Source organism: Achromobacter semiaridum (assembly GCF_053543755.1).
This window is the reverse complement of record NZ_JBLVOL010000028.1, coordinates 84,159-134,873: the sequence shown is the minus strand read 5'-3', so window position 1 is coordinate 134,873 and position 50,715 is coordinate 84,159. Positions and strand designations below refer to the sequence as shown.

General features: G+C 64.1%; 48 protein-coding genes. 33 read left to right on the top strand and 15 right to left on the bottom strand.

The features are described from left to right. Positions 1–1,967, top strand: a 1,967-nt coding sequence (locus ACNPP0_RS09455) for a RelA/SpoT family protein (RefSeq protein WP_448705700.1), incomplete at its 5' end; no start/stop codon positions are given. 37 nt (positions 1,968–2,004) lie between these two features. On the opposite strand, the gene ACNPP0_RS09450 is transcribed toward ACNPP0_RS09455, so the two are convergent. Further along, complete coding sequence (locus tag ACNPP0_RS09450; protein WP_332610685.1) at positions 2,005–3,318, bottom strand: MFS transporter; 1,314 nt, start codon at positions 3,316–3,318, stop codon at positions 2,005–2,007. A 133-nt stretch (positions 3,319–3,451) separates the two neighbouring features. Here ACNPP0_RS09450 and argE point away from each other — a divergent pair, with 133 nt between their 5' ends. The 5 genes from argE to ACNPP0_RS09425 all read left to right on the top strand — a co-directional run bounded on the left by argE (position 3,452) and on the right by ACNPP0_RS09425 (position 8,491). After that, positions 3,452–4,603, top strand: a complete 1,152-nt coding sequence (gene argE / locus ACNPP0_RS09445) for an acetylornithine deacetylase (protein WP_448705699.1) — start codon at positions 3,452–3,454, stop codon at positions 4,601–4,603. A gap of 126 nt (positions 4,604–4,729) precedes the next feature. Beyond that, positions 4,730–5,929, top strand: a complete 1,200-nt coding sequence (trpB, locus tag ACNPP0_RS09440; RefSeq protein ID WP_448705698.1) for a tryptophan synthase subunit beta — start codon at positions 4,730–4,732, stop codon at positions 5,927–5,929. 4 nt (positions 5,930–5,933) lie between these two features. Then, positions 5,934–6,797: a tryptophan synthase subunit alpha gene (gene trpA, locus ACNPP0_RS09435; RefSeq protein ID WP_448705697.1), complete on the top strand. Its 864-nt coding sequence runs from the start codon at positions 5,934–5,936 to the stop codon at positions 6,795–6,797. 36 nt (positions 6,798–6,833) lie between these two features. Further along, a complete protein-coding gene (gene accD, locus ACNPP0_RS09430) occupies positions 6,834–7,709 on the top strand; it encodes an acetyl-CoA carboxylase, carboxyltransferase subunit beta (RefSeq protein WP_046802586.1) in 876 nt (291 codons plus the stop codon). A 233-nt stretch (positions 7,710–7,942) separates the two neighbouring features. Beyond that, positions 7,943–8,491 (top strand): acyloxyacyl hydrolase, encoded by a 549-nt coding sequence (locus ACNPP0_RS09425; protein ID WP_332610678.1) that lies wholly within the window; start codon positions 7,943–7,945, stop codon positions 8,489–8,491. Between the two features lie 136 nt (positions 8,492–8,627). Here ACNPP0_RS09425 and ACNPP0_RS09420 read toward each other — a convergent pair whose 3' ends face one another. After that, the gene (locus tag ACNPP0_RS09420) at positions 8,628–11,807 is read right to left on the bottom strand and encodes an Rne/Rng family ribonuclease (RefSeq protein WP_448705696.1); all 3,180 of its coding nucleotides are present in this window, start codon (positions 11,805–11,807) and stop codon (positions 8,628–8,630) included. A 524-nt stretch (positions 11,808–12,331) separates the two neighbouring features. On the opposite strand from ACNPP0_RS09420, the gene ACNPP0_RS09415 reads away from it, so the two are divergent. The 4 genes from ACNPP0_RS09415 (at position 12,332) to msrQ (ending at position 15,696) form a co-directional block, all read left to right on the top strand. Next, complete coding sequence (locus ACNPP0_RS09415) at positions 12,332–13,294, top strand: RluA family pseudouridine synthase (protein ID WP_332610674.1); 963 nt, start codon at positions 12,332–12,334, stop codon at positions 13,292–13,294. 2 nt (positions 13,295–13,296) lie between these two features. Then, positions 13,297–13,962 (top strand): HAD family hydrolase, encoded by a 666-nt coding sequence (locus tag ACNPP0_RS09410; RefSeq protein ID WP_319309263.1) that lies wholly within the window; start codon positions 13,297–13,299, stop codon positions 13,960–13,962. A gap of 112 nt (positions 13,963–14,074) precedes the next feature. Then, complete coding sequence (msrP, locus tag ACNPP0_RS09405) at positions 14,075–15,037, top strand: protein-methionine-sulfoxide reductase catalytic subunit MsrP (RefSeq protein ID WP_448705695.1); 963 nt, start codon at positions 14,075–14,077, stop codon at positions 15,035–15,037. An 8-nt stretch (positions 15,038–15,045) separates the two neighbouring features. Next, positions 15,046–15,696 carry a protein-methionine-sulfoxide reductase heme-binding subunit MsrQ gene (gene msrQ / locus ACNPP0_RS09400; RefSeq protein WP_448705694.1) on the top strand — a complete coding sequence of 217 codons (651 nt, stop codon included), beginning with the start codon at positions 15,046–15,048 and terminating at the stop codon, positions 15,694–15,696. 5 nt (positions 15,697–15,701) lie between these two features. Here the strand turns inward: msrQ and ACNPP0_RS09395 are convergent, their stop codons facing one another. The 3 genes from ACNPP0_RS09395 to ACNPP0_RS09385 are packed head-to-tail and all read right to left on the bottom strand — an operon-like array spanning position 15,702 to position 17,800. After that, positions 15,702–16,487 carry an N-acetylmuramoyl-L-alanine amidase gene (locus tag ACNPP0_RS09395; protein WP_332610671.1) on the bottom strand — a complete coding sequence of 262 codons (786 nt, stop codon included), beginning with the start codon at positions 16,485–16,487 and terminating at the stop codon, positions 15,702–15,704. A 3-nt stretch (positions 16,488–16,490) separates the two neighbouring features. Beyond that, complete coding sequence (locus tag ACNPP0_RS09390; RefSeq protein ID WP_448705693.1) at positions 16,491–17,201, bottom strand: SAM-dependent methyltransferase; 711 nt, start codon at positions 17,199–17,201, stop codon at positions 16,491–16,493. Continuing rightward, positions 17,198–17,800, bottom strand: a complete 603-nt coding sequence (locus ACNPP0_RS09385) for a Maf-like protein (RefSeq protein WP_332610669.1) — start codon at positions 17,798–17,800, stop codon at positions 17,198–17,200. Before ACNPP0_RS09385 ends, ACNPP0_RS09390 begins: the two co-directional genes overlap by 4 nt. A 210-nt stretch (positions 17,801–18,010) precedes the next feature. On the opposite strand from ACNPP0_RS09385, the gene ACNPP0_RS09380 reads away from it, so the two are divergent. From ACNPP0_RS09380 to ACNPP0_RS09295, 18 genes are all read left to right on the top strand, one after another. Next, positions 18,011–18,610, top strand: coding sequence for a YceD family protein (locus ACNPP0_RS09380; protein ID WP_448705692.1), 600 nt, complete (start codon positions 18,011–18,013; stop codon positions 18,608–18,610). A gap of 52 nt (positions 18,611–18,662) precedes the next feature. Next, on the top strand, positions 18,663–18,845 hold the full coding sequence (rpmF, locus tag ACNPP0_RS09375) for a 50S ribosomal protein L32 (RefSeq protein ID WP_006218037.1): 183 nt from the start codon (positions 18,663–18,665) through the stop codon (positions 18,843–18,845). Between the two features lie 59 nt (positions 18,846–18,904). Then, the gene (gene plsX, locus ACNPP0_RS09370; RefSeq protein ID WP_046802597.1) at positions 18,905–19,972 is read left to right on the top strand and encodes a phosphate acyltransferase PlsX; all 1,068 of its coding nucleotides are present in this window, start codon (positions 18,905–18,907) and stop codon (positions 19,970–19,972) included. Beyond that, entirely contained in the window at positions 19,972–20,958 is a 987-nt protein-coding gene (locus ACNPP0_RS09365; protein WP_046802598.1) for a beta-ketoacyl-ACP synthase III, read from the top strand. The genes plsX and ACNPP0_RS09365 overlap by 1 nt, the downstream gene beginning before the upstream one ends. A 94-nt stretch (positions 20,959–21,052) precedes the next feature. Then, positions 21,053–21,988: an ACP S-malonyltransferase gene (gene fabD, locus ACNPP0_RS09360; RefSeq protein WP_448705691.1), complete on the top strand. Its 936-nt coding sequence runs from the start codon at positions 21,053–21,055 to the stop codon at positions 21,986–21,988. Positions 21,989–21,992: 4 nt separating this feature from the next. Continuing rightward, the gene (gene fabG / locus ACNPP0_RS09355; RefSeq protein ID WP_332610664.1) at positions 21,993–22,742 is read left to right on the top strand and encodes a 3-oxoacyl-ACP reductase FabG; all 750 of its coding nucleotides are present in this window, start codon (positions 21,993–21,995) and stop codon (positions 22,740–22,742) included. A 215-nt stretch (positions 22,743–22,957) separates the two neighbouring features. Next, positions 22,958–23,197, top strand: a complete 240-nt coding sequence (gene acpP, locus ACNPP0_RS09350; RefSeq protein ID WP_003813816.1) for an acyl carrier protein — start codon at positions 22,958–22,960, stop codon at positions 23,195–23,197. A gap of 185 nt (positions 23,198–23,382) precedes the next feature. Continuing rightward, positions 23,383–24,612 (top strand): beta-ketoacyl-ACP synthase II, encoded by a 1,230-nt coding sequence (gene fabF, locus ACNPP0_RS09345; RefSeq protein ID WP_332610663.1) that lies wholly within the window; start codon positions 23,383–23,385, stop codon positions 24,610–24,612. Positions 24,613–25,098: 486 nt separating this feature from the next. Next, a complete protein-coding gene (rpoE, locus tag ACNPP0_RS09340) occupies positions 25,099–25,698 on the top strand; it encodes an RNA polymerase sigma factor RpoE (protein ID WP_006223829.1) in 600 nt (199 codons plus the stop codon). A gap of 12 nt (positions 25,699–25,710) precedes the next feature. Beyond that, positions 25,711–26,226: a sigma-E factor negative regulatory protein gene (locus tag ACNPP0_RS09335; RefSeq protein ID WP_050727851.1), complete on the top strand. Its 516-nt coding sequence runs from the start codon at positions 25,711–25,713 to the stop codon at positions 26,224–26,226. Beyond that, positions 26,226–27,296 carry a MucB/RseB family sigma factor regulatory protein gene (locus ACNPP0_RS09330; RefSeq protein WP_448705690.1) on the top strand — a complete coding sequence of 357 codons (1,071 nt, stop codon included), beginning with the start codon at positions 26,226–26,228 and terminating at the stop codon, positions 27,294–27,296. The genes ACNPP0_RS09335 and ACNPP0_RS09330 overlap by 1 nt, the downstream gene beginning before the upstream one ends. 115 nt (positions 27,297–27,411) lie before the next feature. Then, positions 27,412–28,818 (top strand): DegQ family serine endoprotease, encoded by a 1,407-nt coding sequence (locus ACNPP0_RS09325; RefSeq protein WP_448705702.1) that lies wholly within the window; start codon positions 27,412–27,414, stop codon positions 28,816–28,818. Positions 28,819–29,046: 228 nt separating this feature from the next. Further along, positions 29,047–30,840, top strand: coding sequence for a translation elongation factor 4 (lepA, locus tag ACNPP0_RS09320; RefSeq protein WP_175129663.1), 1,794 nt, complete (start codon positions 29,047–29,049; stop codon positions 30,838–30,840). 23 nt (positions 30,841–30,863) lie between these two features. Continuing rightward, positions 30,864–31,748, top strand: a complete 885-nt coding sequence (gene lepB, locus ACNPP0_RS09315; RefSeq protein WP_448705689.1) for a signal peptidase I — start codon at positions 30,864–30,866, stop codon at positions 31,746–31,748. A 2-nt stretch (positions 31,749–31,750) separates the two neighbouring features. After that, the gene (gene rnc, locus ACNPP0_RS09310) at positions 31,751–32,512 is read left to right on the top strand and encodes a ribonuclease III (RefSeq protein WP_006218051.1); all 762 of its coding nucleotides are present in this window, start codon (positions 31,751–31,753) and stop codon (positions 32,510–32,512) included. Next, positions 32,509–33,399, top strand: coding sequence for a GTPase Era (gene era, locus ACNPP0_RS09305; RefSeq protein WP_046802608.1), 891 nt, complete (start codon positions 32,509–32,511; stop codon positions 33,397–33,399). Before rnc ends, era begins: the two co-directional genes overlap by 4 nt. Further along, complete coding sequence (recO, locus tag ACNPP0_RS09300) at positions 33,392–33,979, top strand: DNA repair protein RecO (RefSeq protein WP_046802609.1); 588 nt, start codon at positions 33,392–33,394, stop codon at positions 33,977–33,979. The genes era and recO overlap by 8 nt, the downstream gene beginning before the upstream one ends. 16 nt (positions 33,980–33,995) lie before the next feature. Further along, on the top strand, positions 33,996–34,904 hold the full coding sequence (locus ACNPP0_RS09295) for a LysR family transcriptional regulator (RefSeq protein WP_448705688.1): 909 nt from the start codon (positions 33,996–33,998) through the stop codon (positions 34,902–34,904). 95 nt (positions 34,905–34,999) lie between these two features. On the opposite strand, the gene ACNPP0_RS09290 is transcribed toward ACNPP0_RS09295, so the two are convergent. The 9 genes from ACNPP0_RS09290 to ACNPP0_RS09250 form a co-directional block, all read right to left on the bottom strand. Continuing rightward, positions 35,000–36,100 (bottom strand): pyridoxal-phosphate dependent enzyme, encoded by a 1,101-nt coding sequence (locus ACNPP0_RS09290; RefSeq protein WP_448705687.1) that lies wholly within the window; start codon positions 36,098–36,100, stop codon positions 35,000–35,002. A gap of 2 nt (positions 36,101–36,102) precedes the next feature. Next, a complete protein-coding gene (locus ACNPP0_RS09285) occupies positions 36,103–37,083 on the bottom strand; it encodes a M14 family metallopeptidase (RefSeq protein WP_332610652.1) in 981 nt (326 codons plus the stop codon). A 49-nt stretch (positions 37,084–37,132) separates the two neighbouring features. After that, positions 37,133–38,089, bottom strand: coding sequence for a Bug family tripartite tricarboxylate transporter substrate binding protein (locus tag ACNPP0_RS09280; RefSeq protein ID WP_448705686.1), 957 nt, complete (start codon positions 38,087–38,089; stop codon positions 37,133–37,135). A 91-nt stretch (positions 38,090–38,180) separates the two neighbouring features. Beyond that, on the bottom strand, positions 38,181–39,515 hold the full coding sequence (locus tag ACNPP0_RS09275; RefSeq protein ID WP_448705685.1) for an NTP/NDP exchange transporter: 1,335 nt from the start codon (positions 39,513–39,515) through the stop codon (positions 38,181–38,183). A gap of 4 nt (positions 39,516–39,519) precedes the next feature. Beyond that, on the bottom strand, positions 39,520–40,437 hold the full coding sequence (locus ACNPP0_RS09270) for an aldo/keto reductase (protein WP_448705684.1): 918 nt from the start codon (positions 40,435–40,437) through the stop codon (positions 39,520–39,522). 69 nt (positions 40,438–40,506) lie between these two features. Next, positions 40,507–41,217, bottom strand: a complete 711-nt coding sequence (locus tag ACNPP0_RS09265; RefSeq protein ID WP_006218060.1) for a Bax inhibitor-1/YccA family protein — start codon at positions 41,215–41,217, stop codon at positions 40,507–40,509. 118 nt (positions 41,218–41,335) lie between these two features. Further along, on the bottom strand, positions 41,336–41,749 hold the full coding sequence (locus ACNPP0_RS09260; protein ID WP_448705683.1) for a hypothetical protein: 414 nt from the start codon (positions 41,747–41,749) through the stop codon (positions 41,336–41,338). Positions 41,750–41,811: 62 nt separating this feature from the next. Beyond that, a complete protein-coding gene (locus tag ACNPP0_RS09255; protein WP_332610645.1) occupies positions 41,812–42,282 on the bottom strand; it encodes a DNA polymerase III subunit chi in 471 nt (156 codons plus the stop codon). Between the two features lie 22 nt (positions 42,283–42,304). Beyond that, a complete protein-coding gene (locus ACNPP0_RS09250) occupies positions 42,305–43,813 on the bottom strand; it encodes a leucyl aminopeptidase (RefSeq protein WP_046802617.1) in 1,509 nt (502 codons plus the stop codon). A gap of 57 nt (positions 43,814–43,870) precedes the next feature. Between ACNPP0_RS09250 and lptF the strand changes: the two genes are divergently transcribed. Next, positions 43,871–44,980 carry an LPS export ABC transporter permease LptF gene (gene lptF, locus ACNPP0_RS09245; RefSeq protein WP_448705682.1) on the top strand — a complete coding sequence of 370 codons (1,110 nt, stop codon included), beginning with the start codon at positions 43,871–43,873 and terminating at the stop codon, positions 44,978–44,980. Between the two features lie 51 nt (positions 44,981–45,031). Here lptF and ACNPP0_RS09240 read toward each other — a convergent pair whose 3' ends face one another. After that, positions 45,032–45,952 (bottom strand): LysR family transcriptional regulator, encoded by a 921-nt coding sequence (locus ACNPP0_RS09240; RefSeq protein ID WP_448705681.1) that lies wholly within the window; start codon positions 45,950–45,952, stop codon positions 45,032–45,034. Positions 45,953–46,165: 213 nt separating this feature from the next. On the opposite strand from ACNPP0_RS09240, the gene ACNPP0_RS09235 reads away from it, so the two are divergent. The 4 genes from ACNPP0_RS09235 (at position 46,166) to ACNPP0_RS09220 (ending at position 50,586) form a co-directional block, all read left to right on the top strand. Next, complete coding sequence (locus ACNPP0_RS09235; protein ID WP_448705680.1) at positions 46,166–47,383, top strand: ABC transporter substrate-binding protein; 1,218 nt, start codon at positions 46,166–46,168, stop codon at positions 47,381–47,383. Between the two features lie 97 nt (positions 47,384–47,480). Next, positions 47,481–48,974: a CoA-acylating methylmalonate-semialdehyde dehydrogenase gene (locus ACNPP0_RS09230; RefSeq protein WP_448705679.1), complete on the top strand. Its 1,494-nt coding sequence runs from the start codon at positions 47,481–47,483 to the stop codon at positions 48,972–48,974. 95 nt (positions 48,975–49,069) lie between these two features. Next, positions 49,070–50,014, top strand: coding sequence for a CysB family HTH-type transcriptional regulator (locus ACNPP0_RS09225; RefSeq protein WP_006218069.1), 945 nt, complete (start codon positions 49,070–49,072; stop codon positions 50,012–50,014). A gap of 248 nt (positions 50,015–50,262) precedes the next feature. Continuing rightward, entirely contained in the window at positions 50,263–50,586 is a 324-nt protein-coding gene (locus ACNPP0_RS09220; protein ID WP_035212827.1) for a DUF2325 domain-containing protein, read from the top strand. Positions 50,587–50,715: the final 129 nt, after the last annotated feature.

Below are 50,715 nucleotides of genomic sequence, written 5' to 3'. Positions count from 1 at the left end.
CGCGCGCGCTGTTGCGCCTGGGCGTGGTGGCGCGCCAGGCCAGCGACGCCGAAGCCGAAAGCGGCTCGCAAAAAGAAATGCAGCGCAAGATGCTGTTGGCCATGGCGGCCGATCTGCGCATTGTGCTGATGCGTCTAGCCTCGCGGCTGCGCACCTTGCGCTGGCATGCCGAAAGCAAGGCCCCTTGCTCGACCGATTTTGCGCGCGAGACGCTGGACCTGTACGCCCCGCTGGCCAACCGCCTGGGCATCTGGCAAATCAAATGGGAAATGGAAGACCTGTCTTTCCGCTTCCTGGAGCCCGACCGCTACAAGCAGATTGCGCGCCTGCTGGAAGAAAAGCGGGTCGAGCGCGAGGCCTTCATCGCCGGCGCCATCGACCGCCTGCAATCGGCGCTGACCAAGGCGGGCATTGATGCCGAGGTCAGCGGCCGGCCCAAGCATATCTACAGCATCTGGAACAAGATGCGCGTCAAGCGTCTGGACTTTGCCCAGATGTACGACCTGCGCGCGCTGCGCATCATCGTCGAGGACGTGCGCGCCTGCTACACGGCGCTGGGCCTGGTGCACGAGATGTGGACGCCGCTGTCCAACGAGTTCGATGACTACATCTCGCGGCCCAAGCCCAACGGCTACCGCTCGCTGCACACCGTGGTGGCCGACGATGACGGCCGGCCCTTTGAAGTGCAGATCCGCACGCGCGAAATGCACCAGTTCGCCGAATACGGCATGGCCGCGCACTGGCGCTACAAAGAAGCCGGCGCCAAGGGCGGGCAGGTGGCCGCGTCCAGCGAATACGACCGTCAGTTGGCGTGGATGCGCCAACTGCTGGCCTGGAACAGCGATGTGGAAGGCGGTGGCCAGCCGGGGCAAGACTCCGGCAAGCCCGATGCCGCCAAGGCAGACACCGGCAAGGCCACTTCAAGCAAGCCCGGGTCCAGCAAGAACCGCAACCTGGTCAAGCCGCCCGCCCACACGGACGAACGCATCTACGTGCTGACGCCCCAGGCGCGCGTGATCGAACTGCCCGCCGGCGCCACGCCGGTGGACTTTGCCTATCACCTGCATACCGATCTGGGCCACCGCTGCCGGGGCGCTCGCGTTGACGGCCAGATGGTCCCGTTGCAGACGCATTTGTCCACGGGCCAGACCGTCGAGATCATCTCCGCCAAGTCGGGCGGGCCGTCGCGCGACTGGCTCAACCCGCAGCTGGGTTTTCTGGCCAGCCCGAGGGCGCGCGCCAAGGTTCGGATGTGGTTCAACGCCATTGAATTGCAGCAGCGCATTACGCAGGGGCAGGCGCTGGTTGAAAAAGAACTGCAACGGCTGGGCAAGACGGCCGTCAATCTGGAACAACTGGCGCAGACCCTGGGTTTTGCCCGCGCCGATGACTTGTACGTGGCGGCGGCCAAGGAAGAATTCAGCCTGCGCCAGATCGATAGCGTGTTCCAGCAACCTGCGCCGGCAACCGAACCGCAACCGGCCGCGCTGCGCCACGCCAGCGCGGGCAGCGCCGAGAAAAGCGGCAAGAGTGGCGTGTTGGTGGTGGGCGTGGGCTCGCTATTGACGCAATTGGCGCGCTGCTGCCGTCCGGCGCCTCCCGATGCCATCGCCGGCTTCGTGACGCGCGGGCGTGGCGTGTCCATCCATCGCTGCGATTGCCACAGCTACCAGGCGCTGGCCGCGCGCGAACCCGAGCGCGTCATCGAGGTTGCCTGGGGCGAGACGTCGGATACCTTCTATCCCGTGGACATCAGCGTGCGCGCGCACGACCGGCCCGGCCTGTTGCGCGACCTGTCTGAAGTGTTCGCGCGCTTGCGCTTGAATGTGGTGGGCGTGAACACGCAAAGCAAGCAATCGCTGGCGCATATGGTGTTCACGGTGGAAGTTCGCGGGGGCGAATCGCTGTCCCGTGCACTGGACGCCCTGGCCGAAGTGGCCGGCGTGTCCTCGGCGTCGCGCCGCTAGGGCACCCCCAAGGCCGGGCGGCCATGGGGGCCGTGCTTTAGTGATCCAGCTTTTCGTGCGCGCGCTCGCGCATGAAGAACGAGGCGATCAGGCCCAGTGCCACGCCGAACATCACGTAGTAGGCCGGGGCCATCGGCGAACCGGTGGTCTTGATCAGCCAGGTCACGATGAACTGCGCGAAGCCGCCGAAGATCATCACGGCCACGTTGTAGGCCAGGGACAGGCCCACGGACCGCACGCGCGCCGGGAACAGTTCCGCCATCACCGTGCTGAACACGCCAAAGAACGCCGACACGAAGATGCAGACTACGATCTGCACGGTCAGCAGGCGGCTGATCGACGGCGCATCCGACAGCCAGTAGTACAGCGGATACAGCACCAGCAGATAGCCGATCAGCGAACCGATCACCAGCGGGCGGCGGCCGATACGGTCGGACCAGGCGCCCATGAACGGCGTCATCAGCACCATCAGCGCGGCGCCGGCCATCTGCACCATGAAGGTGTCCTTCAGCGGCAGCTTCAGGATCTGGGTCGAATACGTGACCAGATACGTGAAGGTGATGTAGATGGACACGGTGGCGGTCACCACCAGGCCCACGCCGATCAGCGTTTCGCGGGTGTGGGTCTTGACCATCTGCACCAGGCTCAGGCGCTGCACTTCACCGCGCGCGGCGGCCTGGCGGTCTTCTTCCTGCATCTGCTTGAAGACTTCGGTTTCGTCGATGTTCTTGCGGATATAGATGGCGATGGGAACAATGACCAGGCCGAAGGCAAACGGGATGCGCCAGGCCCAGGCCGCGATCTGTTCTTGCGTGAAGAACTCGGTGATCAGGGTGCCGCAGGCGGCGCCGATCAGCAGCGCCAGCATCTGGCCGGCCATTTGCCAGGACCCGTAAAAGCCGCGCTTGCCGTTTGGCGCCATTTCGATCAGCAGGGCCGTCGACGTGCCGAATTCGCCGCCCGCCGAGAAGCCCTGCAACAGGCGGGCGATCAGGATGAAGATCGGGGCCAGGATGCCGGCTGCGTGGTAGGTGGGGGCCACCGTGATCAGCGCAATCGACACGGCCATCAGCGAGGTCACCATCACCATGGCGGCCTTGCGGCCTTTCTTGTCGCCGTACATCCCCAGGATGATGCCGCCCACCGGGCGCATGAAGAAGCCCACGCCGAAGATGGCCGTGGTCATCAGGATGGCGTTCAGTTCACTGCCGGGCAGGTTGGGGTCGGTGGGGAAAAACAGCTTCGCGATGATCGGCGTCATGAACGCGAACACCAGGAAGTCATACCATTCGAGGGCGTTGCCTATGACTGCGGCCACGATGTTGCGTGTGGGAACTGCTTTGTGCTGCACGGTTTCTCCTTGGGGGCGTAATTCAATCCGGCGACATTCTAGGCGCTTAACCGGTGAACGGTCGGCCCCACCGTCCAAGACGCGGGCGCTTCCTGGCTTTACACTTGTCACTTTTCCCCCAAAGAGAAGTGACATGAACGCGCGCACCTGGCTGGAAACGCTGGTGGGTTTCGATACCACCAGCCGCAATTCCAATCTTGCCCTGATCGAAACCGTCCGTGATTGGCTCAAGGGCCAGGGCGTGGACGCGTGGCTGGCGCACAACCCCGAGCGCACCAAGGCCAACCTGTTCGCCACTTTGCCGGCGCAAGACGGCAACCAGCAGGGCGGTATCGTCCTGTCGGGCCACACCGACGTGGTGCCCGTGGATGGCCAGGACTGGAGCACGGACCCGTTCAAACTTGTTGAAAAAGACGGCCTTCTCTATGGGCGCGGTGCCTGCGACATGAAGGGTTTCATCGCCGGTTCGCTGGCGCTGGTGCCGGAATTCATGGCCATGCCGCGCAAGAAACCGATCCACCTGGCGTTCTCGTACGACGAGGAAGTCGGTTGCGCCGGCGCGCCGTACATGCTGGCCGACCTGCACGAACGCGGCATCCGCCCGGAAGGCTGCGTGGTGGGCGAGCCCACCGGCATGCAGGTGGTAGTGGCGCACAAGGGCATCAACCTGTTCCGCTGCAAGGTCCACGGCAAGGCCGCGCATTCGTCGCTGACCCCGCGCGGTTGCAACGCCATCGAATACGCGGCGCGCCTGATCTGCCGCATCCGCGACCTGGCCGACAGCTTCAAGGCCAACGGCCCGTATGACCAGTTCTACGACGTGCCGTTCTCCACGATGACCACCAACCAGATCCGGGGTGGCATCGCCGTGAACACCATCCCCGAGCTGTGCGAATTCACCTACGAATTCCGTAACCTGCCGGGCATGCAACCGGACCAGATCCAGGCAGAAGTCGAAAAATACGTGCGCGATGAGCTCTTGCCGCGCATGAAGGCCGAATTCGACGGCGCCACCATTGAAATCGAAACGGGCGCCGCGGCCCCCGCGCTGGAAGCCTCCGAAGAAGCCGCCATCACCCAGCTGGTGCGGGCGCTGACCGAAGACCGCAGCACGCGCAAGGTGGCCTATGGCACCGAAGCCGGCCTGTTCCAGGGCATCGGCATCCCCACCGTGGTCTGCGGCCCGGGCCATATCGAACAAGCCCACAAGCCCAACGAATTCGTGGCGATCGACCAAATGGCGTCTTGCGAGACGTTCCTGCGTCGCCTGGGCCAGTCGCTGTAAGCGGGTGGCGGGCGGGGAGGGGACCGTTGCGCGGACCCCGGCCCCGGCCGGCTCAGGTAAAATGACGGGTTGCAAACCGGATTTGCGGCTGGCAGTGGCCTGCCGCGATACCGGGGGAGATGCTTGGTGAAACCTTACGACTTTCCGGATGCCCAGGGCCACTTTGGTCCCTATGGCGGTGTTTTCGTGGCGGAAACGCTGATGCACGCGCTCGATGAGCTGCGCGCCTCCTATGACCATTACCGTGTCGATCCCGCCTTCCTGGAAGAGTTCAACTACGAACTCAAGCACTTTGTCGGCCGGCCCAGCCCGGTCTACCACGCCCGCCGCTGGTCGGAAATGGTCGGTGGTGCGCAGATCTGGTTCAAGCGCGAAGACCTGAACCATACCGGCGCGCACAAGGTCAACAACTGCATCGGCCAGGCATTGCTGGCCAAGCGCATGGGCAAACCGCGCGTCATCGCCGAAACGGGCGCCGGCCAGCATGGCGTGGCAACGGCTACCGTGGCCGCGCGCTACGGCATGGAATGCGTCGTCTACATGGGTAGCGAAGACATCCGCCGTCAGGCCTCGAACGTCTACCGCATGAAGCTGCTGGGCGCGACGGTGGTGCCGGTCACCTCCGGGTCGCGCACGCTGAAAGACGCGCTGAACGAAGCCATGCGCGACTGGGTCACCAACATCGAAAACACGTTCTACATCATCGGCACGGTGGCGGGGCCCGATCCCTATCCGCGCATGGTGCGCGACTTCCAGACCGTGATCGGCAACGAATGCCTGACGCAGATGCCCGAAGCCATTGGCCGCCAGCCCGACTACGTGGTCGCGGCGGTGGGCGGCGGGTCCAACGCCATGGGCATCTTCCACCCCTACATCCCCTACGAAAACGTGCGCCTTATCGGCGTCGAAGCCGCGGGCGAGGGCATGGACAGCGGCAAGCACGCCGCTTCGTTGGCGGCGGGACAAGTCGGCGTGTTGCACGGCAACCGCACCTACGTCATGCAGAACGCCGATGGCCAGGTACAGGAAACGCATTCGGTGTCGGCCGGCCTGGACTACCCCGGCGTGGGTCCCGAGCATGCCTGGCTGAAGGACTCGGCCCGCGCGGAATACGTGGGGATCACCGACGATGAGGCCCTGAAGGCGTTCCATGACTGCTGCCGCATTGAAGGCATCATGCCGGCGCTGGAGTCGTCGCACGCTATTGCCCAAGCCGTGAAGATGGCCGCCACGCTGCCGCGCGATGCGGTCATTCTGGTCAACTTGTCGGGCCGTGGCGACAAAGACATGCATACCGTCGCCGAACGTGCCGGTATCGAGCTCTAACACCATGACAACTCGCATTGATCGTATCGCGGCCGCGTTCGCGCGTACCGCCGAATTCGGCCGTTCCGCGGCCCTGATTCCGTATATCGCGGCCGGCGACCCGTCGCCCGCGGCTACGGTTGCCCTGATGCACGCGCTGGTGGAAGCCGGCGCCGACATCGTCGAACTGGGCGTACCGTTCTCCGACCCGATGGCCGACGGCCCCGTGATCCAACGCGCCGCCGACCGCGCCATCGCGCAAGGCGTGGGCTTGGCCCGTGTGCTGGAGCTGGTGGCCGAATTCCGTCAGCGCGATACCACCACGCCGGTGGTGCTGATGGGCTACGCCAACCCCATCGAACGCATGGGCCAGGCTGAATTTGCCGCCAACGCCGAGCGCGCGGGTGTGGACGGCGTGCTGGTCGTGGACTATCCGCCTGAAGAGGTCATCGACTTCGCTGCCACGCTGGGCAAGCATGGCATCGCCCCCATTTTCCTGCTGGCGCCCACCTCCACCGAAGCGCGCATCCAGGCCGTGGCAAAAGTGGCGCGCGGCTATGTGTATTACGTGTCGCTCAAGGGCGTCACGGGCGCCGGGTCGCTCAACACCGACGACGTTGCCGAGCGCGTGGCCGTCATTCGCCGCCACATGGGCGACATTCCGGTTGGCGTGGGCTTTGGCATTCGCGACGCCGAAAGCGCGCAGCGCGTGGCACGCGTGGCCGACGCCGTCGTCATTGGCAGCAAACTGATTGAAACAATGGAGCAGGCGGTGGCGGATGCCCCGGCTGCCCAGCAAACCAACGCTGCGGTTACCGCCGCCAGCGGCTGGCTGCGCACCATCCGGCTCGCGCTGGATCAAGTAAAACGAGACGACGCGTCGGCCTGAGCGGCCGGACGCGACCTCTAACGGGATGAAAAATCAATGAGCTGGATCGAAAAACTCCTGCCTCCTCGCATCAATAAAACCAGCGACAGCGGCGCTCGCCGTGTTCCCGAAGGCCTGTGGGTGAAATGCCCGTCGTGCGAATCGGTGCTGTACAGCGAAGACTTGGCGGCCAATCTGCACGTGTGCCCCAAGTGCGATCACCACATGCGTATCGGCGCTCGCGCGCGAATTGATTCGCTGCTGGATATGGAAGGCCGGGTTGAAATTGGCCAGAACACGCGGTCCGTGGATTCGCTGAAGTTCAAGGACACCCGCAAGTACCCCGAGCGCCTGCAAGAGGCCGTCAAGCAAACCGGTGAATCGGATGCGCTGGTGGTCATGAGCGGTTCGATTCGCGGCGTGCCGGCCACCTTGGCCTGCTTTGAATTTGAATTCATGGGCGGTTCCATGGGCTCGGTGGTGGGCGAGCGCTTCGCGCGCGGCGCCCAGGCCGCCCTGGATAACAAGACGCCGTTCATCTGTGTCGCCGCTTCGGGTGGCGCGCGCATGCAGGAAAGCCTGCTGTCGCTGATGCAGATGGCCAAAACCAACGCCATGCTGACCCGCCTGTCGGCGGCCGGGCTGCCGTTCATCAGCGTGCTGACCGACCCCACCATGGGCGGCGTGTCGGCCAGTTTTGCGTTCATGGGCGATGTGGTCATTGCAGAGCCCAAGGCGCTGATCGGCTTTGCCGGCCCGCGCGTGATCGAGCAGACCGTGCGCGAAAAGCTGCCGGAAGGCTTCCAGCGCTCGGAGTTCCTGCTGCAAAAGGGCGCGATCGATATGGTGGTGGACCGCCGCCAACTGCGCGAGGAAATTGCGCGCTTGCTGGCGCTGCTGACCAACCAGCCGGCGGACGTCGTTACTGCTTGAGCAACGGGCTGCAATGAACGATGCCGCCTGAAGCTTATGGCTTGAGGCGGCATTTTTTGTGGCGCGGCAACCGCTTTGTGACGCCGCATACCGGATCTGGTTTCGATTGTGACGGCGCTTTTCGGAACAGTGTTTTCCACGGCAAATATGTTGCCTTATTGCGACAAGGTTCAAGCCACCTGGCCCGTATTTTGCTATGTTGCCGATTAGACCCAAATCTTCGGAGTTACCTCATGCTGTCGACTAAAAAGAAACTGCTCGCAAGCCTGGTTGGTTTGGCAATGGCGGGCGCCGCCACGTTGGCCAACGCCCAATCGTCGGAAGGTACGCAGGGTGGCGTGAGCATGCATTACGGCATCGGTGACCATTACCAGCGCATTACCCTGAACTACGAAACGCCTTCGGTCTGGACGCACCAGTTTGGTGGCAATTGGGGGCGCCTGGACCTCACGCCGGAATTGGGCGCCTCGTACTGGTGGGCGGATGGCTCGCGTTCCCCCGGCCATGTGTGGCAGCTCAATGCCATCCCGATGTTCCGTTGGTGGACCGGTGAGCGTTTCTACCTCGAAGCCGGTATTGGCGCGACGGTGTTCTCCAGCACGCGCTTCGCAGACGAAAACATCAGCACCGCCTTCCAGTTTGGCGACCACGTCGGCATGGGCTTTCTGCTGACGCCGAACAACCGAATCGGCGTGCGTTATTCGCACTTTTCCAACGCCAGCATCAAGCGCCCGAATCCGGGGCTGGATTTGGTGCAGCTGACCTACACGTACCAGTTCTAAACCGCTTTCCGGCAAGATCAGAAAACCCTCGTCATCGAGGGTTTTTTTTCGTCTGTTGATAGTGGGTGTGGTGGCGACGGACGAAAAAAAAGCCCCCGTCATGCGACGGAGGCTTTTTGGCGCTCTAGCTAGCGGCTTAGTGACGCGTTTCGACTTGAACCAGGGGTTCGTTCGAGACGGACGCAACCGGCTTGCGCTCGCGACCAAGGCGGGTCGGCGTATGCGCGGCGGCAATGCGCAGCTGGGTCTGGGCGTGGCGGTCCGGATCGGTTTCCACCCACTTCAAGCCAGCGGCGTTGACGACGTCATGCAAGGCCTGGGCCTTGGCCGACGGCGTCGCTGCCGGCACCACGATAGGCTGCGACACGGCAGGAGCTGCGGCAGCCGATGCTGCGGCAGCCGGAGCTGCGGCCGGGGCTTCAGCGGTCGGGGCTGCGCGTTCGACAACCGGAGCGGGCGCCGTCACGACGGGTTCCACCTCGGCGGCCTTCACCGGCGTTTCCGCCGGGGCTTGGGCCGGTTCAGCGGCTTGTACGGCAACCGGCTCGGTCACCGAAGCAGCCGTTTGCACGGGCTGGGCGACGGGTTCGGCAGCTTGTACGGCGGTCGGCTTGGCAGTCTCGGCAGAAGCGTCGACGGCGGCAGCTTGGGCCGGGGCCTGCACCGGAACCTGCACCGGAACCTGCACCGGGGCTTGAGCCGGGGTGTGGGCGGGCGCCTGGGCCTGGGTTTCCACCGGAGCCTGATCCGCGGTCTGAGCCGGTGCTTCGGCCTTGGCGGGCTGCGCTTCGACAGCTTGTGCTTCCGTTACCTTGGTGTCGACGGCTTGCGTCTGCACCGGGGCGGCAGGAGCCGTTTCTACAGGCGCTGCCGGGGGGGCGATGCCTTCAGCTTGATCGGCGGTGTCGTCGTCGGAACCGTCGTCCAGTTGCTCGTCGCTACCGGCCAGACCTGCTTCGTCCTGGCTGCGGCGGCCACGGCGGCTGCGGCGGCGGCGGCGCTTGCGTTCCGGATCGGCAGCGCCTTCGGCACCTTCGGCCAGCGGCATGCCATCGGCGGTTTGCTCAGCGGCGTCAAGGGTGTCCATCGACGGTTCGGCAGCGGGCTTGGTGGTGTCGGGCAGGGCGGTCGCAACGGACTGCGCCAGCGCGGCCACCATGCTTTCCTGTTCGCTCATCGGCGCGTCGGATTGGCCTTCTTCGCGGCGGTTGCGGCCACGGCCACGGCGGCGGTTACGACCGGCGCCGGTATCGTCACCATTGGCCAGTTCAGCCTGGTCGGGGCGGTTGGATGCCAGCACGGCTTGTGCTGTCTGGCCGTCGCGCTCGCCACGGCTGGTGCGATCGCCGCGTTCCTGGCGGTCGCCGCGTTCGCCTTCGCCACGGCGGTTGCCACGGGCGTGGTGGCGGCTGCCTTCGCCGCCCTCGGCGCCTTCACCGCGCGATTCGCCACGGCGATTGTTGCGGTTACGGTCCGAGCCATGGCGTTCGCCACGGCGCTCCTGGCCATCGTGGCCAGTTCGGCCCTTGCCACGGCCGGAGGCGGCGCGCTTGGCGCTGTCTTCCTGGGCGGTGGGGGCCGGCTTGGCGGCTTCGGAACCGCCGGTCAGCCAGCCGACCAGGCGCTTGAACAAGCCGCCCAGGCCGCCCGTTGCGGCTGCCGGTGCGGCGGGCGCAGCGGCGGGAGCGGCCGGCGTGGACGAAACCGGGGCCGGCTGCGAGGGCGTGATGCCCTTGACCAATGCTTCCGGGCGCGCCTTGATTTCGCTTTCGCGCGGTTGCCACGGCGCGTTCGTGGCGGGAGCTTCCACCAGTTCGAAACTGGTCTTCAGCTCTTCCAGACGCGGGTCGTCATGGCGCAGGCGTTCGATGTGGTGATGCGGCGTTTCCAGATGCTTGTTCGGGATCAGCATCAGGTTGACCTTCAAGCGGGCTTCCATCTTGGTGATGTCGGCGCGCTTTTCATTCAGAAGGTAGGTGGCAACATCCACCGGCACCTGGGCGTAGACCGCCGCGGTGTTTTCCTTCATGGCTTCTTCTTGCAGCAGGCGCAGCACGTGCAGGGCGCTGGATTCGGCATCGCGGATCACGCCGGTGCCGTTGCAGCGCGGGCAGGTGATGTGCGAGCCTTCGTTCAGGGCCGGGCGCAGGCGCTGACGCGACAGTTCCATCAGGCCAAAGCGCGAAATCTTGCCCATTTGCACGCGGGCACGGTCGAAATGGAGAGCATCGCGCAGGCGCTGTTCAACGGCGCGCTGGTTCTTGCTGTCTTCCATGTCGATGAAGTCAATGACGATCAGGCCGCCCAAGTCGCGCAAGCGCAACTGGCGGGCCACTTCGTCGGCCGCTTCGGAGTTCGTGCGCAGCGCGGTTTCCTCGATGTCGGCGCCGCGCGTGGAGCGGGCGGAGTTCACGTCAACGGAAACCAGTGCTTCGGTGTGGTCGATCACGATGGCGCCGCCGGACGGCAGTTGCACCGTGCGCGAATACGCCGTTTCAATCTGGTGTTCTATCTGGAAGCGCGAGAACAGCGGGATGTCGTCGCGGTAGCGTTTGACGCGCTGGACGTTGTCCGGCATCACCACGCTCATGAAGGCGGTGGCCTGATCGGCGATCTCGTCGGTATCGATCAGGATCTCGCCGATTTCGGGCGAGAAATAATCGCGGATGGCCCGGATGACAAGGCTGGATTCCAGGTAGATCAGGATCGGCGCGGAGTTGTCGCGGGCGGCGCCATCGATGGCGGTCCACAGCTGCAACAGGTAGGACAAGTCCCACTGGAGCTCTTCGACGTTGCGGCCGATGCCGGCGGTGCGGGCAATGATGCTCATGCCCTGGGGCAGCTCAAGCTGCTCCATCGTATCGCGCAGTTCCTGGCGATCTTCGCCCTCGACGCGGCGCGAAACGCCACCGCCACGGGGGTTGTTGGGCATCAGGACCAGGTAGCGGCCGGCCAGCGAGATGAACGTGGTCAGGGCTGCGCCCTTGTTGCCGCGTTCTTCTTTTTCGACCTGAACGATCAGTTCCTGGCCTTCGCGCAGCGCATCCTGGATGCGGGCGCTACGGACATCGACGCCTTCCTTGAAGAAGCTGCGAGCAACTTCCTTGAAGGGCAGAAAGCCGTGACGGTCTTCACCGTAGTTGACGAAGCAAGCTTCCAGGCCGGGTTCGATCCGGGTAATGACACCTTTGTAGATGTTGCCTTTGCGTTGTTCGCGGCCGGCGGTCTCGATGTCGAGGTCGATGAGTTTTTGCCCATCAACGATAGCGACGCGTAATTCTTCCTGATGCGTCGCATTGAACAGCATGCGCTTCATGAGAGGGTTTCTCCGTTGTCATGACGCGCCGATATCGGCGCGTGACCTCGGGTCACTCGGGCTGCGGCTGAAGCGGGCAAGAAATGCGGACCGTACCTGGGCGGCGCCCAGGCGTATCCGCCGCGGGTCAGGCGGGCACGTCGTGCCGTGGGGCACGGGGTTCTGTCAGCAGGAGGGTCAGCTTCACTGAATGTGGTTTGACGGAAAAATTGCTGTGAACGGCAGTTGCGGTCGGATTGGTTGCCTACACGCAGCTGGTGCTTTAAATATGCGACGATTCTTGCAGTGCTTCAGAGCCGCTTGCGGCATGCAACGGACCTGCTGGGACAGCGGGCAAAGTGAATGCCACACCACTATCCGGCAGGGCGCGGTTGCGCCGGCGACCAAGAGACCCAGGGGTTGAATCAGCAGGCAGTACAATAGCGGCCCGCGCGCTCGACGGAGTTGCGTACTTGTTTGCATCTCTACGCCAGGCGGCTAGTTCAGCCCCTTAAGGCTGTCCCGATTATATGTCGCTTTCCGCAATGCGCAAAGAAACTTCCTCCCCCATATCCCCCTCTAAAGCCGCCCCCGCCGTTCGCATGGTGGAGGTCGATGGCGAACACGCCGGCCAGCGTCTGGACAACTTCCTGATGCGCTTGTGCAAGGGCGTCCCCAAGACCCACATCTACAAGGCCATCCGTGGCGGCGAGGTGCGCGTAAACAAGGGACGCATCTCGGTCGACTATCGCATCGTGGCCGGCGACATCGTCCGCATTCCGCCCTTGCGCCTGCCCGATCCGGGTAAGCCGCGTCCGGTGCCGGGCGCCGAGTTCCCCGTGGTGTTCGAAGACGATGCGCTGTTGGTGGTGGACAAGCCTGCCGGGGTGGCGGTGCATGGCGGCAGCGGGGTGTCGTTCGGCGTCATCGAGCAACTGCGCGCCGCGCGGCCTGATGCCAAGTTCCTGGAACTGGTGCATCGCCTGGACCGCGAGACGTCCGGGCTGCTGATGGTGGCCAAGAAACGCAGCGCCTTGCTGGCGCTGCACGCGATGCTGCGCGAAGGCAAGGGCGACAAGCACTATCTGGCCCTGGTCGAGGGCGATTGGGTGAATGACCGCCAGCACATCAAGCTGGGCCTGTCCAAATGGACGACGCAATCCGGCGAGCGGCGCGTTAAGGTCGACCCGGACGGCCAGGCCGCGCACACCATCATCACGCTCAAGCAGCGTTTCGGCGGTTACAGTCTGGTTGACGCGGAACTGCGCACCGGTCGGACTCATCAAATCCGGGTGCACCTGGCGGCCAGCGGCTTTCCCATTGTGGGGGATGACAAATACGGGCATGACGACGTGCGCGCGGAATTTTCGCGCAAGGGTTTTGGTCGGATGTTCCTGCATGCTCATCAATTGACCCTGGCCCACCCGGTCACGGGCGAACCCATGACCCTGACCGCCGAGCTGCCACCCGCCTGCCAAAAAATACTGAAACAACTGGAGTCGGTCTGATTATGTCGTCGTATTCGCTGGTCGTTTTTGACTGGGATGGCACCCTGATGGATTCCACGCACAGCATCGTGGCCGCCATCCAAGGCGCCTGCCGGGACCTGGAATTGGCGGTGCCGTCGGCGTCCGAAGCCAGTTGGGTGATCGGTCTGTCTCTGGAAAGCGCCTTGCGTCGTGCCGTGCCGGAGCTGACCCAGGCGATGATGCCGCGCTTTCTTGAGCGCTACCGCACCCACTACCTGCTGCGCGATCCCGAACTGCGCCTGTTCGACGGCATTCCCGAGCTTTTGCAGACCCTGGCGGACCAGAACGTGCGCCTGGCGGTGGCCACCGGCAAAAGCCGGGTGGGCTTGACCCGCGCACTGGCGGCCACGGGCCTGGGCCCGCTGTTTGATGCCACCCGCACGGCGGACGAAACCTTCAGCAAGCCGCATCCCGCCATGTTGCATGAGCTGATGCAGGAACTGGACGTGGACCCCGCCCGTGTGGTGATGGTGGGCGACACCTCGCACGATCTTCAGATGGCGGTCAATGCAGGCGTGCACGGGCTGGGTGTGACCTATGGCGCGCATACCATGAAGGAGCTTCAGGGTTGTGCGCCGCAAGCGGTGCTGGATAGCGTGCCGCTGGTGCGCGAATGGCTGCTGCCCCGGGTGTCGGCCGGCGCCTGATCCGGGAAAGATCGCACGCGGGGAGCGCCGCGGCGGAATATCATGGGGCGGCGCAACGTCTATGACCTGTACCCGGCGGCTACGGCCGACGATCGCTGAACCGGAGACCACGATGTTGATACGCAAGCCCCACGATGTTCTTCCGTCCGAAATCACGGACGAAGCGGTCTGGCGTTCGCGCCGCGACCTCATGTTGCGCGCGGGGCTCACGGCCGCGGCCGTGGGGCTGCCAGGCTGGGCCGCGCGTAGCGCGTTTGCCCAAGACGCCGGCACGTTGGCCGGCAAGCCCAACGGTTCGCTCAGTGTCATGGACAAGCAGACCTCGCTTGCCGACATCACGTCCTACAACAACTACTACGAATTCGGTGTCGACAAGGGCGACCCTGCCGCCAATGCCGGCAAGCTGAAGACGCGTCCGTGGACCGTCAGCGTCGAAGGCGAGGTAGGCAAGCCGCGCACGTTCTCCATCGACGACCTGCTGAAGCTGGCGCCCATGGAAGAACGGGTCTACCGGCTGCGCTGTGTCGAAGGCTGGTCGATGGTGATTCCCTGGGTGGGCTATTCGGTATCCGAATTGCTTAAACAGGTAGAACCGACCGGCAATGCCAAATACGTGGAATTCGTCACGGCAGTGCAGCGCGAGAACATGCCCGGCGTGCGCGCCGCGATCCTGGAATGGCCTTACGTCGAGGCGTTGCGCATCGACGAGGCCATGAACCCCTTGGCCATGCTGGTATTCGGCGTCTACGGCAAAGTGCTGCCTAACCAGAACGGTGCGCCGCTGCGTCTGGCCGTGCCCTGGAAGTATGGCTTCAAGTCGGCCAAGTCGCTGGTCAAGATCCGCCTGGTGGAAAAAATGCCGGAGTCTTCCTGGATCAAGGCGGCGCCGCAGGAGTACGGCTTCTACGCCAACGTGAACCCGAACGTGCCGCATCCGCGCTGGAGCCAGGCCACCGAGCGCCGCATCGGCGAAGACGGCCTGTTCAGTCCCAAGCGCAAGACGCTGATGTTCAACGGCTATGGCGAACAGGTGGCATCGCTCTATCAGGGTATGGATCTGAAGGCGAATTACTGAATAACACCATGTCCGAGGTTTCCACCCGGCGCGCTGCCGCAACGCGCGCCAAGACGCAGCTTTCCGCCAAGACCATCGGGCGCTTCAAGCCGCTCCTGTTCCTGCTGGGTCTGGCGCCGTTCGCGCGCTGGGTGTGGTTGGGGCTGAACAATGGGTTGACCGCCAACCCGGTCGAATTCCTGACTCGTTCGTCGGGCACATGGACGCTGGTCTGCCTGCTGGTAACGCTGTCGATCACGCCGCTGCGCCTCCTGACCGGACAGCCCGCCTTGGTGCGCGTGCGTCGCATGTGCGGCCTGTTCGCATTTTTCTATGGCGCCATGCACTTCATGGCCTGGGTCTGGTGGGATCGTGGGTTGGACCCCGCCGCGATGTTGCAGGATATCGGCGAGCGCCCCTTCATCACGATGGGTTTCGCGGCCTTTGTGCTGATGACGGCGCTGGCGGCAACGTCTACCCAGTGGGCAATGCGCCGCCTGGGCAAACGCTGGCAGCAATTGCATCGCGCCGTTTATGCGATCGGTCTGCTGGCGGTGCTGCATTTCTGGTGGCACAAGGCAGGCAAGAACGACTTGACCCAACCGGCCTTGTACGCCGGCGTGCTGGCGCTGCTGCTGGGCTGGCGCATCGTGGCGTGGTGGCGCCGCCGCGCGCGCTGACGCGCCTACAGCATCGCGAGCATGATCGCGGCGGTTTCCAGGTCAGGCTGGCCGTCGTGCAACGCGGGCCGGTAGTGCATCTGGAATGCGGCCAGCGTATTGATCGTGGCGGGGTCCAGCTTGCCCTCCTGCCCACAGGCATAGCCCAGGCGCTGCAACTGCTTCTGAAACCACGCCACGTCGGGCAAGCCTTGCGCCTGCAACCGAGCCAGGTGCTGCGCCGCGCCGGCCTCGTCGTACCAGCGCCCGATACCGGCCGCCGCGAGGGCCTTCCAGGGAAACAGCGGGCCGGGATCGACTTTGCGCTGCGGCGCGATGTCGCTATGCCCCACGACGTTTTCCGGCGCGACACCGTGGCGTTGGATCAGATCGCGCAGCAGGATCGTCAGCGCCCGCACCTGGCGGTCGTTGTAGGCGTGCCAGACCGGCTTGCCGTTCTGGCCTTCGGTCCAGCCCGGGTTGACGATTTCGATACCGATCGACGTGCTGTTCATGGCGATGTTGCCGTACCAGGAGCTGGCCCCGGCGTGCCAAGCGGCACGATTTTCATCCACCAGGCGGTAGGCGCGGCCGGCGTCGTTGATCAAGTAGTGCGAACTGACCTTGCCCTGCGATAGCAGCTTGAGCGAGGTAGCGTCATCCACGGTGGTGTAGTGCAGCACGATGCTGCGTACGCGGCTGGCCTGGCCGACGGCGGTGATGGAGGTGTCCAGGTCCAGGCCGGCAGGGCCGCGCGTGGCGCAGCCGGCCAGCACTGCGGTGGCCAGCAGGGTGGCGATCAGGCGAAACATGAGTCAGCGGGCCAGATAAAGGAAAAGCGTGGGCAGCTTGTCGAGTTGAGGGGCCGGCAGTTTCTTCCAGTCGGCGACGGTATGCGTGACGACCCATTCGTCCGCGGTGGTGACCGACCGGGCCACGCACAGCTTGGTGTCGCCTTTCAGCGTGGCCAGCAGGGTAGAGAACATGGCGGCGTTGCGATAGGGCGTTTCGATCAGCAACTGCGTCTGGTTGTGCTTGGCGGAGTGCTGCTCCCAGGCTTTCAACTGCTTGGCGCGCTCGGCCGAGTCCACCGGGGCGTAGCCGTGGAAGGCAAAGCGCTGGCCGTCCAGCCCACTGGCCATCAGGCCCAGCAGGATGGACGACGGGCCCACCCACGGCTTGACCGTGATGCCCAGGCGGTGTGCGGCGTCCACGACTTTTGCGCCAGGGTCCGCGACGGCGGGGCAGCCGGCTTCGGACACCAAGCCGATCTCGGCGCCGTGCTTGACGGGTGTGAGCCAGACGTTGATCTGCCCGGCGTCAATTTTGTCCGTCAGGGTGTGAATCGTGATTTCCTGCAGCGGGCGGGTCGTGCCGATCAACTTGAGAAAGGCGCGCGCCGTCTTGGCGTTTTCGGCGATGTAGGTGTCCAGCCGTCCGGCCAGCGCACGCACGTCGGTCGGCAGCCAGCGTTCGGGTGGGGCGTCGCCCAGGCCGACGGGAATCAGGTGCAGGGCGCCGCTCATGCGGGCGCGCCCGGTGCGTCCAGCGGATCCAGGCCGAACTGCGCCAGCATGCGCGTCAGCGCGATCAGCGGCAGCCCGATAATGGCGGTCGGATCATCGCTCTGGATGCTTTCCATCAATGCAATACCCAGGCTTTCCGCCTTGGCGCTGCCTGCGGTATCGTAGGGTTCTTCGGCGCGCAGATAGGCGTCGATGGCGCGGTCCGACAGCTGGCGAAAGTGGCAACGCGTGACGATGTCTGCTTTCTCGATACGCTGGCCGTCCGTAACCGCCAGTGCGCTATGAAATTTCACGATTTGGCCCGACAGGGCGCGCAGTTGCTCCTTCGCGCGGGGGAAGTCGCCCGGTTTTCCGATAGGCTGGCCGTTGATGGTCGCCACCTGATCAGACCCGATGATGATGCTGCCCGGATGGTTCGCCGCCACAGCCATGGCCTTGGCCACCGAGAGCCGCAGGGCCAGCGCTTCGGGCGTTTCGCCGGGTTGTGGCGTTTCGTCCACATCGGGAGAAACGGCGGTAAAGGGCAAGCGCAGGCGCGATAGCAATTCTTTGCGGTATGGCGAGCTGGAAGCGAGGATCAGGCTAGGCTTTGAAGGCATGCGGTATTTGACGTTAAAGCGTAAGTCGCAGTATTATCTAACGTTTTGCGGGATTTTTGCAGCGCAAAGGCGCAAGGTCCGTCTCTGAACGCTGCGGCCTGAGTGCGGTGGCCTGAGAGTGGCCTGAGTGCAGTGGCCTTAGTGCGGTGGCCTGAGAGTGGCCTTGGTGCAGTGGCCTTAGTGCGGTGGAATCTCGCAAATGCAAAGGATTTGATCATCAAGCGCATCGATGCATTCGCATTTGCCCATAGCGGCAAGCAAGCGCAAGGCACCATACCTCTTGTGCGGTTTACGCGCGCGGTTGAAGGGTTACCCGAACAACCGCCGGGCGATGCCGGGCTTGTGACGTGGTCTGTGCGCGGTGAGATTGGCAAGTCGGGGCTGTTGCTTGGCCGGCCGCTTCTGCATGTACACGTGCAGGCGAATCCGGTGCTGGTGTGCCAGCGGTGCAATGCGCCGTTCGTGTATCCGGTCGATAGCGAAGTCCTCTTGCAGCTGGTTCAGTCTGAAGCCGATCTTGACGATGGTTTTACCAACGGTGATGTCACCGACGGTCATTCCGCCGGCAGCGACGACGAAGACGAAGAAGGAAATGGTTTTGTGTCCAACCAACCCGAAAAGGTGGTGGGTTCACATCATTTTGATCTGCTGGCCCAGGTCGAAGATGAGCTCATTCTGAGCGTTCCGTATGTGCCCAAGCATGATGTATGCCCGGGCGCGCAGGCCAACGTCAGCGAAGTTCCTGAAGAACCCGCTGTCAAGCGTCCGTCGCCGTTTGCGGTGCTGGAACAACTGAAGCACAAAGATTGAGATCAACATCGGGCCGCATCGCGTACAATGCGCCCCGTTTCTAGGAGTCATCATGGCCGTTCAACAAAACAAGAAGTCCCCCTCCAAGCGCGGTATGCACCGTTCGCACGATTTTCTGGTTGCTCCGTCGACCGCTATCGAGCCGAACACCGGTGAAACGCACCTGCGCCACCACATCAGCCCCAACGGCTTCTATCGTGGCCGCAAGGTCCTGAAGACCAAGGCCGACGAATAAGGCCCCCGGGCCGAACTCGTACTCGGACCAATTCGGCTGAACGCTGATACCTGGCACCCGTGATACGCATCGCCATAGACTGTATGGGCGGAGACTTCGGTCTGCCCGTCACGATTCCGGCTGCGATCGAGTTCGCCCGGCAATTTCCGGATACCCGGCTATTGCTGGTCGGGCTTCCCGACGCGATCGAAGCGGCGCTCTCCGAGCACCGCGACGTTGCGCGTGATCGTATGGAAATCGTGGCGGCTTCTGAAGTCGTCACCATGGACGACCCGGTCGAGGTCGCCCTGCGCCGCAAAAAAGACTCCTCCATGCGCCTGGCCGCCCAGTCCGTCAAGGACGGGCGCGCCGACGCCTGCGTTTCCGCGGGCAACACCGGCGCATGGATGGCCATTTCACGCTACGTGCTCAAGACGCTGGACGGCATTGACCGGCCCGCTATCGCCACGTCCATTCCCAACCAGACGGGCCGCGCCACCACGGTGCTGGACCTGGGTGCGAATGTGGACTGCACGGCCGAGCACCTTCTGCAATTCGCCATCATGGGCGCCGCGCTGTCACAGGCCGTCGACCACCGTGAAAGCCCGACCGTGGGCTTGCTCAACATCGGCGAAGAAGTCATCAAGGGCAATGAAGTCGTCAAGGAAGCCGCCGAGCTCCTGCGCGGCAGCCCGCTGAATTTCTACGGCAACGTGGAAGGCAACGACATCTTCAAGGGCACGGTCGACGTCGTGGTCTGCGACGGCTTTGTCGGCAATGTCGTGCTCAAGTCCGTCGAAGGGCTTGCGAAGATGCTGTCCAGCATCATCCACGAAGAGTTCAAACGCAATATCTTCACGTTGCTGGCCGGCGCCATCGCCAAGCCGGTGCTGAACCGTTTGCGCAATCGCGTCGACAACCGTCGTTATAACGGCGCCGCGTTGTTGGGTTTGCGCGGCGTGGTCATCAAGAGCCACGGTTCGGCGGATGTCTACGCCTACGGATTTGCGTTGCAACGAGCCCGCGAAGCCGTAGTGAGTAAACTGCTGGAGCGCACCGCTCAGACGGTCGCTCAGATTACCAAGCGCGTTCAGTCGGAAGAGGGCGCCGCAACGCCTCCCGCGAACGTGGCTGGGGACACCGCTTGATGGATACCGCAATGAAATATTCCGCGATCGCGGGCACCGGCAGCTTCTTGCCGGAACGCGTGGTTTCGAATGACGAACTGGCAGCGGAACTGGCGACGCGCGACATCGCCACGTCCGATGAATGGATCGTCGAGCGCACCGGCATCCGCCAGCGCCATCTTGCCGAGCGTGGCGTCACGACCAGCCAACTCGCCACGGAAGCATCGCGCCGCGCGTTGGCCGATGCGGGCGTGGACGCCTCCGAAGTCGACCTCATCATCGTCGCGACCTCCACCCCCGATTTCGTGTTTCCCAGCACGGCCTGCCTGGTGCAAGCCAACCTGGGCGCCAAGGGATCGGCGGCGTTCGACGTCCAGGCCGTGTGCAGCGGCTTCGTGTACGCGCTGACCACCGCCGACAGCTTCGTGCGCGCCGGCCGCGCCCGTTGCGCGCTGGTGATCGGCGCTGAAGTGTTTTCGCGCATTCTTGACTGGAACGACCGCAGCACGTGCGTGTTGTTCGGCGACGGCGCGGGCGCTGTGGTGCTCAAGGCCTCCGACGAGCCCGGCATCATGGCCGCGCAGTTGCATGCCGACGGCAGCCAGATGAAGATCCTCAGCGCCGCGGGCAACGTGGCCTACGGCGACGTCACCGGCGACCCCTTCTTGCGCATGGATGGGCAAGCGGTGTTCAAGCAGGCCGTCACCGTGCTGGATCGCTCGGCGCGCGACACCTGCGCCGAAGCCGGTATCGAGGTTGCCGACGTCGACTGGCTGATTCCTCACCAGGCCAACGTGCGCATCTTGAACTTCCTGGCACGCAAGCTTGCCGTGCCGGTCGAGAAAGTCGTCATCACCGTTGATAGCCACGCCAATACCTCCGCGGCCAGCGTGCCGCTGGCACTGGATGCCGCGCGCCGTGATGGCCGCGTCAAGCCCGGCCAGCTCATCCTGATGCAAGGCGTGGGCGGTGGATTCACCTGGGGCTCGGTACTCGCTCGCATGTAAGTGCGCGCCCCGGCGGATGGCGCATCGCGCGCCGCCGCCGCGAGGGCACGCCTGACATCCCACACAGATACTGAATCAATCCAACCGGTCAATCATGAAAATTGCTTTTGTCTTTCCCGGCCAAGGGTCGCAAGCTGTCGGCATGCTGGATGCCTGGTCGGGCGTCGCTGCCGTCACGGATACCGTGGCTCGTGCTTCCGAAGCGCTGGGCCAGGACCTGGGCGCGCTGATCGCGCAAGGTCCGGTGGAACAGCTGAACCTGACCACGAACACGCAGCCCGCCATGTTGACGGCCGGCGTGGCGTTCTACGCCGCCTGGATCGCCGCGGGTGGCCGCCAGCCGGACGTCGTCGCCGGCCACAGCCTGGGCGAATATGCCGCGCTGACCGCCGCCGGTTCGCTGGCGCTTGAAGATGCCGTGCGCCTGGTTCGCGTGCGCGCCGATGCCATGCAGGCCGCCGTGCCGGTGGGTACGGGCGCCATGGCCGCCATCCTGGGTCTGGACGACGACGCGGTGCGCAACGCCTGCGCCGCCGCCGCCCAGGGCGAAGTCGTCGAAGCCGTGAATTTCAACGCGCCCGCACAAGTCGTGATCGCCGGCCACAAGGCCGCTGTCGAACGCGCCTGCGAACTCGCCAAGGCCGCCGGCGCCAAGCGCGCGCTGCTGCTGCCGGTGTCCGCGCCTTTCCACTCCAGCCTGCTCAAGCCCGCCGCTGACGTGCTGGCCGGCGCACTGGCAAACGCCGCCGTGTCCGCACCGCAGATGCAGGTCATCAACAACGTTGACGTGGCCTCGCCCACGGAACCGGCCGCTATCCGCGATGCGCTGGTGCGTCAGGCATGGCACCCCGTGCGTTGGGTTGAAACCCTGCGCGCCATGAAGGCGCAAGGCGTCACACACGTTATCGAATGCGGTCCCGGCAAAGTGTTGGCCGGGCTGACCAAGCGTATCGACCCCGAACTTACCGGCCTGGCCATTACCGATCCCGCTTCGCTTGAAGCCGCGTTGGCCGTCGTTAACGGAAATTAAAGACATGGACAACTCGATCGAACTGCAAGGCAAGATCGCGCTGGTGACCGGCGCCACGCGCGGGATCGGCCGCGCCATTGCCCAGGAATTGGCCTCGCGCGGCGCAACCGTTGTCGGTACCGCTACGTCCGAGTCGGGCGCGGCCGCCATTACCGAAGCGCTGGCGGCGTTTGGCGGCCGAGGTGTGGTCCTGAACGTGACTGACGCCGAAGCCTGCGACGCGCTGATTGACGCGCTGGGCAAGGAAGGCGGCGGTCCGCACATCCTTGTCAATAACGCCGGCATCACGCGCGACACCCTGGCGATGCGCATGAAGGACGACGATTGGTCGGCCGTGCTGGATACCAACTTGACGTCGGTGTTCCGCCTGTCGCGTGCCGTGTTGCGCAGCATGATGAAGGCCCGCTGGGGACGCATCATCAATGTCACGTCGGTCGTGGGTTCCAGCGGCAACGCGGGCCAGGCCAACTACGCCGCCGCCAAGGCTGGCGTGTCGGGCATGTCACGTGCTCTGGCTCGTGAGTTGGGTAGCCGCAACATCACCGTGAACTGCGTCGCGCCGGGTTTCATCGACACCGACATGACGCGCGCGCTGGCTGAGAGCCAGACCACGGCGCTGCTGCAACAGATTCCGCTGGGTCGTTTGGGCTCGCCCGAAGACATCGCCCATGCGGTGGCCTTTTTGTCCGGGCCGCAAGCGGGTTACATTACCGGCACCACCCTGCACGTCAACGGCGGGATGTACATGCAATAAATCACGAATTGCGCGCCAGGCGGCTCAGGCCGTCGCGCCCATGCCGGGCAACCGGCACCAGGCAGCGCGCAGTTCAACCGGAAACGCCGCATACCGATATTCCTGTGCCCTTGGGCGACAGAACCAGTGCGCGGTGTTATTTTTGTCACGGCCAGGCGTTGCTTTCCTCTACGCTTGGCTATAATTCGCGGGATTTTTCCCAATTGGAGATCTGCATGGAAAGCATCGAACAGCGCGTCAAGAAGATCGTCGCTGAACAACTTGGCGTTAACGAAGCCGAGATCAAGAACGAATCCTCCTTCCTTGACGACCTCGGTGCCGATTCGCTCGACATGGTCGAACTGGTCATGGCGCTCGAAGACGAATTCGAGACCGAGATCCCCGACGAAGAGGCCGAAAAGATCACGACCGTGCAACAAGCGATTGACTACATCAATTCGCACGGTAAGCAGTAAGCTCAACCTATATCGTTCCGGTTGCCCGACCTTCGGGCCCAGCCGGGAAACGGGGCGGTTTCAGGAATTTGCCGTGTGGTCCGCGTGCGGGAAGGGCGTTGTAATGCCCGACCCGCTTTCGCGCGGGCCACACGTGCAGCGCATCCCGAAAGCCGCCTTTCTTTTGTCTGTTTGAGGAGTCATCCGTGAAGCGACGTGTCGTCATCACCGGCCTGGGTATTGTTTCTCCCGTTGGAAACGACCTGACCACCGCTTGGGACAATATCGTCAACGGACGTTCTGGCATCAGCCGCATCACCCGTTTCGATCCCTCGGCCATCACCACGCACATTGCTGGCGAAGTCAAAGACTTCGACATCAGCACCTATATCTCGAGCAAAGAAGCCCGCCAGATGGATACGTTCATCCATTACGGCCTGGCCGCGGGGATGCAGGCATGGCGTGATTGCGGTTTGGAAGTCACCGAAGCCAATGCCGAGCGCATTGGTGTCATCGTGGGTTCCGGCATCGGCGGTTTGCCGCGAATTGAAGAAACCCAGGTCGAATACATGGCCAAGGGTCCGCGGCGTATTTCGCCGTTCTTCGTGCCGGGTTCGCTGATCAACCTGATCTCCGGTCATTTGTCCATTGCCTATGGCATGAAGGGTCCCAGCTACGCCGTCGTCTCGGCCTGCACGACCGGTCTGCATTGCATCGGCGACGCAGCGCGCCTGATCGAATACGGCGACGCAGACGTCATGGTTGCAGGCGGTGCGGAATCGACCGTGTCGCCGCTGGGTATCGGCGGGTTTGCCGCCATGCGCGCCTTGTCGACCCGTAACGACGACCCGGAAACGGCATCGCGTCCCTGGGACCGCGACCGCGACGGATTCGTGCTGGGCGAGGGCGCCGGTGTTCTGGTCCTTGAAGAGTACGAGCACGCCAAGAAGCGCGGCGCGCGCATCTATGGCGAATTCGCCGGATACGGCATGAGCTCGGACGCGCACCACATCACGGCTCCGGACAAAGACGGCCCGCGTCGCGGCGTCATCAACGCGCTGCGCAACGGCGGCTTGAACGCGGACGACATCCAGTATGTCAACGCGCACGGCACGTCGACTCCCCTGGGCGACAAGAACGAAACCGACGCGCTGAAGCTGGCGTTCGGCGATCACGCCAAGAAACTGGTGGTGAATTCGACCAAGTCCATGACGGGCCACCTGCTGGGCGCGGCCGGCGGCATCGAAGCCGTGTTCACGACGTTGGCCGTGTACAACCAGGTTTCGCCTCCCACGATCAACATCTTCAATCAAGATCCGGAATGCGATCTGGATTACTGCGCGAACGAAGCGCGGCAGATGAAGATCGACGTCGGCCTGTCCAACTCGTTCGGCTTCGGCGGCACCAACGGCTCCATGGCCGTTCGCCGGGTCTGATTTGGAAGGCTCCGCGGCAGGACGCTGGTCGTTGCGGGTGCCCGTCGGGCGGCCGGCCAATGGCCATGTCCTGTGCGCAATGGCCGGCGCCGTCGCTGCGGCCTGCGCGTCTCTGGCAGCGTTTTGGCAAGGCATGGGCGGCTGGGCATGCCTTGCGCTGCTGCTTGTGCCGGCCGGGCTGTTACACTCGGCACGGAGCGGCCTGTCCCCGGTATCGGCGTTACGTACGGCAACCGGGGCGGGGCGTTGGCAGGTGCGTCAGCCGCAAGGCTGGCAAGACGCGCGGTTGCTGGATCAGCAGCGCGGCCCCCGCTGGCTTACGCTCACTTTGCAGCTTTTGCCCACCGGGAGTACGGTCTTTACAAATAGCACAATCACCCTCACCGTCTGGCAGCGGACGTTGCAACCCGAGTCCTGGCGGCGTCTATGCCTGCTAACGGGCACGGCGCAACGAGCCCCGTCGGCGGCACGCCCGCAGGAGGCGTCATGAGCGAACGCGAAGTCGACGCGGAGTTGGTCGCGCGCGTTCAACGAGGCGATAAAAAGGCGTTCGATCTACTGGTGCTGAAGTACCAGCGCAAGATCCTGCGCCTGCTGGCCCGGATGATCCGCGACCCGTCGGAAATCGAAGACGTGGCCCAGGAAGCTTTCATCAAGGCGTATCGAGCCTTGCCGCAGTTCCGCGGCGAAAGCGCCTTCTACACCTGGTTGTATCGTATCGCCATCAACACGGCGCGCAACTGGCTGGCCTCGCAAGGCCGGCGGCCCAGCGCGCCCAATGCGATAGAAACGGAAGACGGTGAAACTTTTAACGAAACCGACAACCTAACCGATATAAGCACGCCGGAATCCATGGTCGCCAGCCGCGAAATCGCCGAGACGGTGAACGCGGCAATCGAGGAATTGCCCGAAGAATTGCGCACCGCAATTGTCCTGCGTGAAATCGAAGGTATGAGTTACGAAGACATCGCCCAGAGCATGGACTGCCCTATTGGTACGGTGCGCTCCCGCATTTTTCGTGCGCGTGAAGCCATTGCAACCAAATTGCGTCCATTGCTTGGCACCGATGCCGAGCGTCGCTGGTAAGGAGTGGCAGTCATGCAAACAGCAGCCAAGTCCGTTGAAATCGCCGAGTCCTCCTGGGAGGAATCGGTTTCCGCCTGGATGGACGGAGAAGATTCCGACGATATTCTTCCCAGTCTGTTGTCCAAGGAAGGACGTCAGACCTGGGACACCTATCATTTGATCGGTGATTCCCTGCGCAATGCCGATCTGGCATTGACGCCTAGCGCCGCGTTCCAATCGCGATTGGCGCGCGCGTTGGACGCGGAGCTGCCGATTGTGGCGGCGCCCCGGCGCCGCTCGCCGTTGCGGGTTGGTCTGTCCGGCCTGGCCGTGGCGGCCGCGGTTGCCACCGTTGCCTGGGTAGCGCAGCCTTACCTGACCGGCACGCCGGCCACGGAAGTGCGTGTGCTGGCCGATGCCAGCGGCACGCCTGCCTCCGCCACCGCCGCCGATGACGCCGGCCTGCGCGACTACCTTGAGGCCCATCGCCAGATGGCGGGTCCCAGCGCGGTGCGTCAAGTGTCGTTCGACGTCGGAGCAGGACGTTGATGGCGCTGGCGTTACCGACACGTTGGCCGCGCGCAGGTTCCTGGCATGCCCATCGCGCGGGATGGTTCGCCGCTACGCTTCTGACCGCTTTCCTGTCCGCCCATGAGCCGGCGCGTGCCGCCGACGCCGCCCCGGCCACGGACGATGTGGTCCAACTGCTGACCCGCATTCAGCAGGCCGCGCGCAAGCAGGATTACGCGGGCGTCTTCATGTATCAACAAGGCGAGATGATTCAGTCATCGCGCCTGGTGCACGTGCTTGACGGCACCGGCGAGCGCGAGCGCCTTGAGATCCTGGACGGCCAGCCGCGCGAATATCTGCGTCACAACGACGACGTGCAATGCCTGATCCCGGAACGCAAGACGGTGCTGATCGAGCGCCGTCGTGGCGACCGCTTTCCCGGCCTGCTGCTGGGCGACCCCGCCAATCTTTCCGAACACTACAAAATCCGCACCGAGTCCAAGCTGCATCGGGTGGCGGGCCGCGAATGCCGCCTGATCACGATCGAACCGCTGGACAAGCTGCGTTACGGCTACCGCCTGTGCGCCGACGTTGAAACGAATTTGCTGCTGAAGGCGCAAACGCTCAATGCAGCCCGGGGCGTGGTTGAGCAGGTGTCGTTCACGTCGCTGCGCCTGGGTTCCGAGGTGGACCCGCAACAGCTCAGTTCCCGCTGGAGCACGCGCGACTGGAAGGTGCTGGAGCCCTCGATGACCCCGGTGGACCTGATGGCCCAGGGGTGGCGCATTCCCGCGCCCAAGGGCTTCAAGGTCATCATGCAGGTGGCGCGGTCAATGGGCCGGGGCGCAACGGTCAGCCAGATGGTGCTGTCCGATGGCCTGGCGGCCATCTCGGTGTTTATCGAACCTTATGACAGTGAGCGCGGGCATCATCCGCCGCCGGGGCCCGCGCAGCGTGGCTCCATCACGGTGTATGGCACGCGCATTGCTGATTTCTGGCTGACGGCCGTGGGCGAGGTGCCCGTAGCCACGCTTGAACAGCTGGCGCAAGCGACCGAATACGTGCCGACCGCGGCAACGGCCGCACCGCCGGCCCCCACCCCCAAGTGACGCACGCCACAGCCGCAAGCAGCAAGCAGCAACTTCGGAGTAATTTATGAAAGCAATGACGGTGTCGAACGCTTTTTTCCGGCGCTTTGTGGTGGCCGTGGCGGCGGGCGTATTCATGTCCACTGCCTATGTGCCCGTTGCGACCGCGCAAACCCCGACGGTGGCGCTGCCCGACTTCACGGGCATTGTTGAAAAGGCGGACCCCGCGGTCGTGAACATCCGCACGACCGCCACCGTGCCGGTGCGAGGCCCTGGCCCCGGCGGCGGCAGCGATCCGTACGAATTGTTCCGCTGGTTCTTCGGCCCTGATCTTCAGCCGCCTGGCGGTGGGCAATCGCCCATGCCGCGCCAGCGTCCGCAGCCGCCCCAGCCCGAGGAACGCACCGTGCCGCGCGGCGTGGGTTCCGGCTTCTTCATTTCCACCGACGGCTATATCCTGACCAACAACCACGTGGTGGTTGACGCAACGGACATCTACGTCACGCTGACCGACGGCCGCGAGTTCAAGGCCAAGGTGATCGGTACCGACGAACGCACCGACGTGGCGCTCATCAAGATCGAAGCCAAAGACATGATCCCGCTGGTCATTGGCGACCCCAAGAAGTTGAAGAAGGGCCAATGGGTGCTGGCAATCGGCTCGCCGTTCGGACTGGATTCCACGGTGACCTCCGGCATTGTCAGCGCAATCGGCCGCGATACCGGCGAATACCTGCCCTTCATCCAGACCGACGTCGCCGTCAACCCGGGCAACTCGGGTGGGCCGCTGATCAACCTGGACGGCGAAGTGGTCGGCATCAATTCGCAGATCATCTCCCGTAGCGGTGGTTTCATGGGCATCTCGCTGGCCATCCCGATCGACGAAGCCATGCGCGTGGTTGACCAATTGCGCGCCACCGGCAAGGTCACGCGCGGACGCGTCGGCGTGCAGATCGGCGAAGTGGGCAAGGACGTGGCCGAAGCCATCGGCCTGCCCAAGGCCGAAGGCGCGCTGGTCAGCAGCGTGGAAGCCGAAGGCCCCGCCGAACAAGCGGGCGTGCAGCCGGGCGACGTGATCCTGAAGTTCAACAACGAGCCGATCAAGCGCTGGTCCGATCTGCCTCGTATCGTTGGCGAAACCAAGCCCGGCACGCGCGCTGACATGCAAGTGTGGCGCAAGGGCAAGAGCCTGACGCTGTCGGTCAAGGTGGGCGAGATCCCGACCGAGAAGGCGGCCGCCGCGAAGAAAGCGGCGCCGGCGCCCGAAGTGACCAACGCGCTGGGCCTGGGCGTGGTCGATGTGCCGGCCGATGTCCAGAAGAAGCTGCGGATCAAGGGCGGCGTCCAGGTGAAGGTTGCCGAGGGCGCGGCGGCCAAGGCCGGCCTGCAGGAAGGCGACATTGTGTTGGCTCTGAACGACACCGATGTCACTGGCGCCAAGCAGTTCGGCGAACTGGTGGCCAAGCTGGACAAGAGCCGTTCCGCCGGTTTGCTGGTCCGCCGTGGCGAGCAGACTCAGTGGGTCGCGGTGCCTGCATCGAAGTAAGGCAGCTTCGGCCGGTTGGACCGCCTTTTTACCCTGGGGCGGCCCACCGGCAGAAAAATTTGCCCAAGACCGGCTAAAATGGCTGGTTGCCGCAAGAGGGGGCGCTTGGGCGCCCCCTCGTTTTGCCCGGGTTTCGTCCCGTCAGCGCCCCTCTCGTCAGCCGTGTCCTCGCAGGCGGCGGCGTCTTCCGGCTTATTGCCGAGTGTTCCGTCCCTTATAATTTCAAGCATGCAGCATATTCGCAACTTCTCCATCATTGCCCACATCGATCATGGCAAATCGACCTTGGCCGATCGCTTGATCCAGCGCTGCGGCGGATTGGCGGATCGCGAAATGTCGGCGCAGGTGCTCGATTCCATGGAAATCGAACGCGAGCGCGGCATTACCATCAAGGCCCAGACCGCCGCCCTGCATTACAAGGCGAACGACGGCAAGGTCTACAACCTGAACCTGATCGACACCCCGGGGCACGTGGACTTCTCGTACGAAGTCAGCCGCTCGCTGTCGGCATGCGAAGGCGCGCTGCTGGTGGTGGATGCGTCGCAAGGCGTGGAAGCGCAAACGGTCGCCAACTGCTACACGGCCATCGAACTGGGCGTGGAAGTGGTGCCCGTCCTGAACAAGATGGACTTGCCCCAGGCCGACCCCGAGGGCGCGCGCCAGGAAGTGGAAGACGTCATCGGCATCGATGCATCGGAAGCTGTGCTGGCCAGCGCCAAGACGGGCATGGGCATTGACGAAATTCTGGAAACCATCGTGGCCCGCGTGCCGGCGCCCAAGGGCGACCCGGAAGCGCCGTTGCAAGCGCTGATTATCGACTCGTGGTTCGATAACTACGTGGGCGTGGTCATGCTGGTGCGCATCATCAATGGCGTGCTCAAGCCCAAGGACAAGATCCTGCTGATGGCGTCCGGCGCCACCCACCTGTGCGAGCAGACCGGTGTGTTCACGCCGAAGTCGCAGCAGCGCCCGCATCTGTCGGCGGGCGAGGTCGGCTTCATCATCGCCGGCATCAAGCAGCTGGAAGACGCCAAGGTCGGCGACACGGTCACGCTGGCCAACAAGCCCGCGCCGTCCGCGCTGCCCGGTTTCAAGGAAGTGAAGCCCCAGGTGTTCGCCGGGCTGTATCCGGTCGAAAGCTCTGAATACGACCAGCTGCGTGATTCGCTCGACAAGCTCAAGCTGAACGACGCCGCGCTGATGTTCGAACCCGAAGTCTCGCAAGCGCTGGGCTTTGGCTTCCGCTGCGGCTTCCTGGGCCTGCTGCACATGGAAATCGTGCAAGAGCGCCTGGAACGCGAATTCGACATGGACATCATCACGACCGCGCCGTCGGTGGTGTATGAAGTCGAGCAGCGCGATGGCTCCGTGATTACCGTGGAAAGCCCGTCGCGCATGCCCGAAGTGGGCAAGATCCAGGACATTCGCGAACCCATCGTGAAGGTCACGCTGTTCATGCCGCAGGACTATGTCGGGCCCGTGATGACGCTGTGCAATAACAAGCGCGGTTCGCAGGTCAACATGAGCTACCACGGCCGCCAGGTGCACCTGGTGTACGAGATTCCGCTGGCCGAAATCGTGCTGGATTTCTTCGACAAGCTGAAGTCGGTGTCGCGCGGCTACGCCTCGATGGACTACGAATTCCTGGAATACCGTTCGGCCGACGTCGTGCGTGTGGACCTGCTGATCAACAACGACCGCGTCGACGCGCTGGCCGTGATCGTCCACCGCAGCAACGCGCGCCATCGCGCCCGCGACGTCGTGACCCGCATGCGCGGGCTGATTCCGCGCCAGATGTTCGACGTAGTGATCCAGGCCGCGATCGGCGCCGAAATCATCGCCCGCGAAAACGTCAAGGCGTTGCGCAAGAACGTGCTGGCCAAGTGCTATGGCGGCGACATCTCGCGCAAGAAGAAGCTGCTTGAAAAGCAGAAGGCCGGCAAGAAGCGCATGAAGCAGGTGGGTAGCGTTGAGATTCCGCAGGAGGCGTTCCTGGCCATCCTGCAAGTGGAAGACAAGTAGAACCAAAAGAAGGCGGTTAGCTGATGAGTTGGAACTTTGCCCTGATCCTGTTTGTTCTGCTGGTCTTGACCGGCATTATCTGGGTGCTTGATCTGGCAGTGCTGCGGCGTGGCCGTGAAGCGCGGGCCCAAGCGGCAATGGCGCAGTACGATGCGGCCCTGATCGGGGACGCCCAGGAAGCCGAACGCCTGCGCCGCGAAGCCGGTGACGTGGCGCGCCGCGTGCCCTGGTGGGTTGAATACGCCGTCAGCTTTTTTCCCGTCATCCTGTTCGTGTTCATGCTGCGTTCGTTCGTGGTGGAGCCGTTCCGGATTCCGTCGGGCTCGATGCTGCCGACGCTGCAGTCCGGCGACCTGATCCTGGTGAACAAGTTCAGCTATGGCTTGCGTCTGCCCGTGATCGACAAGAAGGTCGTGGACATCGGCAAGCCCCAGCGCGGCGATGTTTTCGTGTTCCGTTATCCCGTGGATCCGGACGTGGACTACATCAAGCGCGTGGTCGGCCTGCCCGGCGACGAGATCGCTTATCTGGACAAAAAACTGTATGTGAACGGCACGCTGGTGCCTCACGTTCGCGACGGCGACTACTTCGAACCGGATCGTGTGTCGTATATCGCGCAATATAAAGAGAAGTTGGGCAACGTTGAGCACAAGATCCTGCTAGATGAGAACAAGCCACAGGATTATTCGCCCATGTGGCAATTTCCTCACCGTGAAAACTGCCAATACAGCCGCAATGGGGTACGCTGCAAAGTACCCGAAGGCAGTTATTTCGCCATGGGCGATAATCGGGACAACAGCGCGGACAGCCGTTATTGGGGCTTCGTACCTGAAGCCAATATCGTCGGACGCGCGTTCTTCATCTGGATGAATTTCAGCGATCTCAGCCGCATCGGCCGGTTCAACTGATTATGTCGCTAGCCACGCTAGAAAACCGCCTGGATCACCACTTCGGTGATCCAGCCTTGCTTGAACAGGCACTGACGCATCGCAGTCACGGTGCGCGCCACAACGAGCGCTTGGAATTCCTTGGGGATTCCGTGCTGAACTTCGTCGTGGCGGCGATGCTGTTTGAACGCTATTCCAAAATCGACGAAGGCGATCTGTCGCGGCTGCGGGCCAACCTGGTCAAGCAGGCCTCGCTGGCGGACATCGCCCAACGCCTGGAACTGTCGCAGTATCTGCGGCTGGGCGAAGGCGAATTGAAAAGCGGCGGGTTCCGCCGGCCATCGATTCTTGCGGACACGGTCGAGGCGCTGTTTGGCGCCGTCTTCCTGGACGCGGGCTTTGACGCCGCGCGCCGCGTGATCGTGCGCCAGTACCAACCGGTGCTGGCCTCGGTTGACCCTAAAACGCTGGGCAAGGACGCCAAGACCTTGCTGCAGGAATTCCTGCAAGGCCGCAAGCTGGCGCTGCCCCTGTACACGGTGGTGGCCACGCATGGCGCGGCCCACAGCCAGCAGTTCGAAGTCGAGTGCGCCATCCCGGCGCTCGAGATCAAGGTTACGGCGCCCGGCGCCAGCCGCCGCGCCGCCGAGCAATCGGCGGCCAAGCTGGCTTTGGAGGCTGCGCTGGCTATCAGCCCCGCCACCAAGGCTGCCCGCAAGTCGGGCAAGGCGCGCAAAACCGCGCAATTGTCGCTGCCCGTGGCAGTGGCTCAAGAGACTAAATGAGCGATACCCCTTTTCGTACCGGCTTTGTTGCCATCGTTGGCCGTCCCAATGTGGGCAAGTCCACGCTGACCAATGCCCTGATCGGTTCCAAGATTTCCATCGTGTCGCGCAAGGCGCAGACTACGCGCCACCGTATCCACGGCGTGCTGACTCGCGAGCACGAACAGTTCGTTTTCGTTGATACCCCGGGTTTCCAGACGCGTCATGGCGGCGCCATGAACCGCATGATGAACCGCGTGGTGACGCAGGCCCTGGCCGACGTCGACGTGGTGGTGCACGTGGTGGAAGCCGGCAAATGGTCCGAAGGCGATGCGAAGCTGTTGCCGCTGTTGCCGAACCCGGAACGCACCATTCTGGTCGTCTCCAAGATCGACCAAATGAAGAATCGCGACGACCTGTTCGCGTTCGTCTCCAAGATCATGGCGCTGCACCCCTTTGGCGCCGTGGTGCCCGTCAGCGCCACCAAGAAGCAGCAGCTGGACCAGTTGCTGGAAGAAATCGCCACGCGCCTGCCGGAAGGCGAGGCGATGTTCGAAGAAGACACCCTGACCGACCGCCCCATGCGCTTCATCGCCGCCGAACTGGTACGCGAGAAGATCTTCCGCCTGGTGGGCGACGAACTGCCCTACGGCTGTACCGTTGTCATCGAACAATGGGAAGAAACCGCCAAGGGCGCCAGCATCAATGCCTGCGTGGTGGTCGAACGCGACAGCCACAAGCCCATCTTGCTAGGCGCGGGCGGCATGCACATGAAGCGCATCGCCACGGAGGCGCGGCAAGACATCGCCAAGCTGCTGGACAAGCCCGTGCACCTGGAGGTCTATATCAAGGTGCGCAAGGGCTGGTCCGACCGCGAGGGTGCGCTCCGCGATCTGGGTTATGAGTAGACGGGCGCCTCGCGTCCAGGACCGCCCGGGTTTTATGTTGCACGCCACCGCGTGGCGTGAAACCTCCCTTATTGTTCAGACTTTCTCCCGCGACCATGGCTGTGTCGCCATGGTCGCCAAGGGCGCCAAGCGCCCTTATTCGGTACTGCGTCCCGTGTTGTCGGCCTTTCAGCCCTTGCTGCTGTCCTGGACCGGCAATGGCGAAGTCAAGACACTGACGCGTGCCGAAATCGCGGGCATCCGGCCGTTGACCGGCACCGCGCTGATGTCCGCCTGGTACATGAACGAGCTACTGCTGCGCTTGCTGCCACGCGAAGACGCCCACCCCTTGCTGTTCGACGCCTACGACATGGCGTTGCAGCAGCTGTCCAACGGTACCCGTGCCGCCGGCGCGCTGCGCCGCTTTGAATGGACGCTGCTGCGCGAAACGGGTTATGGCGTGGACGAACAAGCGCCGGATTTCGACGACACCACAATCGAACCCGCGTTGCGGCGCGACCTGCGCGAACGCCTGGCCGAGATCCTAGCCGGCCGCCCGTTGTCGACCCGCCGCGTCCTGATGGACCTGCAACGCATCTAGCGCGCGGCGCGCCACCATGACCTTCACGCTAAAACAGGTCGAGACCTTTCGCACCGTCTATGAAACGGAAAGCGTGACGGCTGCCGCCCGGCGGTTGGATGTGTCGCCCGCGACGGTCAGCGCCACCTTGGCCGCGCTGGAAGCCAGCATTGAACTGCGCCTGTTCGAACGCGTGCGCCAGCGCATGCAGCGCACGCCCGAAGCCACCTTGCTGTACGAAGAAATCCGCCGCCTGAATGTCGGCCTGGAAAGCCTGGGCCGCAAGATCCGGGCCATACGCGGCGCCGCGCAGCCCCGGCTGCGCATCGGCTGCATCCATGCCTACGGCGGGGCGATCGTCAGCGAGTCGATCTCACGCTTTCGTACCCGCTACCCGGACACGCCGCTGTACCTGCAAATCCGCGACTCCAATACCTTGCGCGACATGGTGGTATCAGGCGAGCTGGACCTGGCGGTGGTGGCGGACGAATCCGAACTGGAAGGCCTGCGCGGCCATCGGCTGGCCAGCTTGCGCGCGGTGGCGGTGTTTCCCGCCGGGCACGCGCTGGCGCGCCTGGAACAGGTGGACGTTGCCCAGCTGGCCGATGTCGATGTGATTGCATTGAACGCCGAGGACGGCTCGCGCAAGCGCCTGGATACGCTGTTGCGGCAAGCCGGCCACAGCCTGAAGGTGGCGATTGAAACCCCGTATTCCAGCACCGTCTGCCAATTGGCGTTGGCCGGGCATGGGGTCGGCATCGCCAACCCCGCCACGGCCGTGGGCATGGAAGCCGCGGGCCTGTGTTATCGCCCGCTGACGGCACCCGTGCATTTTGAATGCCACATGATCCTGCATGGCAGCCGGCCCTTGTCCGAGGCCGGGAAGTTCTGGGCTACCTGCCTGCGCGGCGCGCTGGCCCCGCTGGTGGATCGGTTCGGCGTTTGATTTGACGTCGGGGTCGCCCGGCAAGTCGGCCTGGGCGCTTGGCCGATGCCTCCTGCTCCGTAGCGGCCCAAGGTCAATCCGGCCACTGCGTGCCGTCAGCCCCGGCGCCCGTCCGACGTCAACATCAACACCACTGACGATTCAGCGTCCAGTACGCCTGAACGACGTAGCTGGGACACCGCCGCCAATGCCGCGGCGGATGACAGTTCGGTGCTGATGCCCCGGCGCTCAAGCCGGTGCTGCGCGGCGGCGGCAGCGGTATCGGACACTTCCACCGGGGTGCCGCCCGAGCGGGCCAAGGCTTCCAGCGATTGCAAGGTGCAGGTGCCGCCCGCGATGGAATATTGCTGGGTGGCGCCTTCCCACAGGCCGCGCGCATCGCCCGTGGCGCGAGCACGCGACAGGCGTGCATAGGGCTCGACGGCGTGCAGGCGAGGCAGGCGCGCGATGCGCCCGCTTTGCAGCAAATGCTGCCAGCCCAGCAAGATGCCCCACAGCAGATCGCCTCGCGCGGTGGGCACGATGATGTCGGTGGGTGTGGCGCAAACGTTCAGGATTTCGGTGGCGATGGGCTTGTAGCCTTCGACGCCATAGGGGTGCGTGCCGACGGGCGGATTCAGATAATTGGTGCCCGCGAACGCGCCGTGATTGCGGCACAGGTCCTCGACGTAGGGCCAGCGAGCCAGGCTGTCCTCGAACGCACGAAGGCGGGCGCCGAAGCGTTCCATGGCTTCGCGCTGCAAGGGCGGGCAGTTCTGGGTGATGGCAATATCCGCCTGCAAGCCGGCGGCGGCGCAGTAGGCCGCAATCGACACCCCGGCGTTACCGCTGGAAGCCGCCGCCACCCGCGTCGCGCCGGCCAGCACGGCCCGCGATATCAACTGGGCCGCCATGCGGTCCTTGTGGCTGCCGGTGGGGTTGGCGCTCTCGCACTTAAGCCACAGCTTGCCGACACCTTCGGCGTCGGCAAGGTCGGACGCTTCCAGGCAAGGCGTATCGCCTTCGCCCAAGGTCACCGCTTGAAGCACGGGCAATGGCATGGCGTTGCCGCTTTCCGCGTCGTCGTAGCGGCATTCCAGCGTGGCGGGGCGGCTGGCGGCAAGGCAGCTAGGGCAGCCTTCGGCGTAGTCGCCGGGTGCCCACAGGCTGGCGCAGCGGATGCAGCGCAGGTGGGTCAATCTTGGGTTCATCTGCATAGTCAGTATTTTGACGCTAGGGAGTCCAGGGGTAGGGCGGGGGCCACTTGCAGCAGGCAGTCGCCGTCGTCGCTGCGCGCGATGGCGCGCAGGCAAACCACCGTGCCGGCTTGCGGCGCGTACAGCGGCCTTGCGGGAACATCCGGGCGCGCGGGTTCGACCAGGCGGCCGATCATCTGGTCCGCCGTCACCGCCTGCCCCAGGTCGACGCCGGGCACGAACACGCCCGGTGCGCCCGCGCGCAGCGTGGCGGCCGGCGCGTCCAGGTCATAGAGGCGGATGTCCCGATTGGCCGGAACAGGGTGGTTGGGCAATAGCCCCAGTTCGACAAGGCAGCCCAGCAAGCCATCCCGGCAGCCGTCAACCAGGGCGCCGCGAGTCTGCCTGCCCCCGCCGATTTCGGCGCTTAGGCGCAGCACGCCGTGGCGGCTGGCGGAGGCGGGCATTGAACCTGCCTCGTTGCCGCGAAAAAACACACAGTCGGGAAAGCCGAACGCGCGGGCCAGGGCCGGCAGGCGCTCGTCATAGGCGTCGTTGCCATAACGCGTGATCACCGACGACGGCAGGTAACACAGCGAGGCGCCGCCGCTGTGCACGTCGATCATGGCCTGGATGCGGGGCAGCAGCCGTGCTTCCAGGGCCGCCGCCACGCTTTCGGTGTAGCCGCGCGCCGGTGCGCCCAGGAACGCGCGATTCAGGTTGCCGCCGTCGCTGGGCGACAGACGCGTGCCGGCCAGCGAGGCCTCGGCATTGACAGCCGGCAGCAGGTACACCGTGCCATGTTGCAGCATGCCGGGCAGTTGCTGCCACAGGTCGAGGATGGCGGCCTGGCCTTCCCATTCATCGCCATGCACACCGGCAATCAAGGCCACGGCGGGGCCTGGTCCGGCCTCGATACGCAGCACCGGCACGGTGACGCGGCGGTAGGCCGAGTCATTGGTCGCGGCGGCAACAGAGAAGTCTTCCCGGCTTACGCGGACCATGCTTTGGCTCCGGGGATGTCGGTGGCTCCGGTGGCTGGGCGCGCGCCGATCAATCCAGCGTGGCGGCCTTGATGATGCTCTCCCATTTGGGCAGCTCCTTGCGAATTTGGGTTTGGACGTCTTGCGGCGTGCCGCCCAGCGGCTCTTGCGAACGGCTGCGCAGTTCCTTCGCGACGTTGTCCGATTGCAGTGCCTTGTTCATTGCGTCGTTCAATCGATCGACCACGGCGGCGGGCGTGCCGGCGGGCGCGATCAGCGCGCTCCAGGCAGATTGCTCGTAAGCCGGATACCCTTGTTCGGCCACCGTCGGCACATCGGGGTTGGATGCTGCGCGGGACTTGGTGGTGACGGCCAATGCGCGCAGGCGGCCGTCTTTCAAGTTGCCGATCAAGGGCGGCAGGTTTTCCATCATGCTGTCCACGTGGCCGCCCAACAGATCCGACAACTGCGCGGCTGTCGCCTTGTACGGGATCTGGCGCACGGCGGCGCCTGTCTGGGCGATGAACAGCTTGACGCCAACTTCACTGGTTGTGCCGGGGTCGGCGGATGTCATGGTCAGGCGATCCGGCTGGGCGCGGCTGGCCTCAATAAAGCTCTTCAAGTCGCGATAGGGCGACGCGGCGTTGACGACGATCACATTGGGCGTTTCGGCCACCAGACCAATCGGCGTCACGTCGCGGTCCAGGTTGTAAAGCTGCTGCTTGAACAGGAAACGATGCAACACCAGCGTGCCGACGTGCGCGTAGCCGATGGTGTAGCCGTCGGCGGGGGCGCGGACCACGGCCTGCGTGCCGATGCGGCCGCCCGCGCCGACGCGGTTTTCCACCACGACGGGTTGGCCCAGCTGTCGGCTCATTTCCTGCCCGATCAAGCGTGCGGTGATGTCGGCGTTGCCCCCGGCGGCGGCAGGCACGATCAGCGTGATCGCGCGTTCGGGATAGTCGGCTTGCGCGGTGGTTGCGGCAAGCGATAGCAACAGGGCGGCAAGGCGGGCGGTGCGTTTCATGACGGTTCCCCAGGACGTTGAGAGCTGCGCCATTGTGCGCGGCAGGCCCGAAGAATCCGTTTGCTTCAATAACATGGATGTTCAAGAAAACCTAAGGGCTGAGGTTTTTGTCGTCGTCCTTGTCGTTGTCTTGCCCTTTGCCTTGCCTAGGCCCGGCATCCGCCCGCTGGCCCAGCCCATAGCCCACGGCGGCCGCGCCCAGCGCCACCGCCGCGCCCAACAGGGCAATCAGCACCGCACCATGTCCCAGCATGTCGACGCCGGCCTTGACCCATCCGCTAGCCGCGTCGCCGCCCCGGTAGACGACCGTATCGATGACGTTCTTGGTTTTGTATTTGTCTTCAGCAGGCACCGCCGTGAACAGCATTTCGCGGCCCGGCCGGATAAGCGCATATTCGCCGGCACGGCGCAGGACCATCGCGGCGGCCAGGACGCCGAAGACCGGAAACGCGGCAAGGAACAGGAACGACAGCCCCACCGCCAGCGGCACCGCCGTCAACAGAAAGCGCAAGCCCAGCCGGGCGGCCACGCGCCCCGTGATGAACACCTGCGACAGCAGCGCCAACGTCTGCACGGTGACGTCCAGCGCGCTGAACACGCGGATGCGCTGCGCGGTGTCGGGAAAGGTGTCGGCAACCAGGCGCGCCTGTTCCATGTACAGAAAGGTGTTCAGCGTGGCCAGCAACACCACCAGCAGCGAGATGCCAAGCAGATAGCGCGACTGGAAAATGCGCAGGATGCCGGCCAGCAGCGCGCCTTCAATGGGACGCTGCATGTCGTCCAGCCCTGTCTCGGGCCGTGTGGCGGCCCGCCAGCGCAACAGCCATTGTTTGAGCGGCAGCGTGGCGGTCAGCAGCAGCGCGGATAACAGCAGCAGGCCCGCCGGGCCCAGCGCGCCGGCCAGCAGGGCGCCCAGCAACGGGCCGCATAGCCCGCCCGCGCTGGCGCCGGCGGCAATCAACGCGAAGAGGCGTTTGGCGGAGTCCATCCGGAACACGTCCGCCATCAGGCTCCAGGCGATCGACACCACGAACAGGTTGAACACCGACAACCACACGTAGAACGCGCGCGCCGCCCAGACGCTGCCGGGTTGCAGGTACAACAGCGCCGCGAAGCCCACCATGGTCAACGCAAAAATGCTGTACACCCAGGTCAGCAAGGTGGCGCGCCGGACGCGGGCGGACAGGGCGCCAAACAACGGCACGACCGCCAGCGTGGCGACAAAGGTGGCGGTGAACAGCCATTGCAGCTGATTGACGCCCGCTTGGATCCCCATGGTTTCGCGGATAGGTCGCAGCATGAAATAGCCGCAGAACAAAAAGAAAAAGAACGCGAAGCCGCAGGCCGCCGGGGCGATGTCGGTTTGGTGGATGCCCAGCGTCTGCGCGATGCGCGCGCGCGCGGACTCAAGCCCGGCCCAGGCCATGACCTTATGCCAGCAGGGCTGCAATGCGTTCGCGCAGCGCGGCGTCGGGCTGCCGCCCGAACCCGGCCAGCGCGTTGTCGGCCATGTTGGCGGGCTTGGACGTGGCGGGGATGACGGCGGTGACGGCCGGATGCCCGATGATGAATTTCAGAAAGATCTGTGCCCACGAGGTGCAGGCGATCTCAGCGGCCAACGCGGGCAGGGGGCGGCCCTTGACTTGCCGAAAGAGCGCCCCGTCCTGGAAGGGCCGGTTGATCAGCACCGCAACGCCGTTGGCCTGGCAGGCCGGCAACAGGCGCTTTTCGGCGCTGCGCGCGCCCACGGACAGGTTCACCTGAAGAAAGTCGGGCTTCTCGCGCTCAACCAGTTCGGTCAGCTCGTCGTGGGCATAGTCCGTGTAGTGCGTGATGCCGATGTAGCGGGTGACCCCTTGCTGCTTCAGTTCGCGCAGCAGGGCCAGTTGGTTGCGGGTGTCGATCAGGTTGTGCACCTGGATCAGGTCCAGCTTGTCGCGCCCCAGCCGCCGTTGGGATTCGCGGATCTGGCCCATCGCGGCATCCCGCCCTTGCGCGCCGATCTTCGTGGCTAAAAAGTACCGGGGCGCCGTGGCAGCCTGGCGGGCCAGCAGCGCGCCGACCACAGCCTCGGCCTGGCCGTAGCTGGGCGCGGTGTCGATCAGCGTGCCGCCTTCTTTCGTGAACACCTCCAGCACCTGCGCCAGCGGCGCCATGGCGGCGGCATCGTCGGGCGACGCGTTGAAGGTGTCTGCCGTGCCCAGGCCGATCACCGGAATCTGCTCTTTGGACGAAGGAATGGCGCGGGTCAGCATGGCTTGTTTCACGCTGAGTGCCTGCACGGCGCCCGTGGGTCCCAGCAGGGCGGCGCAGGCGGCGGTCTGGAGGAAGCGGCGGCGGTCTTGCATCGGTAGCGCTCCAAAAGAAAAAGGCCTACACGTGAATGTAGGCCTTTGGACCGGACTGGCGGTAAGCGATTACTCGCGGTTGCCGCCGAAGATGCCCAGCAGCATCAGCAGGTTCGAGAAGACGTTGTAGACGTCCAGGTAGATGGCCAGCGTGGCGGACACGTAGTTGGTTTCGCCACCATTGACCACGCGTTGCAGGTCAACCAGCATGAAGGCCGAGAACACCAGGATGGCCATGACCGAAATGGTCAGCATCAGCGCGGGCAATTGCAGGAAGATGTTGGCCAGCGCCGCGATCAGGATCACGACCGCGCCGATGAACAGGAACTTCTGCATCCCGGACAAATCGCGCTTGATGGTCGTGGCCAGCGTGGCCATCGTGCCGAACACGATTGCCGTGCCGCCGAATGCCGTCATGACCAGCTGCGAGCCGTTGCTGAACCCCATGACGAAGCCCAACAGGCGGGACAGCATGATGCCCATGAAGAACGTGAAGGCAAGCAGCAGCACCACGCCCATCGAGTTGTTCTTGTTTTTCTCGATGGCGAACATCATGCCGAACGCGCCCACCAGGAAAACGATGGCGGACAGGCCGGGGCTGGCGCCCATGACGCGGTTGATGCCGGTGTACATGCCGACCGCCGCACCCAGCACCGTGGGGATCAGCGAGAGGGCCAAGAGCCAATAAGTGTTGCGCAGGACCTGGTTGCGAGCGACCTCGCCCGGCGCGCCAGCGACTGCGCCGGAACGATTAAAAGGGGACGGACGATATTCGTTCATGGAGAACTCCTGTATGCGCCAAAAAAAATAGCTTGAAAGCTTAGATGGGAAGGATACCTTACAGTTCCCTGAAGAATCCAGTTTTTGGAAGATTTACACCTGCGGCAATGCGCCGGTTTCAGCCGGGCCGGACTTCGTTCAATACCCGGGAAACGATACCCGGTAATTCAGCGTCCATGCGCGTCTGGATCTGCTCGATGGCGTCGGCCAGCGCGTGCCGCATCAGCTGTTCGACTTCGGCTTGCAGGCGGGCCGTCAGGACCGAGGCGTCAGGCGGGGGGGCAGCGGGAGCCTGCGTGGCGGCCGAATGAACGGCGGGCGCTTCATCCACGTTCCAGTCCTGCCCGTTGTCGTCGGCGATGTCCGTCAGCAAGGGAAAGGCGTCATCGGGGTCGGCAGCGCCGGCGTCGTCGGCCAGCTCGGTCAGCATCGGCGCGTCGGGCTCATCGGCAGGGGCGGGCGGCGCGTACAGCGTCGGTTCGGCCCGTTGGGTCAAAGTAGGGATGCCGGGGTCGTTGGGGCGAGAGGGCATGGGGGCTCCCGAATGTCAGATTGCCAGGGTGGGCGCGGGGCCCACCGGACGGATGGGGCGGATCAACCGCCGGCCTGTTGGCGGCTGAGATCGTGGCTTTGCGGCGTGTGGCCCGCGTTCTGGTAGGTGCGCCAGCGCTGGCGGGCGGCCTGTTTGTCGTCAGGGTCGTCCGACACGATTTCAAGCAGGCGTTCGAAGGTGTCGAAACCCGGCGGGCTGTCGTCGTCCAGATTCAGCAGCCACAACCCGGGCGCGTCGGCACCCGGGTTGGGCTGGGCCGCCTGGGCGGCCTGCTGCGGGTCACCCGCGGTAAGCACAACCGGCGTTTCAGCCGCCAGCGGGTCGTTGGCCAGCACGTGCGGGATGAAGGCGGTGTCGTCGAACGCCCACAGCATGCGGTCGAAAGCGGCCAGCCGCGAGCCGTCTTTACAGTACACCACCAGCCGCTGCCCCGCCAAAAATTGCTTGCGCACGACCTGGCAGGCCATGCGCAAGCGGTCGGGCGCGCCGAAGGCAAAATCGATCCGCGTCATGCCCGGTTCCGTTGCGAAGGTTTCAAACCTGATCCAGCAGGTATTGCATCAGCAGCGGCACGGGGCGGCCCGTGGCGCCCTTGTCCTTGCCACCGCGCCAGGCGGTGCCGGCGATGTCCAGGTGCGCCCACGGGTAGGCCTTGGCGAAGCGCGACAGGAAGCAGGCCGCCGTGACCGCGCCGGCCGGGGGGCCGCCGATGTTGGCCAGATCGGCGAAGTTGGACTTCAGCTGATCTTGGTAGGCGTCGTCCATCGGCATGCGCCATGCCGTGTCCAGCGACTTGCGGCCGGCAGCCGCCAAGGCGTCGGCCAGGGCGTCGTCCTTGGAGAACAGGCCGCTGTTGACGTTGCCCAGGGCAACGACGCAGGCACCGGTCAGCGTGGCGATGTCGATGACGGCTGCCGGCTTGAAGCGTTCGGCGTAGGTCAGAGCGTCGCACAGAACCAGGCGGCCTTCGGCGTCGGTGTTCAGGATTTCGATGGTCAGGCCGGCCATGCTGGTGACGACGTCGCCCGGCTTGTTGGCCGTGCCGCTCGGCAGGTTTTCGCAGGCGGGGATCAGGCCGACGACGTCAAGCGGAAGTTCCAGTTCGGCCAGGGCGCGGAACGAGCCCAACACGCTGGCTGCGCCGCACATGTCGTACTTCATTTCATCCATGGTGGCGGCGGGCTTGAGCGAGATGCCGCCGGCGTCGAACGTGATGCCCTTGCCGACCAGCACGATCGGGCCTTGGGCGTTCTTGGCGCCTTTCTTGGCGGCCTTGGCGCCGGCATGGCGCAACACGATGAAGCGCAACGCTTCGGCCGAGCCGCGAGCCACCGACAGGAACGAGCCCATGCCCAGCGCTTCGACCTGCTTGCGGTCCAGCACTTCGACTTTCAGCGACTTGAATTCGCGCGCCAGGCGCTTGGCCGTGTCGCCCAGGTAGGTGGGCGTGCAGATGTTGCCGGGCAGGTTGCCCAGTGTGCGGGTCAGCTCCATGCCGTTGGCGATGGCCGCGCCTTCGCGCAGGCCCTTCTGCGCCTGGGCGGCGTCGGCGCGCTCGACGATCTGCACGATCTTCTTGAGCTTGGGCCGGGCGTCGCGGTCGGGCTTGCCGAAGCTGGCGTCGTAATGATAGGTGGCGCCGCCGGCCGCGATGGCGGCGCTGCGGGCGCGGGCAATGATGGCGACGTCGGCAATCGGGTTGGCGGCCAGCGTGGACACGCCTTCGGTCAATTGCGCGGCCACGCAGACCGAGGCAAATGCCTGTTCAGCAGACGCGTGTGCGCGGGCCGAATACTCTTCCTGCTTGCCCAGACCCACCAGCACCACGCGCTGCGCGGTCACCCCGGGCAGGGTGCGCAGCGTCAGCGTGGAGCCGGCGCGGCCGCGGAACTCGGTCTTGACCACGGCCCGCACGGCGCCGTTGGAAGCGCGGTCGATGATGTCCGCGGCGGGGCTCAACACGCCGTCCGCGTACACCCCGACAGCCAGGGCGGCGGTTTTAACCTGGTGCAGGGAAGCAGTGGTCTGTGTGCTAAATTCCATGAGGGTTTCCCGTGTGCGTCTGTGTATGATGCGGTCGATTATCCCGCATATTCTCCCATGTCTCTATTTAAACGCTCTGTCGTCAGCGAGATCACCAGTCACGCTGGCGTTGTCTTTTCCACGTTGCTCATCGTGTGGCTCAGCGTGCTTCTTGTGCGCCTGCTGGGTGAAGCAGCGGGCGGCAACATCGGAGCCGACGTCGTCCTGGTGCTGGCCGCGCTATCCACGATCACCGCCTTGCCGACCATCCTGGCCGTGTCGATCTTCATTGCCGTGCTGACTACCGTCACGCGCAATTACCGCGAATCCGAAATGGTGGTGTGGTTTGCCAGCGGTTTGTCATTGGCCGACTGGTTAAAGCCCGTTCTGCGCGTTGCGGTGCCCGTGGCGCTGGCCGTGGCGGGCTTGACGCTGGTGGCCGCGCCGTGGGCGTATCGGCAAATCGGCGAATACCACGAACGCTTCGAGCAGCGCTCGGATCTGTCCAAGGTCACGGCGGGGCAGTTCGCCGAATCGTCGGGCGGCAATCGCGTATTTTTCTCTGAAGACCCGGTTACCCCGACGGATGAATTGGGCAACGTGTTCGCGCGCGAAACGGGCCCTGAGTGGCTGAGCGTCTTGACGGCAAGCAGCGCGCACAGCGAAACGCTGCCCAATGGCGACCGCTTCCTGGTGCTGGGCGAAGGCCATCGCTACGACCTGAAGCCGGGCACGCCGGAAATACGCCTGGTGCATTTCAACAAATATGGTCTGCGCCTGGAAAGCAAGGCGGGCGAAGACCCGATTGGCGAAGCGCGTGCCGCAGCCGAGCGCTCGTCGAAAGCCCGTGCCACGATGCAGCTGGTGGCCGACAACACCAACAGCAGCTGGTCGCAGGTGATGTGGCGCATTTCGTTGCCCTTGGCAGCGTTGAACCTGGCGCTGCTGGCGATTCCGCTAGGGGCGGTGAACCCGCGCCTGGGCCGTTCGGGCGATCTGTTGATCGCCGGCCTGGTCGGCTTGCTGTATATGAACCTGATCAACCTGTCGCGCGCCTGGATTTCCAACGGCAAGCTCAGCTTCGGCGTGGGTGTGTGGGCGATTCACGGCGCGGTGGCGTTGCTGACCGTGTTTTTGCTGATGCGCCGCCTGCGGGTCAAGGCGCCCAAGGACGCCAAGCCGGCCTGAGCATCGATAACACTGCAACGAAGCGGGGGCCTAATTGGCCCCCGCCTTGCGTCAGGGCAGGTACTTCATCGTGCCGCGCTTGCCCGCCAGCAAGTCGGCGTTTTTCAGCACCGACTTGCGGATGAATTCCCACAGCACCGTCACGCGCTTGAGCTTGCGCAGGTCTTCGTGGCAATACATCCAGAACGATCGCGTGATTTCAATATCGGTTTGCAACACCGGCTTCAAACGCGGGTCCTGCGCGGCAATAAAGCAGGGTAGCACCGCCAGCGACTGCCCCTGTAGCGCGGCGTGGTACTGCGCGACCACGCTGGTGCTGCGCAGCACCACGTTGCTGGCCGGCAGCATGTCTTCCAGGTAACGCAGGCGTTCGCTGAACAGCAGTTCGTCCACATAACCGATGAAGGTGTGATGCGCCAGGTCGGCGCGCGTCTCGATGGGGGCGTGGCGCGCCAGATAACCGGGCGTGCCATACAGGCGCAGCGTGTAGTCGCACAGCTTGCTGCACACGTAGGGGCCGCGCTGAGGCCGTTCAATGGTGATCGCCAGATCGGCTTCGCGCTTGGACAGGCTGACAAAGCGCGGCACGGGCAAAATGTCCAAGGTGATGTGGGGATAGCGCCGCTGGAAGTCAGCCGCCAGCGGCGTCAGCACATAGCTGCCAAAGCCCTCGGTGGCGCCGATACGCAAATGGCCGGACAGGGCCTGGCCGATACCCGACAAGTTTTCGCGCGCGGTGTGCACCGTGCTTTCCATCTGTTCGGCGTGGACGAAAAGGCGCTGGCCGTCGTCCGTCAGCACGAATCCCGCACTGCGCGACTTTTCGAACAGCAGCGTATCCAGCTCGGTCTCCAGCGCGCGGATGCGACGCGACACGGTGGTGTGCTCAACGCCAAGCTTGCGCGCGGCCGCGCTGACCCGCTGGGTGCGGGCTACCTCCAGGAAGTACCGCAGGCTGTCCCAATCCAACACGATTTCGATCTCCGGATCCCCGCGCCCACGGGCGTGGGGCGGCTTTTTTTGGTTGTGCATCAATGCACAAGGAATGTGCATTTCTGGTGTTGCTTGTTGATTTTCACACATCTACACTGGGCCGGCAGGCCTCGGGGCATTGCCCTGGGAGTCGCAGGCCGCAAAGACGGCATCACGCTATCAATCAGCGCATAACACTCAGGAGACAAATCCATGAAATTGCACGCACGCGGGCTGGCCGCAGGCTTGTGTCTGGGCGCAATATTGGTAAGCCAGGCGCAAGCGGCCGACAAGCCGCCAGTGAAGATCGGCATCCTGACGGACATGTCCGGCACCTATGCCGGGATGGGCGGGCCCGGGTCGGTGGCGGCGGCGCAGTTGGCCATCGATGACTGCCTGGCCGCGGAATGCAAGGGCATGAAGATCGAACTGGTGTCGGCCGACAACCAGAACAAGGCGGACGTGGGCGCCGCGAAAGCGCGCGAATGGTTTGATCGCGATGGCGTGACGGCCATTGCCGACCTGACCAATTCGGCGGTGGCGCTGGCGGTGCAGGGCATCGCGCGCGAAAAGAACAAAGTGGTGATGTTCTCGGGCCCCGCCACGACGGCGCTGACCAACAAGGAATGTTCGCCCGTGGGCTTTCACTGGATGTTCGACACGTATTCGCAATCGGCGGGCGGCGCCAAGGCCACGGTGCGGGCGGGCGGCAAATCCTGGTACTTCATCACGGTGGACTACGCGTTCGGCCATTCGCTGGAAGCCGACACGGTCAAGGCCGTGAAGGCGCTGGGCGGCACGGTGGCCGGCAGTGTGCGGCATCCCTTGAACGCGCCGGATTTTGCCTCGTACCTGTTGCAGGCGCAAAGCTCGAAGGCGCAGGTGGTGGCATTGGCCAACGGCGGACAGGACACCGTCAACGCCGTCAAGCAGGCGCGCGAATTCGGCATCGTGTCGGGCGGGCAGCGTCTGGTGTCGCTGCTGATTTTCTTGTCGGACCTGCGGGCGCTGGGCCTGGAAAGCGCACAGGGCCTGTCCTATGTGGACGGCTTTTATTGGGACTATGACGACGCATCGCGGCAGTGGTCCACGCGTTTTGAAAAGGCCTTCCGGGGGTTGAAGCCGACGATGACGCAGGCCGGTGTGTATTCCAGCGTGCTGCATTACCTGCGCGCCACAGCGGCGGCGGGCAGCACCGACGGCAAGGTCGTGGCCGACAAGATGCGCGAAATGCCGATCAAGGATCCCATCATGCGCAACGCATCGATCCGGCCCGACGGCCGCGTGATCCACGACATGTACCTGTACGAAGTGAAGAAGCCCGCGGATTCCAAGGGCGGCTGGGACTATTCCAAGTTGGTGGCCACCATTCCGGCGGCCGAAGCCTTCCAGCCGTTGGCCGATTCGACCTGCCCGCTGGTGAAGAAATAACCCGGCGCGCCGGCCCTGACTCTGCCTGGCCGGCGCGTTGCAAGATCCATGAACGCGGATTCCATCCGCATCGACTACGCAGTGTGAGGAGCATCAAATGAGTGAAGTCCCCCGCGTTCCGCTATTGATCGGCGGCAAGCTCGTGCAGTCCAAATCCACCGAATGGCGTGACGTGATCAACCCCGCCACCCAGGAAGTCGTTGCCAAGGTGCCCTTTGCCACGCGCGAAGAACTGGACCTGGCCGTCTCCAATGCCAAGGAAGCCTTCAAGACCTGGCGCAACAGCGGCCAGGGCACGCGTATGCGCGTCATGCTGAAATTTCAGGAACTGCTGCGCGCCAACACCGGCAAGCTTGCCGAGATGATCACGCGTGAACACGGCAAGACGCTGCCCGACGCCGAAGGCGAGATCGGGCGCGGCCTGGAAGTGGTCGAACACGCCTGCTCGATTGCCAACCTGCAATTGGGCGAGTACGCCGAAAATGCCGCGTCGGGCATCGACGTCTACACCCTGATCCAGCCGCTGGGCGTGTGCGCGGGCATTACCGCGTTCAACTTTCCGGTGATGCTGCCTTGCTTCATGTTCCCCATCGCCGTGGCGTGCGGCAACAGCTTCGTGCTGAAACCGTCTGAACAGGACCCGACGTCCTCGTTGTTCCTGGCGCAGCTGGCGCTGGAAGCCGGCTTGCCCCCGGGCGTGCTGAACGTGGTGCATGGCGGCCCGGATACGGCCAACGGCCTGTGCGAACACCCGGACATCAAGGCGGTGTCGTTCATCGGGTCCACCCGCGTGGGCACCGAGATCTACAACCGCGCGTCTGCCGCCGGCAAGCGTTGCCAGTCGATGATGGGCGCCAAGAACCATTGCGTGATCCTGCCGGATGCCGACCCCGAAGTGGCGCTGAACCAGCTGGTGGGCGCGGCCTTCGGCGCGGCCGGCCAGCGTTGCATGGCCTCGTCGGTAGCCGTGCTGGTGGGCGATGCCCGCAACTGGCTGCCCGATTTTGTCGAGCGCTCGAAAAAGCTGAAGGTCAATTCGGGCACCGATCGCGAAGCCGATCTGGGCCCGCTGGTGTCGCCCAATGCCAAGAAACGCGTGGAAAGCCTGATTCAAAAGGGCGTGGACGAAGGCGCCAAACTGCTCCTGGACGGCCGCAACCTGAAGGTGTCGGGCTTTGAAGAAGGCAACTTCGTGGGCCCCACGATTTTTGACGGCGTTTCGGAGAACATGACCATCTACACCGAAGAAATTTTCGGGCCGGTCCTGTGCTGCGTTGGCGTGGAAACGCTGGAAGACGCGGTCGCCTTCATCAACCGCAACCCCAACGGCAACGGTGTGGCGCTGTTCACGCAGGATGGGGGCGCGGCGCGCTACTTCCAGAACAATATCGACGTCGGCCAGGTGGGCATCAACGTGCCGATCCCCGTGCCGGTGGCGTGGTTCAGCTTCACCGGATCGCGCGGTTCCAAGCTGGGCGACCTGGGCCCCAACGGCAAGCAGGCGGTGCAGTTCTGGACGCAGACCAAGACGGTCACGGCGCGCTGGTCCGCGCATGCCAAGACGGTGAACACCACCATTTCGATGCGCTGAAAGGGGGGACGCCTTGCTCCTAAGCTTATACGAATAAGTTATATGATGAGGCGTCCTTATTACTTATAATTGGCCGATCTATTAAGGGCCAATGTATGAACCTCCAGCAATTTCGTTTTGTGCGTGAAACCATCCGGCGCGACTTCAACCTGACCGAGGCCGCCCGGATGCTCTATACCTCGCAGCCTGGAGTCTCCAAGGCCATCATCGAATTCGAAGACGAGCTGGGCATCAAGATCTTCGAACGGCATGGCAAGCGCATCAAGGGCCTGACCAAGCCGGGCCTGGCGGTGTCGCAGGTTATCGACCGCATCATGCGCGAAGTCGACAATCTGAAAAAAGTCAGCGACGAGTTCGCGCGCCGTGACGAAGGCGGGCTGGTCATTGCCTGCACCCACACGCAGGCGCGTTATCTGCTGCCGCGCGTAATTCCCGCGTTCCGCAAGCAGTTTCCCAAAGTGCACTTGTCCCTGGCCGAGGGCAGCCCCGCGCAGTTGGCCGAAATGGTCTTGCACGAACAAGCCGATCTGGCGCTGGCCACCGAGTCCCTGGCGTTGACGCCGGGCTTGGCCACGCTGCCCGTTTATGCCTGGGAGCACACCGTTGTCGTGCGGCCGGATCACCCCTTGGCCGAGCTGACATCCAGCGCCGCCAAACGCCTGTCGCTGGCGCAGCTGGCCGAGCACCCCATCGTCACGTATGACCGCGCGTTTACCGGCCGTAGCACCATCGACGAGGTGTTCGCCAACCAGGGCATCCACCCCGACATCGTGCTGGAAGCCATCGATGCCGACGTGATCAAGACCTATGTGGACGTGGGCCTGGGCATCGGCATCATTGCCGGCGTGGCGTACGACCCCCGACGCGATTCCAACTTGGTCGGGCTGCCGGTGGGCCATCTGTTCGGCACGCACACGACGCGGGTGGGGGTGAAGTCCGGCGTGTTCCTGCGCGACTACGTCTACACGTTCCTGGAAATGCTGGCGCCGTCGCTGACGCGCGCGGTCGTGACCGAAGCAGTGCAGGGCGCGCCTAAATAGACCTTAGTTCGCACCAACAAAAAAGCGCGGCGTCTTCTGGACGGCGCGCTTTTTTTTGCGCGCAGCATCCGCCAAGCGCGAGCCCTGACCGGCCGGAGAGCCGCGAGTTCCCTGGGCTTGAACAAATCTCGCTATCCCTTCCAGCAAGCTCATATAAATAATTAAATAAGAACCGATCTCATTTGAATTGACTAAAAAATAGGAATCATTATCATTACATCCAGGCTCAACGACCAGTGAGGTTCATCATGACGGCAGGACTCAGTGCAGTAGTGGTTGGCGCGGATCGTCTGGGAAATATCCCGGATCTGCTTAAGGGACACAACATTTCGATCACGCACCACATCAGCGGCCGTGATCCCTCGCATCAGAAGAAAACGCTACAACTGCCTTCGGGTACGCAACTGGTTATTTTGCTGACCGACTTCCTGGGTCACAACGTCATGAAGACGTTCCGCAACGCCGCGCAGCGCGGTGGCATCCGGGTCGTGGCTTGTCGCCGTTCGGTATGCAGCATGCAGCAAGCCCTGCAACAATGCGGCTTGTGCCCGCGAGCGGGTACGGTGCACTGAATTACCGGAATGCCAGCCATCGCTGGACCAAAAAATACTGGGGAGGCCGACACGGCCTGCGGCCTTCAAGCCGCGAAAGAGCAATGAACACCAAGCACTGAACCACGCACAATGCAAAACGCCCCCCAC

Coding starts and splice junctions, on each gene's coding strand:
- argE (WP_448705699.1), top strand. CDS start 3,452: ATGAACGCGCGCACCTGGCTGGAAACGCTGGTGGGTTTCGATACCACC.
- trpA (WP_448705697.1), top strand. CDS start 5,934: ATGACAACTCGCATTGATCGTATCGCGGCCGCGTTCGCGCGTACCGCC.
- accD (WP_046802586.1), top strand. CDS start 6,834: ATGAGCTGGATCGAAAAACTCCTGCCTCCTCGCATCAATAAAACCAGC.
- ACNPP0_RS09425 (WP_332610678.1), top strand. CDS start 7,943: ATGCTGTCGACTAAAAAGAAACTGCTCGCAAGCCTGGTTGGTTTGGCA.
- ACNPP0_RS09420 (WP_448705696.1), bottom strand. CDS start 11,807: ATGAAGCGCATGCTGTTCAATGCGACGCATCAGGAAGAATTACGCGTC.
- ACNPP0_RS09415 (WP_332610674.1), top strand. CDS start 12,332: ATGCGCAAAGAAACTTCCTCCCCCATATCCCCCTCTAAAGCCGCCCCC.
- ACNPP0_RS09410 (WP_319309263.1), top strand. CDS start 13,297: ATGTCGTCGTATTCGCTGGTCGTTTTTGACTGGGATGGCACCCTGATG.
- msrP (WP_448705695.1), top strand. CDS start 14,075: ATGTTGATACGCAAGCCCCACGATGTTCTTCCGTCCGAAATCACGGAC.
- msrQ (WP_448705694.1), top strand. CDS start 15,046: ATGTCCGAGGTTTCCACCCGGCGCGCTGCCGCAACGCGCGCCAAGACG.
- ACNPP0_RS09395 (WP_332610671.1), bottom strand. CDS start 16,487: ATGTTTCGCCTGATCGCCACCCTGCTGGCCACCGCAGTGCTGGCCGGC.
- ACNPP0_RS09390 (WP_448705693.1), bottom strand. CDS start 17,201: ATGAGCGGCGCCCTGCACCTGATTCCCGTCGGCCTGGGCGACGCCCCA.
- ACNPP0_RS09385 (WP_332610669.1), bottom strand. CDS start 17,800: ATGCCTTCAAAGCCTAGCCTGATCCTCGCTTCCAGCTCGCCATACCGC.
- rpmF (WP_006218037.1), top strand. CDS start 18,663: ATGGCCGTTCAACAAAACAAGAAGTCCCCCTCCAAGCGCGGTATGCAC.
- ACNPP0_RS09365 (WP_046802598.1), top strand. CDS start 19,972: ATGGATACCGCAATGAAATATTCCGCGATCGCGGGCACCGGCAGCTTC.
- fabD (WP_448705691.1), top strand. CDS start 21,053: ATGAAAATTGCTTTTGTCTTTCCCGGCCAAGGGTCGCAAGCTGTCGGC.
- fabG (WP_332610664.1), top strand. CDS start 21,993: ATGGACAACTCGATCGAACTGCAAGGCAAGATCGCGCTGGTGACCGGC.
- acpP (WP_003813816.1), top strand. CDS start 22,958: ATGGAAAGCATCGAACAGCGCGTCAAGAAGATCGTCGCTGAACAACTT.
- rpoE (WP_006223829.1), top strand. CDS start 25,099: ATGAGCGAACGCGAAGTCGACGCGGAGTTGGTCGCGCGCGTTCAACGA.
- ACNPP0_RS09335 (WP_050727851.1), top strand. CDS start 25,711: ATGCAAACAGCAGCCAAGTCCGTTGAAATCGCCGAGTCCTCCTGGGAG.
- ACNPP0_RS09330 (WP_448705690.1), top strand. CDS start 26,226: ATGGCGCTGGCGTTACCGACACGTTGGCCGCGCGCAGGTTCCTGGCAT.
- ACNPP0_RS09325 (WP_448705702.1), top strand. CDS start 27,412: ATGTCCACTGCCTATGTGCCCGTTGCGACCGCGCAAACCCCGACGGTG.
- lepA (WP_175129663.1), top strand. CDS start 29,047: ATGCAGCATATTCGCAACTTCTCCATCATTGCCCACATCGATCATGGC.
- lepB (WP_448705689.1), top strand. CDS start 30,864: ATGAGTTGGAACTTTGCCCTGATCCTGTTTGTTCTGCTGGTCTTGACC.
- rnc (WP_006218051.1), top strand. CDS start 31,751: ATGTCGCTAGCCACGCTAGAAAACCGCCTGGATCACCACTTCGGTGAT.
- era (WP_046802608.1), top strand. CDS start 32,509: ATGAGCGATACCCCTTTTCGTACCGGCTTTGTTGCCATCGTTGGCCGT.
- recO (WP_046802609.1), top strand. CDS start 33,392: ATGAGTAGACGGGCGCCTCGCGTCCAGGACCGCCCGGGTTTTATGTTG.
- ACNPP0_RS09295 (WP_448705688.1), top strand. CDS start 33,996: ATGACCTTCACGCTAAAACAGGTCGAGACCTTTCGCACCGTCTATGAA.
- ACNPP0_RS09290 (WP_448705687.1), bottom strand. CDS start 36,100: ATGCAGATGAACCCAAGATTGACCCACCTGCGCTGCATCCGCTGCGCC.
- ACNPP0_RS09285 (WP_332610652.1), bottom strand. CDS start 37,083: ATGGTCCGCGTAAGCCGGGAAGACTTCTCTGTTGCCGCCGCGACCAAT.
- ACNPP0_RS09280 (WP_448705686.1), bottom strand. CDS start 38,089: ATGAAACGCACCGCCCGCCTTGCCGCCCTGTTGCTATCGCTTGCCGCA.
- ACNPP0_RS09275 (WP_448705685.1), bottom strand. CDS start 39,515: ATGGCCTGGGCCGGGCTTGAGTCCGCGCGCGCGCGCATCGCGCAGACG.
- ACNPP0_RS09270 (WP_448705684.1), bottom strand. CDS start 40,437: ATGCAAGACCGCCGCCGCTTCCTCCAGACCGCCGCCTGCGCCGCCCTG.
- ACNPP0_RS09265 (WP_006218060.1), bottom strand. CDS start 41,217: ATGAACGAATATCGTCCGTCCCCTTTTAATCGTTCCGGCGCAGTCGCT.
- ACNPP0_RS09260 (WP_448705683.1), bottom strand. CDS start 41,749: ATGCCCTCTCGCCCCAACGACCCCGGCATCCCTACTTTGACCCAACGG.
- ACNPP0_RS09255 (WP_332610645.1), bottom strand. CDS start 42,282: ATGACGCGGATCGATTTTGCCTTCGGCGCGCCCGACCGCTTGCGCATG.
- ACNPP0_RS09250 (WP_046802617.1), bottom strand. CDS start 43,813: ATGGAATTTAGCACACAGACCACTGCTTCCCTGCACCAGGTTAAAACC.
- lptF (WP_448705682.1), top strand. CDS start 43,871: ATGTCTCTATTTAAACGCTCTGTCGTCAGCGAGATCACCAGTCACGCT.
- ACNPP0_RS09235 (WP_448705680.1), top strand. CDS start 46,166: ATGAAATTGCACGCACGCGGGCTGGCCGCAGGCTTGTGTCTGGGCGCA.
- ACNPP0_RS09230 (WP_448705679.1), top strand. CDS start 47,481: ATGAGTGAAGTCCCCCGCGTTCCGCTATTGATCGGCGGCAAGCTCGTG.
- ACNPP0_RS09225 (WP_006218069.1), top strand. CDS start 49,070: ATGAACCTCCAGCAATTTCGTTTTGTGCGTGAAACCATCCGGCGCGAC.
- ACNPP0_RS09220 (WP_035212827.1), top strand. CDS start 50,263: ATGACGGCAGGACTCAGTGCAGTAGTGGTTGGCGCGGATCGTCTGGGA.